Raw genomic sequence first — 57,671 nt, 5'->3', positions numbered from 1 at the left:
TGCACATCCCTCTTCCACGATAGGCTCATTTACCTTCTCACCATATCTTACATATGTAACAACACTTCCACCTCTCTGGCTCATTCCGTGAACCTCTGAGAGCTTTACATCATAACCTGCTGCCGTGGTGATTCCACCGAGTATACGGCTTGTGAGAAGTGTTCCCTGTCCGCCTACGCCGACGATCATAATATTCTTTGTCTCCATGATTAGAACTCCTCCCTTTCTATAGCATCGAACTTACAACGCTTCATGCACAGTCCACAGCCTGTACAGAGTGTGTCATCTATACGGATGGTTCCATCCTCCTGCCTGATAACTGCAGGGCATCCAGGCTTTAAGCACATACCGCACTTCTTGCACTTCTCAGGTATTGCCTTGCATCTTCCTGTTATCTTAGTCGTCTTCAAGAGTACACAAGGTGACTTTGTGATGATGACTGATACCTCATCCTTTGCTGTCTCCTCCTTGATGAGCTTCTTAAGACCTTCTATATCAAATGCATTTATCTCATGGACGCTCTGGATTCCCAGTGCCTTGCAGAGATTGTAAATATCAATGGCATATGTAGGATCTCCCATCAGTGTCTTACCTGTTGCGGCATGATCCTGATGTCCTGTCATACCTGTTGTCGAGTTGTCAAGTATGATGACTGTTCCTGTGCTCTGGTTGTATACCATGTTCATGAGTGAGTTCACACCTGTGTGAAGGAATGTTGAATCACCTATGACCGCTACCCAGTTCTTGATATAATCCTTGCCCTTTGCCTTCTCCATTCCATGAAGGGTAGAGATGGATGAACCCATGCAGACTGTTGTGTCAATAACACTGAGCGGTGCGACAGCTCCGAGTGTGTAACATCCGATATCTCCTGCAGCGTGGATCTTCAGCTCTGAGAGGACTGAGAATACGCTTCTGTGTGGACATCCTGGACAGAGGATAGGTGGTCTAGCTGGAACCTGAGCAGCCTCGACTGTCTCTACCTTCTCACCGAGAAGCTTCTCTCTGAGCATATTTGCGCTGTACTCACCCTGAACTGTAAGCAGCTCCTTGCCGACTGCATCTATTCCCCATGATCTGACCTGAGTCTCGATATGTGGCTCAAGCTCCTCGATGACATACACCTTGTCTACCTGTGCACAGAAGTCCTCGATCATCTTTCTTGGGAGTGGATTTACCATGCCAAGCTTTAAGACTGATGCGTTTGGCATAGCCTCTCTGACATACTGGTAAGGGATACCGCTGGTGATGACACCCACACTCTTGTCTCTCATCTCAACTCTGTTGATCGGCATGTCAGCTCCGTCTGCTGCCATGTCCTTGAGTCTCTGCTCTACAAATACATGACGTGGTATAGCGTTACCAGGCATCATGACATATTTCTTTATATTTCTCTCATATGGCTTGTCAGGAATCTCCTGTCTGTCACAGAGCTCTACAACGCCCTGTGAGTGTGAGAGTCTTGTGGTTGTACGGAGCATTACAGGAGTATCATACTTCTCACTCAGCTCAAATGCATACTTTGTGAAATCCTTTGCCTCCTGGCTGTCTGATGGCTCAACAACTGGGATCATGGCTGTTCTTGCTACAAGTCTTGAATCCTGCTCATTCTGTGATGAGTACATTCCAGGATCATCTGCTGCAACAAGTACCATACCTCCGTTCACACCTGTGTATGCTGCGGTGAACAGCGGATCTGATGCCACGTTCACACCTACATGCTTCATCGACACTATTGATCTCACTCCCGCAAATGATGCACCGATCGCTACCTCTGTGGCTACCTTCTCATTTGGTGACCACTCTGAGTAGATATCTCCTTTGTACTGCACCATGTTCTCACTGATCTCTGTACTTGGTGTTCCAGGATATGCCGCTGATACCTTGACACCCGCTTCATAACAGCCTCTGGCGATGGCTGCGTTACCAAGCATAATCTTTTTTTCGCCCATGAATCTTACCCTTCCTGTCTATATTGATATTCTTGTTTTTATTTTTTCGTCTTAATTGACACTCTAATTTGTTATTATACAAGAATTATCAATAAAATAAAAGAGTTTTATACAATGTGATTACAAAGTGTGATTACAAAGCTATATCGAACAGCTCCTCTTATCGACATTTTCCCTAGTCAGTTATATTCTGCGTCTGACGTACCATGTCTGCAAAGCCCTGCCACTGCATATCGATAATATCGCCACTGCCGGCTGAACTGTCCACCTTACCGCCAACAAGAGCCATAACCATATCAAAATCTGCAGAACCCACATATTCACTGTTTTTGAGGATCATACCATAGGCCGCCACGGCACTTGCCGCACTCATGTCAACGGACATTTCGCTGCTGTAGCTGTCAGTCTTCACCACACGGCTCACAAGACTGCTCTTATCCCCATCCGGCTCCTTGTATCTTACGTTCACTGTCGCAAGCTCACCGATATAGTCCTCTGCGCTATCAGACTTATCCTTAACGTCTTGTGATGCAGTCTCCGATGTATTTGCCTGATTGGAATCCTGTCCGTATTTGTGCTCGGCTGCAGGCACATCGAAGTCTGATCCCGCAGGCACTATCTCATAGAGCACCGTCACCATATGTCCTGCGCCTATCTCGCCGCCATCCACAGCGTCATTTGCAAAGTCCGCATCCGCAAGGGCGCGGTTCTCATAACCTATCTGCCTGTAACCCTTGACATTTGCCGGATTGAACTCTATCTGAAACTTCACATCCTTGGCAACGGTGTTCAGAGTTCCGCCCATCTCGTCCACCAGCACCTTCTTTGCCTCATACGCAGAATCTATAAACGCATAGCTTCCATCACCATTATCAGCAAGAGCCTCAAGCTTGTTGTCCTTCAAATTGTCCGTTCCAAACCCAAGCACGCTGAGAAAAATGTTGTTTTCCTTCTTCTCCTCGGTTATCAGATCCACAAGGTCGCTCTCACTGGTAAGCCCCACGTTCAGATCCCCGTCCGTTGCAAGTATGACACGGTTGTTGCCTCCCTCTATAAAGTTCTTCTCCGCCAGCTCGTAAGCTGTGATGATGGCATCTCCGCCGTTGGTACAGCCCTCGGCTGTCATACTCGAAAGCGCCTCATTTATCGTGTACTGCTCTGAGCCGGATGTGCCCGAGAGCACCACCGTATCCTCACCCGCATATGTGACTATGCTCACCTTGTCGTTCTCATCCAGATTCTCCGCCAGCATGGCAAATGACTGCTGCACGAGTGGGAGTTTGTTATCTTCATACATGGATCCCGAGGTGTCGATCAGGAACACCAGATTTGAAGGCTTCTTGTCTCCAAAATCTATTTCATCCGTGTTGATCCCAACCATCATGAGCTTTGTGGCCTTATTCCACGGGCAGTCCGAATATTCTGTGTATATGGAGAACTTCTCTCCATCCTCAGGCTTCCTTCTGTAGTCATAGGTAAAATAGTTCAGCATCTCTTCTATTCTCACCGCTCCGTCCGGTGGGAGACAGCCTGACTCTATATACGACCTGACGTTGCTGTATGATGCCGTATCCCTGTCCGCCGCAAATGTGGAGAGAGGTCTGTCCGCTGTGGATACAAATCCATTCTCCGCCACGCTGTCATACTCTCTCGTATCGTAGGCGATCTCTGTATACATAGAATTTGAAGCATCTGTCACCATCGCTGTATCTCCAGCGACTGTTGCCACATCACAAGCTTCCTCCGCATACATAACATCATTCGACGTACTGTTGAATATTCCACTCAAGCCATTGTCCTGCAGCGACTTCTTTTTTTGCTTACTTTCTTTTTCCCCGTACTTTTCTGCGATCCCTGTTATCTCTGTCTTATCCCCATTTTGTTTTTCAAGGCGCATTCCCCTGCCATCTACTGCATCATCGTTACCACAGCCCGTAAGACCTCCTACCATCATAACCCCTGCCATAACTGCGCATATGGATCTTGCAAATATTTTTGAATTATATTTCATCATAAAAAATCCCTCCGTAATATGAATTTCAAGCTACCGGTCAAGCTTTATATTCTATATACGAAGGGATTATTATTTTTTATGGTAATTTCTGTATTTTTTTAATTTTTGATTTGTTTGTGCTATTCTGCCCTCTCAAATCTGTACCAGTTGCCCTCAACCTTCACTACAAGGCTGCCATCATCACACACAATGTAGGCTGAGTTTCTGGATGGGTTCATGTCAAAGTTGACCTCGCCGTCATTTGCCGGCACGCCATCGGTGTAGCTCTCAGCGTAGGCCGCTTTGCTCTCATCCACGCTGTCAGCATCGACCATGTCGTATGTGTCCCTGTAGAGCACACCATCCAACATGATCATGGGGATATAGTCAGCACTATTCACAGAATTCTGAGCATCAGTATTTCTCTGTACATCATAACTCGCCGTGGCGTTTTCTGCCATTTCAGCAGCATCGCTTTGAATATCGTCTGCCGCAGCCGCGTCACTTTCTTGTGCATAATAACTTTCATCCGAAGTCACCTTCACACTGTTGTCCTGCGCTGTCTTATCGCTTGCCCTCTTACGGCTGTTCCTTAACGGTCCGGCTACGATCAGCACACACACCACTGCCGCTGCCACAAGACCGGAAACGATCTGGATGGTTCTTCTGTTCCTGTCTTTACGGTCTTTCTTGACTCCAAACTTCTTATCTCCAGATTTCTTATCCTGCACCCGATGCGCATCCACCGCATCAAGTCCTGCCTCTATTTTTCCCCAGAGATCAGGTGCATCCATATTCTCTATATATTTGTCAGCTATTTCCTTTTCCAGTTCATCTTCATGTCTGTTCATAGTCTGCACCTCCTAAGTCTCTTGATCGCACTGTTGTAAAGCCACGTGACTGTTCCCATCGGCTTGCCAACTATCTCTGATATCTCTCTGAAGGTAAATCCTCCAGCCACCTTCATATCAACTATCTCCCGCTCATCAGGCTTAAGCGACTCCATGGCCACCTTCAGTGACACGCTGTTCACAACCTGTTCCTCCATGCTGCCACTCTGCCCGGTCTCCGATATCTCATCCACCAGAGCCTCACGGTCTATCTTCCTGATCCTGTCCACCGCCATATTCCGGGCGATCGTGACCAACCATTTCTTATGTCCATTTCCCGGCTTATAGCTTCCCGCAATGCTATACAGCTTGATGAAGAATTCCGATGTCACATCCTCAGCCTCCTCGCGCTGTCCTATGGTGTCGTACACCACAGCATATATGAGCTTCAGATACGCATCATATATGTGCCGCAGGCTATCCCTGTCGCCCGCCGCCATCGCAGACATGCACTGTTCAAATTCTCTGTCTGTCATAGCTCCCTCCTCATGATAATATACGTTATATCAACTGATTTTTATGGAATGTCATTTAACTTTTTAATCTTTTCCGCCTATTTACAACATCATATCTTCCGCATGGCGGCAAATCCCATCACGTAATTTTTCCTGCCACCGGCCGTGTCAAATGGCCATACCATATGGCGGCTGTCAACCAGCTCCACGTCGTAGTTCATATGAAGCGACATATCCTTCATGAGCTGTGCCACACCTTCTATGTGCTCCACCGACTTCATCGTCTCCACATCCCGCCTGTCAAATGCATTTGCAAGCTTCTCTGCGCATGTCTGATCCTCACATGCAGCGACCTCATATCCATATATGAGGACATCCTTTGTCATATGGTACATGTAGTCATTGAGTCTCTCCACCGCCGCCTCGTTCAGCCCCGAGATGGCACTGCTTATGAGTCTAAGATCCTCGTCATGATAATTGTCCCTGTAGTGGTAAAGCAATGCCGCAAATCTGGAATTGAGCTGGCTGTGAAGCCCGACCGCCACACTGTAATCAAATATATCAAGATACCTGTCGGTGTCATTTACTATATCCCCAGATTCCGTTCTGCCAATATATTTACCGGAATTGGCAGTCGCTATGCCTGTCAGGAACTCAAGTATGTGCTCGGTGTCCTCACAGTCCTCAAGCATCGCCTCATACAAGCGGTACTGGTCATCGTCTACATGCCAGAATGGAATATCCGCTATTATATAATCCTGTTCCTTCAACCCATATTCCCTGACTGCCGAAAGCACAGCTTCCCTGTCTCTGTCTATGAGCACCAGCCTGTAATTATCTGCCAATCTTCCTATATCTATATCGCCGGCCGGCCCTATTCCCCACAGTGCAAGCACAGGCTTTGAATTCGCTGCATCTGCATCCTGCCCGGATTCTTTTTTTACCCGGCAGTTATTTTCTATATATTCCGTCACCTCACGTCTGTACTGTTCCCATCCCACATAGGAATCCGGTATACGCTCCATGGCGATCATCTCATCAAAATAGCTCATTGTCTTCTCCTGACTCTGTGAACTGACAAACAAAGCAAAAGGATTATGCCTGTCAGTATTTATTGATCATTCACAGGTATTTTATAAAATTTTATTTTTAAGCACAAGTGGAATGTAGTATAATACACATAGTTGTGCAACAGGACACACCATTCCAGTTTTTTTACATTTTGGAGGAGTTATGGAATCAATACAGACAAACGCTCTGAACAGCAAATACATCAATTCACTCCTGCGCCCGGAGGAAAATCCTTTCATGCAGGAGATGCAGAGTTTTGAGGAGATCATGATGATGTATTCATGTGCCATCAGAGAGGTGAAGACAAAATTTGAAGTGCTGAACGATGATTTCAGCGTAAGATATAAGAGAAATCCTATAGAATTCATACAGTCAAGGATCAAAAAGCCTGTCAGCATTGCCAAAAAGCTTGCAAGCAAGGGCTGTCCGGTTACATGTGCAAGTATACTGAACAATCTGGATGACGTCGCCGGAATAAGAGTCATCTGCCCATTCATCGATGACATATACATGGTGGCAGAAAAGCTCATAAGTCAGGACGACATCACCCTGATCGAGGCAAAAGACTACATATCGCATCCAAAGCCAAATGGCTACCGCAGTCTGCATGTCATAGTCGAGATTCCTGTGTTCTTCGCAGACCACACAAGGAATATGCGTGTGGAGGTACAGATCAGAACAATCGCGATGGACTTCTGGGCGAGCCTAGATCACCAGCTCAGATATAAGAAGGATATCCCGAACGTAGACATGATATCCGCAAGACTTAAGAAATGCGCAGATGTGATATCCGCAACAGACCTTGAGATGCAGTCCATCAAGAACAGCATATATGGTCAGAGGTATATTCCTGAACTTAAGAGAGAATCACCTGAAGAATAACTACAGTTATTTATTACTGATATTTTTCAACCTCAGGTTGAATGAAAAAATTGAAATATTTGCAACTTTTTATTTGACATTTGCTCAAACCTGTTGTAATATAACTGATGTTGTTAATCAACATGTGTGCATAGCTCAGCTGGATAGAGCACTTGGCTACGGACCAAGGTGTCGGGGGTTCGAATCCTCTTGCGCACGTGACAGAAGCTGTCTGAATTATTTCAGGCAGCTTTTTTGTTTCATCAAAACTACTTTATAACAGCCAAATATTATTCATAAAAAAGCCAGGGGAGCGGCTATAAGCTTTATTTACATAAAGTGCTACTCCCTGCTCCCCAGATATTCTTCCACCTTCTCCGGCGTATCCAGTCTCAGCCGTACAATAGTCATCATGATCATGTATCGCAGGACTTCCTTTAATATCTCTTCGTCAAACTGCGACTTCATATTTTCCGGATACGCATGTACGAGAAAATGCACATTGTAGGCATCGCCCTGTCTTGAGATAAATGCACTCACATAGAGGCCATTCATGACCGCTGTTATGATGTCGTCATCCGTGATCTGTATATTTATCTTATACATCTTTGATATAAACTTTACCGTCTTGTCTTCTTTTACGAGAAAACGCCTGTCTGTAATCTCTCCTATGGAAAAGTTCTGTTTATGGAGTGTTATCGCCTGCAGGAATTCTGATTCCCTGTCATTCTCAATTATATAATCATATATATCATTAGGTGTGTATGCCATATTGTTCAAGTTATCCTTTCATCTATTTGTCTATATGCTAAGCGCTTTTGTCTATCACTCGTCCGGAGTCGTCACGTCACACTGCCCATCGTAAGTCCGATCACAAATACCACAAATGCACCAATCGTAAGCACATACCACTCGATAACACGGACTGTAAGTTCCCAGTCAGACGGCTCAACATCATACAGGTTTCTCACCCTGGGCCACATGGCCAATCTGAAAAGTTCATCTGGAAACAGCATACTTACGACCGCAATGATGCATATAATGATTCCGAATATATATAATACTATATTTCCTCTGTTTGTAGTCTGCGGACCAGTAATAAACTTCACTATTTCATAAATATCCGGCGGATTTGCATAATAATCTCCTAAAACCACATCAAAATCGTTGGTCATCGTGCCGTCCGCATTGTATACCATGTATCCATCTTTTGAGACAGCGCCTCTAAAAAACACCTTATCACCCGCCATGATCTTTACTCCGATATAATCATCAGATGATAACATGCCGTTTTCTGTCCCTACCGGTATGGCAGAATGATCCTCCATCCAGCTATATGGTCCATATGTTACGTCTCTATACCCATCTCCTGTAAATCGATGATAACACTTAAATTCTATGCTCTGGTCATCATATACTATGATACTTGTATGTCCATCTGTATATGTCACATTTCCCTGTTCTTCTTTTCGGGTCAGAAAGTCACCCCTGAATTCTATTCCCTTTATGGACATTATAATCGGATAAATTATGGAAAATGCTATGATCATTGCCACTATAATGCTCATCAGAACCTTTTGCGTCCTGGATAAATTCTTTATTCTCTCCATATACATTTCCCCCTTCGATCAGGAATTTTCTGTTATCTCCACGAGCTGCGAAACATACTCTGCAGATTTCAAATACATATCGACTGCCTATATTATCCTCCCATGCTATCCGCAGCCCCTGACTATTGCCCGCGCACGCCTAGAACAGATCCAGCGTATTGTCAAGATATATCTCTTCTCTTACCCTCAGCTGGTACTCTGGCTTTGTCATATAGTATAACAGAAATTCCAGCACTATGGCACTTCCAAGACCTCTTCCCTCTATCTTGAAATTGGAAAATCCCATCGGCAGGTAAATGTTCCTTATATCATCTATACCTATAAATCCGGGATTCTCCATCGCTTTTGAGAAACGATAGCCACCTGCTGCGTTCGGCGATGTACAGTGGTGAATTGATTTCTCACCGAGAGCCATACGGCTCACATCCTCATAGCAGGCTTTCCTGTCCTGACAGGAGAACCAACAGCATTCGTTGCACAGGAATTCCACCTTGTCTTTCTGCTTTTGCGAAAGCGCCCCCAGCCTGTCAAATGCTTTGTTCAGCCGGAAATCCGGCACAACATATCGGAATTCATCCCGGTCAAGCTCTGCCGAAAACTGGTCAAAGTCCGTAATGACCTTTGTTGTAGATGAAACCATATATAGTCCCGGATAGTTCTCCTGCAGATAGTCAAGCAACAACTCCGAATGGACTATGACACCGTTTTGAATATCACCCTTCTCAAACGCTCTGCACAAATCATTACACCGTTTATCCGCAAGATGTTCCGGTCTTAACAATGAGTTGCTGAAGGTCAGCCTCGCCGATATTCCATACCCGCTCATAAGTTCCAGCACATCTCTGGCACCGCTGTCGCCATATCCTGCTCTGCCGCCACCCCAGAGGCAGTCACCCGGTGCGCCATACACCGAGCCGATATCACACCAGTCGTAAAAATATTCCCTGTGCTCACGGTATAGTGGCAGGAATACCTTGTACAGCTCGTAGAATTCAAAAAGTCCGGGCAGATGGTAATGTGCCTTGTATTCTGTTTTGTTATTACCTGTCTCTGGCTTTGATCTGCCAGACAATGGCTCATTCCCCATAGTGTTCATTTTCCTGTTTTTCTTTCAGTTCCCATATGTTATCTTAGCTTCCGCATACTGTCTACAATTATATAAAAGTTCTTCATCTGTTGCAAACCATGTTTAGGATATTGTATATTTGAAAGAGTCACCGACCACCCAAAGATCAAAAAGAGGAAGAACGTCGATGCGGAGCTGGACAAGTTTCTGTAGGCAATACAAACAAACTGCAACGGAGGTTATTATTTATTATGGGGAATACATTCAGGGAAGTTAAGTGTTTCAAATGCGGACACATTTTTATGTGGCAGAAAGATGGTATAGACTATCAGTCTGAATATCGTCTGGAAAGCACCAGCGAACTGCTGGGAATTGCGGCATGTCCTAAATGCGGAACGGATATGTTGGTAATTCCGCATGTTCTTGAGGGAATCTCTAAAGATTCAAATGGAATTGTGGAATCAGGGATACGGGGAATATAAAGGCAAAAACAACCGGGTATGTTTCTTCCTGAACATGCCCGATTATTTTTTATATGGGAATATCCTACTCATCTGGATTTACGATGGCGCCTATCTTAAACTCTCTGCCGTCCTTTTGCCACTGTCTGTACTCCGCTGTAGCGGCAAAGAGTACATCTCCCGATGAGTTGATTGCCGTCTCAAGTGAATCCTGGACCACTCCGATGATCATTCCGACAGCAACAGCCTGCATGGATATATCCTGTGGGATTCCAAACAGCGAGCACGCCATAGGAATGAGCAACAGCGAACCTCCCGCAACACCTGAGGCACCGCACGCGCCAAGGGTTGCCATAAGACTGAGCATGAGTGCTGTCGGAACGTCAACCGACACTCCCATGGTATTTGCAACGGAAAGCGCCATTATAGTTATAGTGATGGCGGCACCATCCATATTGATGGTCGCGCCAAGCGGTATGGATACCGAATACACATCCGGGTCAAGTCCAAGTCTATTGCAAAGTGACATGTTCACTGGGATATTTGCCGCAGAACTTCTGGTGAAGAACGCCGTCACACCTGACTCTCTGAGACATCTCCACGCAAGTGGATATGCATTTCTCCTTAAGACGATAGTCGCAAGGAGCGGATCTACGATCAATGCAACCGTAAGCATGGCGCCCACAAGCACAAGCAGCAATCTGCCATATTCCTTGAATATCGACAATCCACTCTCCGATACTGTCGTGAACACAAGTCCCATGATTCCAAATGGTGCGCACCCGATGATCCACCTCACGACGGTTGATACCGCATCCGATATGGATACAAGTGCAGATTTTATAGACTTGCTTGTCCGTCGCATGGCAAGTCCAAACAAAAGTGCCCATGCAAGTATGCAGAGATAATTTGCGTTGAGTATCGCATTTACGGGATTATCGGTGATGTTGAGCAAAAGATTCTGGAGGACCTCCATGATTCCCGATGGGACGACATCCGCCTGATATGATTCAAGGTTCAGTGTCATGGTTACAGGGAAAATAAAACTTGCGCTCACCGCCACTACCGCTGCGCATAGCGTGCTGAGCATATACATGATCGTCACCATACGGAACTGCTGGCCATTTCCCTTTCCTGCATTTGCAATTGAGCTGATGACAAGGGCAAACACCAGTATCGGCGCAATTGCCTTGAGCGCCCTGACGAACATGGTTCCGATCAGGCCTATTCCCGTTGCCCCCGGCACCAGAAGTCCCAGCACCGCACCGATCACTATTCCAACCAATATCTTCGCGATCAGCGACACCCTATTCCACATCTCTACAATCTTTTTCATGAATCTAACTCCTAACTATATCTATATTTCTGCTTTTTAACATACATTTTCTTTAGCATTCTTCTTTCTCAGAAGAAGTATCCTCACGAGCAAAAACACTGGGAATATAACTCCCGCAAGGATTCCGCGTTTCTTAATAGTATCATATATCGATCAGGCTTGTATATAACAGATTTCATAACACAAAAAGCGGCGAACAGATTCTTGCTTCTGTTCGCCGCCACTTCACTTCTATAATACTCTATTTTATGACCAGACTTCCTCTGCTATCTCCTTAACGAGCTTGAGCTTTGCCCACTGCTCATCCTCTGTCAGCTTGTTTCCGATCTCACACGATGCAAATCCACACTGAGGGCTCAGGCATAATCTGTCAAGTGGTACATACTTTGCAGCCTCATAGATCCTTGCAATGACCTTCTCCTTATCCTCAAGAACCGGAGATTTTGTTGTGATAAGTCCGAGCACAACCTTCTTGTTCTCTGAAACCTTTGCAAGAGGTGCAAATCCGCCTGATCTCTCATCATCATACTCAAGGAACAGCGCATCCACATTCTCATTTGCAAATACATAATCTGCAACTGTGTCATAAGGACCGCTGGTGAAGAATGTTGAGTGGTAATTTCCTCTGCAGATATGTGAAGTGATGACCATATCCTCCGGCTTTCCTTCAAGGGCAAGATTGTTCACTGCAAGCAGCTCTTTCTTGACATCCTCAAGTGATATTCCAAGTGCCTTATATCTCTGCTTTGCGGCATCCCCCACTATGGCGCCCCATGTACAATCGTCAAGCTGAAGATTTCGACAACCTGCATCATAGAACTGCTTAATAACATCCTGATAAGCCTTTCCAATGTCCTGGATAAGCTCCTCATTTGTAGGATAGAACTTCCTTGTGTTTGCAATATTGTCAGGGACTATCATCTGCTGAAATGTCTGTGCAGGAGCCGGTATCGTATACTTTGCAACTGTATTCTCATCCTCGAACTGCTTTAAGAACTTGAAATATTCAACAAATGGATGAGCCTTTGCCTTTATCTTACCTACAAGATACGTATCATCAAGAACCGCAAGCTCTGCATCGAATTTCACACCATTTCCAGTGTTCTCATGGGCAACTCCATCAAGTCCCCACATAAAGTCAAGATGCCAGAATGTTCTTCTGAACTCGCCATCTGTGATCGCATGGAATCCAAGTTCCTTCTGCTTTGCAACGACCTTGGTAATCTCCTCATTAACAACTTTGTCGAACTCCTCCTTGGTGATCTTTCCGTCCCTGTATGCTGCCTTCGCATCCTTGAGTGCCTGTGGTCTCAGAAAGCTTCCTACAAAATCGTATCTGAAAGGTGTCTGTAATTTGCTCATATGTCTTTATCCTCCGTAGTGTTTTCTCGTTTTCTTAACTTGAGGATATTCTAGCAGGATAGGCTGTCCATGGAAAATACTATTATTTTGAGGCTTGCCATAGTTTTAAGCTATGGGTATCTATAAATCCTTTAACTCCACTGCGAGTTATACAAATCCGCATAGAATCCATTCTGCGCCATGAGCTCATCATGGTTACCCTGCTCTATGATATCACCGTCCTTCATAACAAGGATGATGTCTGCATTCTTGATGGTTGACAGTCTGTGGGCTATGACAAAGCTTGTCCTGCCCTTCATCAGATTGTCCATGGCTCTCTGAATCCTGTGTTCTGTTCTCGTATCGACTGACGATGTAGCCTCATCGAGGATCAGGACCGGATTGTCAGCAAGAATTGCTCTTGCGATAGTTAAGAGCTGTTTCTGTCCCTGGGAGATATTTGTTATCTCCTCATTGAGCTCCATGTTGTATCCACCCGGAAGTGTCGAGATAAATCTATGTGCATGGGCTGCCTTTGCCGCTGCGATGACTTCCTCATCCGTGGCATCCAGTCTTCCGTATCTGATATTCTCCATGATAGTGCCCTTGAACAGCCATGTATCCTGAAGCACCATGCCAAATACATCCCTGAGCTCACGTCTGTTGAAGTCCTTAATATTGTGTCCATCCAGAAGTATAGCACCGCCATTCACGTCGTAGAATCTCATGAGCAGCTTGACCATGGTGGTCTTGCCCGCTCCGGTAGGTCCGACTATAGCTACCTGCTGTCCTGGTTTTACATGGGCTGAGAAATCCTTGATGATGATCTGATCCGGATTGTAGCCAAACTTTACATGTTCAAATGTAACTTCACCCTTGATTCCCTCTGTGGATACAGGATTCTCTACTATCTGCTCCTCTTCTTTCTCTTCAAGAAGTTCAAATACTCGCTCAGCGGCTGCTGCCATCTGCTGCATCATATTTGTGACCTGGGCAACCTGCTGAACAGGCTGTGTGAGGTTCTTCACGTACTGTATAAATGCCTGGATATCACCTATCTGGATAGTTCCTCTGATCGCCAGAGCCGCACCTGATATGGCAACTGCCACATAGCCCAGATTACCGACAAACATCATAATAGGCTGCATCAGTCCTGAGAAGAACTGTGACTTCCATGCTGACTTGTACAGAGTCTCATTTGTCTCATGGAACTCTCTTCTAACGTCGTTCTCCTTATTGAACGCTTTTATGACATTGTGTCCGCCATACACCTCTTCAACCTGACCGTTTATGTGTCCCACGTATTCCTGCTGCTGCTTGAAGAATCTCTGGGATTTCTTGATGACAAACATCATGAGCATGATACTTATCGGAAGTATCAGCACTGATATAAGTGTCATAAGCGGGCTGATCGTGAGCATCATCACGATTACACCGATGACCGTACTAACCGATGTGATGAGCTGTGTGATACTCTGGTTCAGACCATTTCCCATGGTGTCTATATCATTTGTGATCCTTGAAAGTACCTCGCCATAGGTTCTGCTCTCAAAGTAGCTCATCGGCATCCTGTTGATCTTCTCGGACACCTCACGTCTCATCCTGTAGCACACCTTCTGTGTGATACCGGTCATGATGAAGCCCTGTACAAAACTAAATGCCACACTCAGCACATACAGACCAAGACAGAACAGCAATATCTTACCGATATACGTGAAATCAATTCCGCCGTTGCCTGTTATCTTGTTCATGATTCCCTCAGACAGGGCTGTTGTTGCCTTGCCGAGTACCTTCGGACATACTACGTTGAATACCGTACTTCCAATTGCAAATATAGCAACGACAACAACCGCTGCCTTGTACTTGCCTATGTATCTGAATAACTTTCCTATCGTTCCCTTGAAGTCCTTGGCTTTCTCGCCGCCCATCATAGGACCGTGGCCTCTTCTAGGGCCTCTGAAACTTCTCTGATTATTTGTCTGATTCTGTTCTGCCATGTCCTACACCTGCCTTTCTGAGTCAGTTCCAAGACTGGCCGCTATCTCCGATGGAGAAAGCTGTGACTCGGCTATCTGCCTGTACTCCTCACAGGTCTGCATGAGTTCTTTGTGAGTTCCCTTGCCGACTATCGTACCCTCGTCAAGCACAAGTATCTGATCTGCTGAGAGTATAGTGCTTACACGCTGTGCAACGATAAATACCGTGCTGTCATTTACGTGCTCGCCAAGTGCCTTTCTGACTGCCACATCCGTCTTGAAATCAAGCGCCGAAAAGCTGTCGTCAAATATCAGGATCTTCGGCTTTCTCGCTATGGCTCTGGCTATAGCAAGACGCTGTTTCTGACCACCGGACACATTTCCACCGCCCTGAGCAACCGCACTGTCGTAACCGTGCTCCTTCTCCTCTATGAAGTCGGATGCCTGGGCAATCTCAGCTGCAAGCTTGACATCTTCATCAGATGCATCTGGTGCACCGAATCTTATATTGGACGCAATCGTTCCCGAGAACAGAATTCCCTTCTGCGGAACAAAACCGATATTCTGTCTCACGCTCTCCATGGTGAGGTCTCTTATATCCTGTCCGTCTATCGTTATCGAGCCCTCCGTAACATCATAGAATCTCGGGAGGAGCTGAACCAGTGTACTCTTACCACAACCGGTACTTCCTATGATCGCCGTAGTCTGTCCAGGCTTGGCCTCAAATGAGATATTCTCAAGTACATTCTCATCTGCGCCCGGATATGCAAATGCGACATTGTCATACTTTACGACACCCCTTGGTGCTTCAAGCTTCTTTGCTCCGGCTGCATCCTGAACTGTCACATCCGTATCTATGATCTCCTGTATTCTGTCTGCTGCCACGCTGGCACGAGGGAGCATGACTGACATCATGCTGAGCATAAGGAATGACATAATGATAAGCATTGTATATGTAATAAATGCAGTCATTGATCCTACCTGAAGGACACCCGCATCGATCTTGTGGGCTGCCACCCACTCTATAAGTATGCTTATGGCATACATGATGAACATGAGTATAGGCATTGCAAATGTCATGACTCTGTTGACGAACAAGGTGTTCTTCGTCAGGTCTTTATTTGCCTCATCGAACCTCTCTTCCTCGCGTTCCTCTCTGCCAAATGCCCTGATAACCGGGATACCTGTAAGTATCTCTCTTGACACAAGGTTTACTCTGTCCACCAGTGTCTGCATAACTTTAAACTTTGGCATGGCAATGACCATAAGCGTTCCCATGAGGATCACAACTGCTGCTATACCGATGAATATTACCCAGCCCATTCCGGCTCCGTTCTCAACAACCTTGACGATTCCTCCAATAGAAAGTATCGGTGCATATAGAACCATTCTGAGCATCATAACTGTAACCATCTGTATCTGCTGGACATCATTTGTAGATCTCGTTATAAGAGATGCAGTTGAGAACTTGTTGATCTCAGCATCCGAAAATGCGATAACCTTGTTGAACACCTTCTCTCTGAGTCCGCAGGCAACGCTTGCCGCAACCCTTGACGCCACAAGTCCTATGAGAACCGCAGCTGCTGCCATGAGAAGTGACATTCCAAGCATCTTCACCGCTGCCCACTTCAGATATGACATCTGTCCTGCCTTATAATCGTAGCCAAAGCTGTCGTAGCATATTCTTGTACATGCTATGGCTGTGGATTCCATATAATCCTCACCCATGCTGTCGAGCATGCCATCAACAGTAGGCTTCATCTGTTCACCGATCTGCGCCCACATCTCCTCCGGCATCTCGTCAAGGGTGATTCCCATCTTGTCAAGTCCTGCCTTGATCTCATTGTCCTCGTCAGAGTTCACCGTCTGATATGGATAGTAATACATCATAAGCCCCTTCATACAGGCACTATCCACTTCGTCTATGTGTTCCTCGCCGTCTTCTGTCAGGTAATAATAACCATCCGAACCATCTTTATAATATTTCTCCCATACGGCTTTCTCATCGTCATCCATAAATCCGTCTATCACTTTGTAGGCTTTCTCCGGGATCTGTTTCGGACTGCAGTTCTCTATACCGTAGTTCTGTATACCGGTATCTATGAGCTTTGAGGTGTAGTCCGGAAGTGACAGATCACAGTATGCCTGCAGAACGAGAAGCAGGGCTATGATAATGACCGACTTCCAATACGGCTTCAGATTTCTGAATATCTGCATGTCATTTCCTCCTTGAACAATTATTGATCAGATGAATGTATCCCCCTCTAGTCTTTCTATGTGCACAACATAACATCACCTGTACCGGATCGCTCCCGCTCATTTCGGCCTACAGCGGTACTAAGAACCGGTGGCCTCAAATGTCCTGTACAGGTGATGTTATGTTGTACACGTTAATATACATTATGCAGGGATACATTCATCTGATATCTACGCTTTCTTCTGACGGAGAAAATGCCATGCTTTAGCTGACGTTGTTTTCCCCTTTACATTTCCAAGCGTATTCTTACTTTATTTGAATATCTTTGAAAGTTTATCATTGCATATATTCTCAGTCAATTAAATATCTATAAAGATTTAATAATTTTTATGACAAAAAACCGGCAGCCGCTGTTCTCCAGCAACTGCCGTTTTTTCCCCGTTTCTTCTGACTTTCAATCTAAGCCAGCTTTATCCGCTCCGCCGCATCTCTTGTTATAGCAAGTCTTTTTCCCTTTGCCTTGATTATCACATTGCCAAAGTAAGACGATACGACTTGCACCTGATCTCCGGTCTCAAGCTGACATGCGCCGAACAGTGATCTGTCCGCACAATTCCAGGCTATCTCACCTGAGAAACCGTTTACTGCATCTGATAATGACATCACAGTAACCACCCCTTCAAAATAATAGATTTCATGAATCATCTTATGTATCAACGCACTATCCCACTATCCGATATACAATTTATCTTTCGTTTCTTCTATTGTCTACACAATTATAACTCTTCAGGGTCGGTGCAAGTCAATTCTAATTGTTAGTATATGGGGCTAATCTTTCTTACACCGAACTAACTTGGATACACAAAAACCCCACCGACATCCGACTTACCATCAGACATCAGTGGGGTTATAATGTTCTCAATATTTATTATCTTACACCGAATTACTCGATCATTACTCGATTACCTTGAGCCATCCCTCTGGGCCTTCGATTCTGCCCATCTGGATTCCTGTAAGAGTATCATACAGCTTCTGGATAACTGGTCCCATCTTCTCCATACCGCTTGGGAAGCAGATCTCCTTGCCGTGATCGTTGATCTTGCCTACAGGTGAGATAACTGCTGCTGTACCGCACAGACCGCACTCTGCAAAATCCTTAACCTCATCGAAGTATACTTCTCTCTCCTCAGCCTCAAGTCCAAGGATATCCTTTGCAACTACCATCAGTGAACGTCTTGTGATCGATGGGAGGATACTGTTTGACTTAGGTGTAACTACCTTGCCGTCCTTTGTAACGAAGATGAAGTTTGCTCCACCTGTCTCCTCAACCTTTGTTCTTGTAGCTGCATCGAGATACATATTCTCATCGAATCCCTCTTTGTGTGCTGTAACTATTGCATGAAGGCTCATTGCATAGTTAAGACCAGCCTTGATGTGTCCTGTTCCGTGAGGTGCTGCTCTATCGAAATCTGAAACCTTGATTGTGATAGGCTTTGCACCGCCCTTGAAGTAAGGACCAACTGGTGTTGTGAGGATTCTGAACTGATACTCGTCTGCCGGCTTAACACCTATAACTGGATTTGAACCGAACATATATGGTCTGATATATAATGTAGCACCTGATCCGTAAGGTGGTACATAATCAATATTTGCCTTTACTGTATCTACTATTGCCTGTACAAATCTATCCTCTGGGAAAGGTGGCATCTCAAGTCTTCTTGCTGAGTCTGCCATTCTGCTTGCGTTGAGGTCAGGACGGAAACATACAACACGTCCATCCTCTGTTCTGTAAGCCTTCATTCCCTCGAAAACTGTCTGAGCGTACTGAAGAACACCTGCGCACTCGTTTAATACTACGTTAGGATCCTCTGTGAGTGTACCCTCATCCCATGCTCCATCCTTATAATTTGCTACAAATCTCTTATCTGTCTGAACATAGCCAAATCCAAGGTTTGCCCAATCGATATTCTTCTTATCCATATCTAAATCTTCCTTTCACTTTAGCTTGTGCTTTTTTATATGTGTCTGTTATATCACATTATTTCGCCTTTTTCCATATATATATTGAACATTTGCTTGAAAAATTAAGGTTTTTCTTCCAAAAACGGCTAATTTTTTCATGTTACAATGTACAATTTGATGATTTTCCCAAGTTACAAGCTTGTCTACTTCAACTTATTACCCTCTGAGAAAGCATCGCCAACCCTGTCGCCGAGTGCAAAATATCCATGTCCGATGGTGTCAAACACGATCGGATGGAACTCTTCATATGTGATCTCGCCGTCATCGCCCAGGATACGGTCGTCTGCAACAACATTTACAATCTCGCCGAGGAACTTGTCCCCGTCTATGATCTCCTTGAGCTTGCACTCCATTGTCAGTGAAAGCTCGTTGATGACTGGAGCATTTACAAACTCGCTCTTTCTGGTTGTAAAACCAGCCTTCTTCATCTTGTCTGGCTCGTCATTTGCCGACACGATTCCCACATAGTCACAGGCTGCCACATGCTCTGCATCAGCAATGGCAACTGTGAACGCTTTGTTCAGCTTTATATTCTCGGTAGTCTTATGACTTCCAAGGTCAAATATGATCTCATTTGCTCCGACTATTCCGCCCCATGCCGCATTCATGACATTTGCATTGCCATCGGCATCGTATGTTCCGATCATCATGACCGGTTGTGGCACCAGCATAGGTTTTGCACCAAGATTCTTACTCATATTATCTGCCTCCTTAATTTGAAGAAACCTACCTTTCTATTTTATGACTACTGCCATCTAAGGGCAATATTTTTCTGGCTAAAATATTATTTTCCACATGCATATAAGCACCACCAGGAACAGCACATTTGCAAATGTGAAATATGCCAGATATCTTCCTCTGGCGCCCTTGTCCTGTCTCGCCACGTATTTGAATGAGATCAGACTTGCCATGGACGCAATCAAAGTTCCGAGTCCTCCGAGATTGGTACCGACTATCAGATCTGTGTATTTATCTGTAAATCCCGACAATAACACCGCCGCTGGCACATTACTTATGACCTGACTTGCAAGTACTGATGTGATCATCTCATGCCCGCCAAGAACACTCTCCACAAATGTCCTAAATCCTTCTATTCTTCCCATGTTTCCGATAAACACGAAGAATCCCACAAATGTGAATATCAGCGAATAGTCTACCTGCAGCAGCAATCTTCTCTGGCATATAAGGACTACCACAAGCACTACCGCAAATGTCACCCAGTATGGGACGATCCGCGCCACGGTGAGCAGCGACAGCACAAATAGTATGCTATATATACCCACCAGCTTCCTGTTCACCTGTATATCACCGCCTGAAAGTCTGATCTCAAGCTGCCTGTTTTTTCCTTTCATGCATACTATGACACATATCACAAGAAGCACTGCCGATGCCACTGTATATGGCAGCATGAGCAATACAAACCTGCCTGCGCTGATCCCTGCAAGTCCGTACAGATACAGGTTCTGCGGATTGCCTATGGGTGTCAGCATACTGCCAAGGTTCGCAGCTATGGTCTGGAGGGTTATCACCGGCACCATCCATCTGGTGAGTACTTCCTCTCCTGCCATACCAAGGACCGTGAGTGTCATCGGTACAAATGTTATGAGCGACACATCATTTGTGATAAACATGCTGAAAAAGAAACACATGAATATCAGGACAATTGTCACCGCCCGGAGCGAACCCATACGATTTATCATACTTTTCGCTATGATGCCAAACATCCCCTGCTGTGAAAATCCCGCGACCACTGTCATAAGACAGAAAAGTATCGCAAGTGTCCTGAAATCTATGTAGTCCACATACGCGCTGTCCGGAGGCACGATAAATGCCGATATCACCGCCAGCAGAAGTGCCACGGTGAGCACTGTCTCTTTGCGGACAAATTCTCCGATTTTCTTTATACCCCCGATCATGGTCTGAATGTCCTGAGTGCCTCTATAGTCTTGGTGATCAATTCATCAAGTGACCAACCAAGCATATCTGCACCTCTTTCGATGACCTCCCTGGAGCATCCCGCAGCAAATCCCTTGCTCTTGTATTTCTTCTTAACTGACTTGAGTTCCAGATCCTGAACACTCTTTGATGGTCTCATGAGTGTAACCGCTCCGATAAGTCCTGTAAGCTCGTCCACAGCATAGAGAACCTTCTCCATCTCATGTTCTGGTTTTATGTCAACCGTGATACCATAGCCATGGCTTGCCGTCGCATGTATGATTCTCTCATCGACACCGTGCTCTCTCATGATCTCCTGGGACTTGATGCAGTGCTGCTCAGGATACTGTTCAAAGTCCAGATCGTGAAGCAGTCCGACTATTCCCCAGAACTCTTCCTCATCGCCATAACCAAGCTCCCTTGCAAAATACCTCATGGTTCCCTCTACGATCTGTGCATGCTCCAGATGGAACTCATCCTTGTTGTACTCTGTGAGTAATTCCCACGCTTCTTCTCTTGTCATCTTTGTCTCCTCCTCGTATTATATAGTAGTAAATTTATTTTCTTGCATATCTCTTCATTTTTTGCAGAAAAAATTCACACGCCTCTGATTCTGTTTCAAACAATTTAATACCATATCTATCTAAGCCGTGCAGGTCTGCACACACGTGCCGACATCTGTTCCTTAAGTTCTGTGATCTTTGCGGCACACGTCGTCAGATTCGCCGCAGCATTTTCAGGCTTCATCGCCGTTCTCACCTGCTCCGGATCACTGTCATCTATCCCAAGCACATTGTTTACTGCATAGCACTCATTGAACACTCCTTCTTTGACGCAGTTCTCCGCGCCATCCCCAAGACATCCTCCTATGGCGATCACATATTTGCCGTGTTTCTTTGCAAGCTTTGCGACTCCCAATGGGGTCTTGCCCATCATGGTCTGGGCATCTATCCTGCCCTCACCGGTTATGACAATATCTGCCCACTCTACATCCGCCTCAAGCCCTATCTCTGACAGAACTATATCTATTCCCGGCATAAGTTTTCCACCTAGGAACATGAGAAACGCATATCCAAGTCCGCCCGCAGCGCCAGCACCCGGAGTGTTTCTGTCAGACTTTCCCTCAGCTGATCTTTCCACAACGTCAGCATAGTTTTTCATGTAGCCATCCATGATTTCCACCATCTCCGCATCTGCACCCTTCTGCGGTGCAAATACACGGCTGCACCCTAGCTCCCCCACAAGGGGATTAGTCACGTCACAGGCGATACTAAATGTACAGCGTGATAGTCTGGATGCAAAGTCATCATCATCTACACATGACTCATCGACAGCACCTGCACCAGATATCGCAGCAGTGCCTACAATTGGCGTATCGACAGGATCTGCTACAGCCAGCTCTGATGAATTCTTACGGACAAGCATCTTCCCCGGAATAACAATCCTTTCAAGGACTCCAAGCCCCTCTGCCCCATATGGCACCTCATGACCATCCGCATCAAGACAGTAAAATCCAAGAGCCTGAAGCATTCCTATCCCGCCGTCATTCGTTGCACTACCACCTATCCCGATGATAAAACGCTCACATCCCTTTGAAACGGCATCATTTATCATCTCACCGACACCATATGTAGTCGTATGCATCGGATCTCTCCGGTTCTCCGGAACAAGTGGAAGCCCCGCCGCCGCTGCCATCTCCATGACAGCAGTTCGCCCGTCTGCGGCATTATATATTGTATATTCCGCAGTGATCCTATCACCAAGCGGTCCGGTCACATAACATCGCTCTCTGCTGACACCATCTCTTCCATATATAAGAGCATCAGTAGTGCCCTCTCCGCCATCAGCCACAGGGCGTACCCTGACCTCTGTATCCGGTAATATTGACTTTATTCCTTTTTTTATGGCATTCCCCGCTTCAAGACTCGTCATGCTTCCCTTGAAAGAGTCAACCGCCACAAGTATCTTCTTCATAATAACTCCTGTCTGTATACTGAAGCACCAGTCATCCATCTTTGTACATGGCTGAAGCTTCACATCGCCTTTGTATATTATAATACCATCTGCAATTTTTGCACACAAAAAGTGGGGCGTATACAAAACTGTTGTTATGTTCTGTATACGCCCCGTTGTTCAAAAGGATGTTATTAAGCTATTTTACTTTAACTGATTTCGCCTTGCTCCACGCAGAGTAAAATGTCACTGACTTTCCATTTATCTTTACTGTCTTGTAGGTTCTCACACGTACATAATATGTCTTTCCACTCGCAAGCTTCCTGACACTTGTTCTGATCGTCTTGTTCTTGCTTACAGTCTTTACCTTTGTGCCTCTTCTGAAATTCTTATTTGCACAATACTGTAACTGGTAACCCGTTGTCTGTGTCATCTGCTTGTTCCATCTGACTGTCATGCTGCCCTTGCCGGACGCAGTCGCAGCAATGGTGGTTCCCTTCGGATTTATGGTGAAATACATTGTCTTCGAATCCTTATATTTATTTCCGCACAATGTGACCTTGACCGAATATTTTCCTACATTTTTTCTCCCCGCACTGTAGGTGGCCTTGTAATCCTTATTCTTTGTCAGAATATTCCCAGCGGCATCTTTTACTGTAACCGCCGGTGTTCTGACCTTTCCATTATATACATACGAAGCCGCATTAAGCTTAATTGTAGACACCTTGGATATTCTGGATGTCGAAAGCTTTTTGCCGCATGACCTACACGTTGTGGTGATGACGCCAGCCTTCGACATTGTTGCTTTTGTTGTCACAGTGTTCACCTTTGTGGCGTGCTTACATACGGTCGTCTTTGCTGTGAGGACGCCAGACGCGGCATTACTATACACCACGTAAGTGTTCTGTATATATTCAAGCTCACCGGATACCTTGTAACCCTGTGACAACATATACTCATTGCTGTAATACTGGTCTCTTGTAAATGAAACATTGTCTTCTGACTTCTCCACCATATAATATGATGACACATTTCCATACTTGTCTGTCACATCGCCAAGTACACCTGCTATGTCATATTTGAAATATGCATAATCTTTGTAGTTATTATCTATTGAATTATATAAAAATACACACTTATCGCCCGTCTTCTCCTCAATGTACACATATGCAGGTGAAGAGGATCTTAAAGAATATCCGGCAACAGATTCTTGTGTATCGGTGTATCCACACTCCTCAGCGTTGAATGTACCCTCTGTAGTCTTCAGCTCATGCATATAATACTTTCCATCGTTTCCTGGTATAGGCATGAGCTCATACTCTGTATATATACGCACATTCTCTGCCTTTATCGTTCCATCTGGATTATACTCGGTACGCACCCCCTCCGTCACAGTATACAATTTCTTATCATCAGCTTTTTTGTACACCTGACAAATGTCACCTTCACCGCTCAGATCAATCTCTATGCTCTGTATCTGCTCATAGTTCATTCTGGTTGCCTGTGTCTTCTGAAGACCTGTCAAACCATTTACAGCAAAACAATCTGCAACCGTTGTGTTCATGGCCAGAACAAGGTTGCCATCCGTCTTTCCCGCAAATGCGTGTACCTCAGCATTTCCGCTTATCTTGAAGTATGATCTTGTTCCCTCCGGCTGTAAAACTATTGCGTCAGTTGACTTCTGCTTCTCGTTGACATACAATTTACCGTCACCAACGATTTCCACAGAACCGCCATATCCATCTCCCCATGCATACAATGCACTTACATGACTCGTTCCCACGAGCTTGATCTTAAAATCATCGCCCATCATATTGGTAACGACCCTGTAATCCGGCAAATTACAATTGGTGAGTGTCAAAGTGTTCGTACTCTTGTCATACACCGCACCTTTGGCACTGGTAGTTGTTCCTGCCTGCGGAGTCCTGAAGCTGTACACATATATCGCTTCGTTATTATCCGGATTGTAGAACTCAACATATGCAAAGCTCCACTCCTCATCCTCACACGGGCCATTGTTTGCGGCCATCGCCGCGACACCGCCTACCGTCAGAATAAAAATAAACGACAGCAGAAATGTCAATCTCCTGAAATGCTTCATAGTCATTCCCCCTTCTATGATATTCTTCGTCTACAGGTAAGTAACTCACCTGTTGTTTTATGTCATAGATTATAGTCATCTGCTGTCGTTTTCATAACGTTACATATGTCTCAATATGTGCTATATATTCAATTTTACATTCATTCATCACTTTTATCTAATCCATATGTGTATTTTCAATCTGGCACACTTATACTTCCATAGTGATCAACTCTCACGCAATCATCATTCCTCATGCCATCCATAATAATACTGAATAAGGCCTACTCTGGTCTTCGTTCCAGTCTTCTCATTCATGGAAGATATATGCCTATATAGGGATGCCCTTGATATGTACAGCTCATCCGCTATATCCTGTACACTGCCATCAGATACAAGCAGCTTCTGCAACACCTCCCGCTCACGCCCCGTGAGATGATGAGCATCTGCAAAGCATTCAAAATCAACCTCAACTCTTGCGTTAGAATTCTCCGCTGATTTCGTCACTTTTTCTTCATCATATCGTCTATATTGTTCCTTCTGTAGATTTTCAAGCACAAATACCGCAATGCTTATAAGTACGAGCAACAATATGACCACTACACTCATAACCATGATTCCGGGGGAATCTATCAGCATATATGATATTATTCCCACAATACCCGCACCAATGTTGTTGACTGCCCTTCCGGCACCAGACCAAAGCGCTGACCAACGCATTCCATAGGATACATTTATGAATATTGTCGTGAAATACACTACGAAGAATCCGGCTGCAAGATAGAATACAATCAGACCTATGATAAATGCCCCTCCAAACTCTATGATAAGCATGGCTATAACGGACAACACTGTAACGCAGTACATCATCTGATTCATAAAGCGCTGATCTTTTATATCAAACAAGAAGCCTGCTGCAACTCCGCTTAATGCGAGAAACAACCTTGGCCATTGCCCCACATCTGCCCCGCCCTCAGCGTGGACAACGGTCACAACATTATCCAGTGCGGAAAATATAAACGTCATAAGAAGAACAACCATCACAAGCGCCACAGCCACCGATCCGCTATCAGGAGTTGTTTCGTCACATTTTTCTTTGCAATCCGTTTTGTTCCGCTCATCTACCATGTATGTGTCCACTTCCGCTTCTGCGTATTCATCTCTGGCCAGAAAAAGTATCACTGCAAGTGCCACTATGGCCAGCGAGAACATAACCATACGCAGGATCACATTGTCTATAAGATTATAATTGATATACTGCAGAAGCAGTCCAAGTGCATATGAAATTCCCACAATTACCGTAAGATGCTTTCTATCCGTATAATCGCGGCTCACATCGTGATACACGCGTCCTCCCATAACACCACACACAATAAAGAATATAATTCCATATAACAGTATCAATTTGCCGGAACACAGTATTATCGCTGCGAGCGCGGCAACCTCCACTATATTCAAAGTAATAATTATTATCTGCTTGATTTTGCTGCCGACATATCTCTCAATCAGTGCATATATGAATAGTCCCACCGCACTGGCCAGCAGTATCACGCTCTGATACAACAGAACACTTCTGGCATCCACAAACTCCGCAGCCCTGCTGTCGAAGAAGAATTCCATACCCAGAAATACAAAGCTGAACAGAGCCAGCGAGATCACACTTCTGATATGCGCCGGTTCAAAGCCTTTTTCATTATTATTTATTTTTTCAACATCCACTGATCTTTCCCCTGACATATATGGTCATCTCCTGTTTATTCTGTATTAAAGATAATATAGCGCTGAATTTTTGTCAAAATATAAAGTATGCTAATTCATAACACCTATATCCCTTGGAATATCAATGTGATTGAATCGAAGAAGGACGCCCCCCAAAAGGCGTCCTTGCTATATTAATTATTATCTATGCATTTTCCGTACCGTCATCTTCTCTCTGACACTTTCTTATATACACAGAAAATCTCACAGATGCGGTGAGTGCTATCACAATCCATGTAAATATATTCGTATACCACACTCCCCAGAATCCCATCTTTAACACATACATCAGTATCAGCGCAAATACTATCCTTCCTCCCACCTCAAGAGCACCATTCAGCATGGAGAACACCACATCCCCCATTCCATTTAATGCGCCTCTCATGGTATATATCGTTCCAAGTGCAATATACATACTTCCGGATATCACAAGTCCCTTTGCGCCAAGCCTTATGACATTCTCCTCCGTCACGAAAAATCCCACAACATTTTCCCTGAAAACTGCTACCAGACAGAACAATGCTGCACCAAGAGCCAGCGTGATGAGCTCTGTCTGCCATACCGCTCTGCGCACCCTTTCGTACTTGCGTGCGCCACAGTTCTGTCCTGCAAATGTAGACAATGCAAGTCCCAGAGAACTAAACGGCTGGAATATGATTCCCTCAACCTTTCCTGTTGCAGTATATGCAGCCATGACCTCCGGACCATATCCATTTATAAGGGTCTGCAGTATTGAGCAGGATATTGATATCATGGAAGTCTGAACCGCCATTGGTATACCGATACTGAAATCTTCCTTCATTATATCTCTGTCAAACTTGAAATGGCCTCTCTTCAGTCTGAAATAGGGATTGGTTTTCACCGCATAACATATAGAGCCAACGCTAGACAGGATCTGACTGAGAACCGTTGCATATGCGGCACCGGCAACGCCCATATCCATGTATATGACAAACACAATATCAAGCACAACATTTATGGCAGAAGCAATCATGAGAAATATAAGAGGGGTCTTTGAATCCCCAAGTGCCCTTAGCACAGCAGAAATTCCGTTATAAATAGCCACCGCTATCGTAAATCCACAGGTGATCCTCATGTATGTATATGCGTAGTCAAATGTCTCTGCAGGGGTCTTCATTAGCCTTATAATAGGCCCCGCAAAACAATATCCCAGTATACTCATGAGTGCACCAACCGCCAATATGACAAACAATGCATTTGCTATGGCTTTTTTTACCTGCTCTTCTTTCTTCGCTCCAAAATATCTTGATATGACAACACCTATTCCAGATGCCATTCCATTGCACAAAGAAAAAAACAGGAAACTGATCATTCCAACTGATCCCACACCGCCAAGCGCATTTGCCCCTAGATGACGACCAACCACTATCGAATCAACCAGGCTGTATACCTGCTGAAATAGATTGCCTATAAGTAGCGGAACTGAGAACTTCATGATCAGTTTCATACTGCTTCCCTCTGTCATATCCATAACATATTCTTTTTTGTTCAATACCTTTTCCACTATGTTTGCTCCTTGTATATATTTAGATTATCCATGATATACAAACTCATGAATCACCTTGCAGATTTTCATAGCAGCACCATCCGTATTGTAATCCCTGTGTATTAACCCATATGCCTCATCATAACATAAGTTATGCTAAGGTCAAGAAGCTAAATGGCTAATCTTCTATATACTCAACATAATCTCTTTCATCAGCGAAAAGCTGGTACTCTCCGTCCACATATCCCATATACCCTTCCGAAACAAAATATCCTTTTATCATGATCACGCCTCCTGTACACTTTATCTTCCAAGCTTCAAGCCTCTATCAAGCTCCTTAATATGGCTCTATCTTATCTTGTCAAGTGTCCAAAAAAGCGTACACCAATTCTCTTTTATATTCCACAAGTACCGACGCAAATCCGGGCTTGAAGATAAGTGACACGGCATATATAATGTATATAATTTTGAAAAATTTCTGCCATATAAACATGGCACCAAGGAGGAAATATGTACTACGGCGCACTTGAAGCCGGTGGCACCAAGATGGTTTGTGCCATAGGCGATGCAGACAAGAATATAATAGACAGAATATCCATACCGACGGGCACACCTGACCAGTCCCTGCCTGCCATGATAGATTACTTTAAGAAATATGACATATCCGCTCTCGGAATCGGTACATTTGGCCCGGCCGACATCAATCCTAATTCCCCTACCTACGGCTCCATCATGAGGAGTCCCAAGAAAGATTGGGAGGGATTCAGCCTTTACAAAGCATTTACGGATGCGCTTGGCTGCCTGGTTGTGGTGGACACAGACGTAAACGCAGCAGCCTGGGGTGAATACCTGTATGGAGCACTGAAAGGACTCAACTCGGGAATGTACCTCACTGTTGGGACCGGCATCGGCGGCGGTATAATATCCGATGGCAGACTCATTCACGGCATGGAACACCCGGAGACAGGCCACATCCTCATCCCTAGACGAACCGGCGATGATATACCATGTACCTGCCGATTCCACCAGAGCTGTGTAGAGGGTCTTGCATCCGGCCCTATGCTTGAGCGCAGAACCGGAATGAAAGGCAAAGACATCCCAGCCGACTCACCGGTATGGGATCTTGAAGCATTTTATATAGCTGAGGCACTGGTCAACTACACCATGTGCTACTCAGTTGAGAGGATCGTCCTTGGCGGCGGAGTCATGGACAACAAATTCCTGTTCCCTATGATCCGCAATTACTACACTGAACTGCTGTCGGGTTACATTGACATGCCACAGGTCAAGGACACCGACACATACATTGTTCCCGCAGGGCTCGAGGGAAATCAGGGCATCATAGGTGCTATGAACCTGTTCTGATACACACATTTGTCCACAAAAAAACAGTTTCACCGATCGACTGGTGAAACTGTTTTTTCTTTTCTATGCTGTTGCCTTCTCATACTCCTCAAAGGTCTTATCCATGATAACCTTGTACTTGCCATACTCGGTCTTGTTGTAGAAGCACTCCTCTGAAAGACTCTTAATACCAAACTCCTCGAACCACTCTTCCTTAAGCTTGTTGAACAGAACCTTCTTCTTTGGTCCTGTGATGGTCTCCAGATGCCACAGACTGAAATGCAGTGCATAGTTGATGTAATCCTGCTCATACTCCCAGAAATTGCCGTGGGCTTCAAGCGCCGCCTTGAGTGCCACAAGAGCCTCGTGGAAGCACTGCCATGACTTCTCTCTGGTGTTGGACAATGACTTTGGATTGTTTCTTCTCTGGTGTGCAAGCACCTCGTCCACTATCTCTATATTTGTTGCAAATGCTATCGCTGAAAATACGAACAGCATATCATTCGAAGTTCTGAGCTGCTGGAATCGGAAATGGTTCTCCTCAACATATTCCCTGCTGAAGAGCTTATCCCAAGCCCATCCCACAAACACCTTGAATATATTGCCCGTGAAATTACGAAAATACATTGGTCTGTACGGTGGAAGCTCCTTCTCGTGAAGTGTCCATCTGACCTGAACAAATTCCTGAAGATCCTCTCTGTACTGATCTGATCTGAACACAACTACCTGAGCTCTGGTCTCGTGAGCCTTGCTCCATGCCTTTTCCAGCATGTCCGGCTCAAAGAAATCATCGGAATCCAGAAATGAAAGATACTCTCCGGTCGCGATCTCAAGACCTTTGTTTCTCGCTGCCCCGGCTCCGGCATTTGCCTGCTGTATAACCTTTACACGCTGATCCTTCGCCTCATATTCCTTCAATATCGCCAGAGAATCATCTGTGGAGCCATCATCCACGCAAATGATCTCTATATCCTTAAGTGTCTGACCCACTATACTGTCCATGCACTGGCGCAGATAATCAGACACATTGTAAACAGGAAGAATAACTGATACCTTTGTACCCATAGCTTTACCTCTATTTGTTTCGACTAAATAAACTCTTGATCTTTCTAGGTATGAACATAATGACCGCACCGATCCTGAATGTAGGTGTCTTCTTCACTCTGTCCAGATCTGCACGGGTCTGATGAACCAGACCACGGAGTCTCTTGACTTCTCTCTTAAGCTTGCGCTCACGATCTGTACATGCGATCCTTGTATAATAGTAATCGTCAGGGGACTTGATGATAAACTGGATGTTCGCCCACTCAAGCTTTGTAAATATAGTCTGATCAATCTCCTGCATCTCCATTGCTCTCTTGAACTCGGAGCTGTATCTTCTTATATAATCCTTCTTGAATTCAGGTCCGATTCTCCTGATCGTCTCGTTGTAATTGTGGTATTTCTTGAGCCAGTATACGCCTCTGAAACGCTCCCAGATCTCAGGATCCTTTACAAGTATATCTCTGATGTGATCATACTCAACATTGACACAGTATACCTTCTCTCTGCTGTGAACAGATGAATTCGGGTTATCTCTGCGGTTCATATAATATGGCTTGTTCACTATCATAGCTCTCTTGGCATATATAAATGTCTGGAACCAGAAACCATTGTCCTGGAATGATGCTCCCGGAGTCTCGTTGTGTCTGATATGATACTCCTCTATGAAGCTTCTCTTGTAAATTCCACTCCATGTGTTCATAATGAAACGGATCGCACTTGGTGTCTCGCTTGGATTGAACACAACATTATAATCCTCTGCATTCGGTGACAAGTGGTTGTACACCAAAGTCATGTTGCCATTGTCATCGTTGCGCTTAAATCTATAGAAATCTGCCTTTACAAGGTCAAGGTCGTTCTCAACCGCCTTGTTGTACAGTTCCTCATACATATTAAGTGGCACAAAATCGTCAGGCTCAACTATACCAATATACTCACCTGTAGCCTTATCAAGACCGATATTCATGCCTATTCCATAACCGCCATTTTCCTTGTCAACAATAATGATACGGTCGTCTTTCTCCGCATAACCCTTTAATATTTCAAGTGAACTGTCTGTAGATCCGTCATTGATACATATGATCTCGATATCCTTCAATGTCTGATTTACAACACTATCCATACACTCCACCAGATACATCTCTACGTTATATGTTGGAATGATGATTGAAACCTTTGCCATCTTTCTTCTCCCATAAAATTTTATCACAATGTTAATATGTGCTATAATGCACAATTCATGGGCATTATAGCACATACTATATATATTATGCAATTTTTGATTTTATTTATTTATAAGCTATGCAAATAAGGCAAAATATGCAAGAACTATAACTCCGAGCACGATCCTGTACCAGCCAAATATCTTGAAGTCATGCTTCTTGATGTAGCTCATCAGGAACTTGATGACAACAATGGATACAAGGTATGCAACGACACAACCTATAATAAGTATAGCGAACTCAGCACTTGTAAATGACAGTCCGAATTTGATCATCTTCAGAGCACTGAGTCCGAACATAACCGGAACCGCAAGGAAGAATGTGAACTCCGCTGCTGCCACTCTTGATACACCAATGAGCAGAGCGCCTATGATGGTGGCACCTGAACGGGATGTACCCGGTATGATGGAGAGCACCTGAAACATACCTATAAGAAATGCTGTCTTGTATGTTATGTCGTTCAGCGTCTCAACCTTCGGTGTTCTGGTCTTGTTCCAGTTCTCAATCACAATAAATGCTATTCCATAGAAAATAAGGGCAATCGCTATGACAACCGCTGTGTGCAAATGCGCCTCTATGTAATTATCAAACAGTATCGTAACTATCGCTCCAGGTATACATGCAACAACTGTCTTGAACCACATACTCCAGGTATCTTTCTTCATGACAGGCTGTGTCTTGTCTTTGAGCTGGAAAGGCCACATCTTATTCCAGAATATGGTCACGACAGCAAGTATCGCTCCAAGCTGTATCACCACGAAAAACATTTCCTTGAAATCAGTGCTCGCATTCAGTGAGATAAATTCATCCACAAGAAGCATATGTCCTGTGCTACTGATCGGGAGCCACTCTGTGACTCCCTCCACGATACCAAGGAATACTACCTTAAGTATCTCGATAAAACTTAATGCCATCTCTTCTCTCTCCTTTTAACTTCATTATGAATATTCTATATTCACAGCGGATATCTGACTCAATCCGGCTGCGGTCTCTATGATAACATATTCTCACTCGTTGTACATCATTCTACAGAAAGCTTTAGAAAATGTTATGTATGAGTTTATCTTCTGTCTATAATTTGCATATATCCGGTATCTCAGCACCCCAGATGTCAACCAGCTTATCCACTGAAAACGCAGCATTTGCCGGGCTTGTGGACGGAAGTACAACAGGTTCTATGCCAAGTATCTTCTGCTGATATTTTGCATAATACTTTCCTGAGGTCTTGCCGTTGCATATCACTTTTGTGACCTTGGAAGCTTCCACTATCTTCGACAGATCCGTGGGCGTAACATTCTTTATACTGCTGTCGCTTGAACCTATGATGTCACAACTGTAGATCGCATCCCACAGGGCTATGTGGTGTGCATGCAGCATGGCTTTCTTCTCATCTATGGTCACCGGAAGTTTCTCGCCAAGCACTCTGCTGATGACCTTCCAGAATCTGTTCTGCGGATGTCCGTAGAAGAACATCTGCTCCCTGGACTTCACCGATGGCAGGCTTCCCAGTATGAGTATCCTTGATTTCTCGTCGTATAGTGGGGGAAATGGATGTACTATATGTTCATATCTGTCCTCTGTCAATCTTCTCACCTCTCAGATAATATTCAAATAACTTTTTCCATTTTTCTGGTACATTGTACGCCACCTGCCGGTTATTTTTCAATTAAATTCTTGCTTTTGCAGCTATGTTTTAAGTCATATCCACATTATTTAATTTACTTCCAAATGATATTCATGTATATTAATTAAGTTAACGTAATTTACGGACTATGAGGGAGGTCCGCCAATGCGGTAACGAACACATATGGGAGGAATTATACATGAAAAAGAGAGAATCTTTTAACAACAAATGGGGCTTCATCCTGGCCTGCATCGGCTCTGCCGTGGGCATGGGCAACATCTGGATGTTCCCTACAAGAGTCTCCATGTACGGAGGCGGATCCTATCTCATACCATATTTTATATTTGTGGTACTCATCGGATTCACCGGAGTTATCGGAGAGATGAGCTTCGGACGAGCTACAAGATCCGGTCCAATCGATGCATTTGGAATCGCCATGGAGAAAAAGGGCAAGCGAAAGCTCGGTGAACTGCTGGGCGGCATACCTGTGCTCGGCGCACTGGCAATGGCCATCGGATACACGGTCGTCATGGGCTGGATACTGAAATACATGATCGGAGCTTTCACCGGAAGCACACTGTCACCGGAGGATATAGACGGCTTTGCTTCAAACTTCGGCGGAATGGCATCTTCATTTGGCAACAATGCATGGCAGATCATTGCACTTGCCATCGGAATCACCATCCTTATGTTCGGCGTGGGCAACGGTATTGAGAAGGCCAACAAGATCCTGATGCCGGCGTTCTTCGTATTGTTCATCATCCTGACCATATATGCGGCATGCCAGCCGGGAGCCATAGAGGGATACAAATACATCTTCCGCATAGAGCCAAATGTACTTGCAGATCCAAAGACATGGATATTTGCGCTGGGACAGGCATTCTTCTCACTCTCAGTTGCGGGAAACGGAACTCTGATATACGGCTCATATCTGCCAGACGATGAGGATATACCGGGGGCTGCCGGACGTGTTGCACTTTTCGATACGATTGCTGCCATGCTTGCCGCACTGGTAATCATACCTGCCATGGCAACTGCCGGAGCACAGCTCAACCAGGGCGGCCCGGGATTGCTGTTCATCTATCTGCCATGCCTGTTCAAGTCCATGCCTGGCGGTTATATTGTTGCCATACTCTTCTTTGTGGCTGTGTTCATGGCGGGACTGTCATCACTAATCAACCTGTACGAAGCACCAATCGCAACGGTGCAGGAGAAGCTTGGAGTTGGCAGAAAACCTGCATGTGCCATCATCGGTGTCATAGCAGTTGTGGTATCCATCTGTATACAGGGTATCGTATCTGACTGGATGGATGTACTGTCCATCTACATCTGCCCACTTGGCGCAGGACTTGCCGGAATCATGTTCTTCTGGGTATGTGGCAAGAAATATGTTGAGACACAGGTCAACACCGGAAGGGAAAAGAAGTTCACAGAGAAGTTCGTGCCTATATGCAAATACATCTACTGTCCTGTATGTCTCCTTGTATTGATACTTGGTATCCTTCTCGGAGGCATCGGCTAGACAGACATTTCAATATAATTAATAAAAAGCAGTCTGACGGATCATCACCATGTATAACACTGGCGATGTCCGCAGACTGCTTTTTACTTACTGTATCATTATCTCTTTAATCGTGTATCTTATTGTGTTTAATGTCTGTATCCCGCAATTATATGTAATGCCTTATCCTCATCAAGTGGCTTTGCTATGTGCTCATTCATGCCCGCCGCCTTGCACTTCTTCACATCCTCTGCGAATACATTTGCAGTCATGGCAATGATCGGAATGGTTCCGGCATCCTCAAGGTCTGAGCTTCTTATCTGCCTGGTGGCCTCAAGGCCATCCATCTCCGGCATCATCACATCCATGAGTATCACATCGAAGCTTCCAGCCGGATGTGATCTGTATATCTCAACAGCCTCACGGCCATTTGCCGCAGTTGTGGCAACAGCACCAGCCATCTCCACCATAAATGTTGCTATCTCCATGTTGAGCGAATTGTCCTCAACCAGCAGTATCTTCATTCCATCAAGTCTGACTGCCTCGTGATCCTCTGGCTTCTCCGGCTCAACGACATCTGTACAGATCTCAAATGGTATCTTCATGGTAAATGTAGAACCCACACCCGGCTTACTATCAACCTCTATGCTTCCACCCATGAGGTCGAGAAGCTCCTTGGTAATAGCCATGCCAAGACCTGTTCCCTGATACTTTGTTCCCGCATCAGTGTGCTCCCTTGAAAATGGCTCAAACAGGTGGCTGATGAACTCCTGGCTCATTCCAACTCCTGTGTCAGCTATCCTGAACACATAATTGGAATGCCTGCCGTCTACAGGTATCTCGTCCATCCACGCCTCTACCGTTCCGCCCGGCTTGTTGTACTTGATGGCATTTGTCAGTATATTGAGAGAGATCCGCTGAAGATGAAGCGGACTGCCTATAACCATGTTGTGCTTTATATTGAAATGAGCACCCGTAAGCTTCACATCGTTCTCCTGTGCCATGACCAGGATCGGATCATATCCACTTCTCAAAACCTTTATTATGTCAAACGGTTCACTGGTGAGCTCCGTTCTTCCGCTCTCAAGTCTGCTCATATCAAGCACATCGTTGATGAGCAGTTCAAGCTGTTTTCCAGCATCATCTATCTTGGACAGCGCATCCATCACTCTGTCCCTGTCATCTATGCACTGTTCGGCAATTCGTGACATTCCAAGGATTCCGTTGATAGGTGTTCTTATGTCGTGTGACATGCGTGAAAGAAATTCCGTCTTCGCTGTATTTGCACGCTTGGCCTCTTCGTAAGCTTCGGCAAGCAGCTTCTGGGCACGGATCTCCTCCTTCTTCTCCTCGTCGATCTCCTGAACACCTATGAGTATACGGGTGAGTTCACTCTCCTCATTCGTCCTGACTGGAATCGCCGTTATACGGCACCAGCCATATAAAGTGTCCCGGAAATCCTTACTGACGCTCTTCTCCGTCCTGAGTTTCTCCGCCAGCCTGTCCAGATTGTAGAATCTGCGCATCTGCTCACGATCCTCTTCAACCACACAGTCATTTATCACATTTTCTATTGTCTTTCCTGCTTCGTAATCCGCATTCTGTGCCGGCTTTCTGAAGGTATCACCTTCCTTGATAACCCGCACCTTACCGGTCTGAAGATCGAATATACACACAATAAAATATATGCTGCTAACAGCCTTGATAACCGAATCCTGCTCCCGGAGTTTCTCCTTGTGAGCCTGTTCCGCATTGCGCACAGCGGTTATATCCTGATGGTAGCCTCTGACTTTTATGCCATCGGTAAAACTCCTGTCCCGAACACCGCCACATCTTATGTGCAACAGTCCTCTGGTTGGATGCATCCAGGTATATATAACCTCAGCCTTGCCGTCGCGTCTTATGGTCTCCATGTATTCAGCGGTGGCCTGCTGTGACTCCTCAGTAATGCCTGCTATCCACTTTACATATCTATCTTCAGGCGACAGATCATCAGTCGTTCCAAGAAGAGCGTTCATCTTCTTGTTCGCATACAGCATGGATCTGCCGTCGTTCATGAGCACCATGGTCCACATACCAATACCGGCCCCGGCCAGGGTCTCTTCTATCTCACTCTGTACCTTTTTCTCCTGTTCCTCAGCGCTCTGATTAGCTTCATTTTCCGTCATTATATCAATCCTTTTTCCATATACTTTTCTATAAATATTTGTACCATATAACGACAGATTTTACCAGTTAAGAAACTCAACTATTATAAAGATTATTCATCATCTTCATCCAGTCCGAAGCCTTCCTCCAGAAAACGGTTCCACTCGGCATTGTTGCTCTCAAGCTGCTTCTTCTGCATGATACGGTTCCGGTCTGCGAGAATGGACAACATCTCATCCACAATCTCCTCAAGAGGCAGCTCCTGATAATGCGACAGATAGCCCATCATCCTGCCCGCCGTAAAATCCGTATTCAGATTCTTTGATATGAGATCACAGAACTCCTCGGGATATCCCCGGTCAAGCATCATCTCATAGAGCTCCATGCTCATCTCTGATCTTGGTTTCATTCAGATCTCCTTCCTATCACAAAGCTTGCCACCACTGTAAATATTGCACTGATTATCAGCTCAGTATAGTATCCCAGTCCTCTGCTGAGTATCATGCCCGGCAGGAGCAATGTGCTGCCAAATATCGGCAAGAACATCTCCATAAAGAGTTTTTCACTGATTCCCATACCACCCGGAAGGGGAAGCATATCCACCGCAACTGCTATGGCTCCCTGCATGAGAATGATAAGCCATGATGATGATCCTGAAAGTCCAAACGCCTTGTACACAAACCATGTAGCTGCAAATAGTGAGAATCTTTGCACAACTGTTATAATGAACACTACCACCAGCATCCCGAAATGTCCTACCATGTAATCCGCAGTCTGGTTGTACTTTTCCATTGATGCCGCGAGCTTTTCCTCACGGGACTTCTTGTGTCTTAAAAACTTCATCCGCTCAAGAAGTCTACTGCCATTCACCACAAATGCCTTTGCAAGCGACGGGTGAAATGCGAACAGCACCATTCCTGCCACACACACAACGTTCAGCACAAGTCCAAGATAAAATACCCACTGCACATCATCTATATATGTATGTATAAAACTCTGTCCAAATATAGCTATTCCAAGTCCCAGAAGTACCAGCACCAGCTTGTACATGATCGTCACTATGAGCAGTACCTGAGTTGACACCGGAATAGGGATCTTCTTTTTCTTCATATAATATATCTGAGCCGGCTGTCCACCTGATGCAGATGGCGTGATACAGCTGAAAAAGAATCCAACCGACGAGAACAGGAAACAGGTTCCCCTGCCTACATTCACTCCAAGATTTCGCATCATATAATGAATGATAATTGATTCTCCCCATATAAATACCACAACACATACCACTCCCGGTATGAGCCACCAAGGATTCACCGTCTGAAGTATATCAGATATCTGTCCTATATCCTCGCCGTGAAACACTCCGTATATCGTTCCGGCAAATATGAGAACCAGGAACAATACGTTGAACACCATCTTTTTCTTATTTCCCATTTAGCTTACTATCCTTTTCATAACTGGGGCAATACCCCTTTAAATACAGCGTGAACGTCATGCACAATGCTAGTATATCATGGATCATTCAATTAAATGGCAAAAAAGGTTGGTTTTTACTTTAATTATTTGTAATGTGAGTTTTATGTGGCATACACATTCTATTTTTCACTGTTCAGGATCGGCAGATTCTGGTTCTCCTCCCAGAGAGTCGCAACCTCGGTTCCATCCTTGTGGCAATACACAATCTTATTTATAACTCTTGGCTCCTCATCGCCATAGTATATATCTGAACTGCCTGTATCCTTATGTTCTGTCTGAGGGACAGCCGCGCCCTCTCTATATCCTCCAAAGCTCTGATACGCCTCACTTGACATCCACGACCTTGCATTTCCAAATATATCAAGTGATGTCAGCCCCTGCTCCCCGAGATAGAATTTGAATACGCCGCTATCCATTTCATCTGAAGTGCTTATATCTACTATCTGTCCCATTCCCTCAAGTCCATTCTGGTGAAGGTACAACATTCCGTCTATCTCGACAACCTGGGCAGCCTGTTGTATCCCCTCCGATGTCATCTTTGGCCAAACCTCAGTCCACCTGCAGGTTATCGCCCAGTTGAGCACTATCCAGAGCAGCACAAATATCAATATAACCGCCAGCGCTCTTCCTCTTATCTTTTTATTTACAAATTTCTTAAATCCCTTTACACCTGAACTATCCTCCATCGGAAGCACAAGATGTGATTTCATGCGCTCAACCGTCATCAGGCAATCAGGACAATGCTCTATATGCTCCTCAACCTTTGCCTTGCTCTCCTCGCTGCACACGCCATCCACGTAAAGTGGTATGAGATCTTTTATAATTTCACAATCTTTATTCACTATTATACCTCCTGTTTCTGTTACATTTTATCCATTATCATCATTCTGGCACGGTGATATGTCACTCTCGCCCAGCTCTCCGTCTTACCAAATATATCAGCGATCTGTCCGAATCTCAGTTCACCGAATACCCTGAGCGTGAACACTTCTTTATACGGTTCCGGCAGATCATGCAGTATTCTGTGAATCTTTATAGCCTGCTCCTTATCAACCGTCTCTGATATGAGATCATACTCCGCAGCCCCCATAAGTGCAGCCTGTGACTCTGACCGGTTATTTACCGCGTCACCATCCACCTGCTCCCGGTTCTGTTTGCCCGCATATGTAAAGTATGTATTCTTGGCTATCTGACAGAGCCAGACCTTTATATCACAGTCTCCTTTGAACCGATCCACAGCTTTTATCGCTTTAACAAATGTCTCCTGTGTTATGTCTTCGGCTATGTGGGGATTCTTAGACAGTGCCAGCACAAAACGATATACGTCTTTGTAGTACTTTTCGTATATTTCATCTATTCCATTTTTTTCTTTTCCTGACGCCAAGTTTTTACCTCCCTTCACATATAAGACCAGTATAATTGAAAAACGTTACAAAAAGATAAAAGTAATACATATTTTTGTCGAATTTCATTCCAGCTATTATTTTTACTCTGCCACTTTTCCTATAAATTACACAGAAAAAGAGAGATGAAAATATAACTTCACCTCTCTTCCAGTTTAAAAATCCAATTATCTACAGTATTCAATTGCCTTGTAATACTGCAATATATTCGGCACCAGCTATTCTATCTCTTCTTGTACATAACCAGCTCCGGATTTGTCCCTTCCGCCTCATATGTCGATATCAAAATAAAATCCATATCCGCCAGAACTCCAAAGTATCTGTCTCCGCCGAATTCGCATTCCAGCTGATTTCCCAGATATGTTTTCTCGTCATCAAGGAATTTGACATTCATGCCATTTGGCAGACGATACTCGAGATTCACATATTTGCCAACAAGCGCATTGAGTCTTTCAAGGCGTGGCATCCCCTCTATCTGAAGGGCATTTATCTCATCTATAAGCTGCCTCTTAAATGTCTCAAACTGTCCGTCATCGCTGAGTGACTCATATCGTTTCCAGTAATCAAGTTTTGGCAGAAGCTCTTTCATGTATGCTCTCGCCTGCTCCTCAGTGAAATTCTCCCCCACCATATTCTTCACACATACATCGATCAGATCATCCATTTTGCTATAGGTATAGGTGCCGTCGGCGTAACACCATTTGCAGTAGTCCTCGTTCAGCGCACCATCACTGTCCCGCCCCATAATGGCATCGTCCTCAAGCGGCATTCCACAGCACTGACATATCAGTTTCCTCGGCTCGCCAAGCAGAGTGTTTATCGATACATCAAATTCCTTTGAGAGCAGTTTCAACGTATCTGTATTCGGCACTGTATCACCGTTTTCCCAACGTGACACCGCCTGCCTTGTGACCATGACTTTCTCTGCCAGATCATCCTGGGATAATCCCCGTTTGGTTCGAAGTTCTAATATAACGTCCTTTGTCTCCATTGTACTCACCTCCGTTATGGATATCATAACAGATTGCGGGGATTGGGGAAAGCAACGGGGTGTTGCTCTGTTCCTATACCGACTGCGTAAACCGGCATTTCGGGAAGCCCGAGCAACCTATGAATTTGCCAAATTTCCCCGATCTTTCAACCAACTTTTTCCCGCATTCCGGGCATATCATAGACATCTTTGCAGGTGCAGACTTAATATCTCCACTTGAGTCCTGCGGCATTTTATTGCCGTTCTTCTTTAAATGATCGGAGGTCTTAGTGCCTTTTTTTTGCGTACCGTCAGATATAGCTTCGATCTCTTGGGGCTTATCGCTGGCTTCCTTGGGCTTACCGATGATCTCTGTGGGCTTACCGATGAGCAGCTCAGCAACCTCTTTATCTGTTAGTATCTTTGCTGTGCATTCTCTCGCAACCCTCACCGGTTTGCACATCCATACCGACTTATCGCCTATCATGTAAAATCTAAACTTCGCCCTTGTCGCTGCAACATTGACGATATTATTGTTCACCCAGTTGACTGCTCCCATAGATTTGCTGTCGCATCCGAGCAGGAATATAACCTCATCCGTTCCCTGGCCCTGGAAAGTGTGCACAGTTCCAATGTTATTGGCATTAAGCCATTTTCTGACTCTTGGCTCTTTTCCATATAACTCCGATTTCTTTATCATCTCCGTCATGTTATCTTTCACCGATGTAAATGGAGTGATGATAAACAGCCTCGGAATATCGATAGGATCCCTTTCAAATTTTCTCTCCAGTAGTTTCAGAACAAGCTCGCCCTGCGCCTTGACAAAGTGATCCTTCTTGCCCGAATTCTCAGCACCTGCTACATCTATCCAACAGCTCTTGTCCAGGATAAATGTTCTTGCCCTGTCCTCCTTAGGAGCTGCCGTCTGCTGCTTCATAGTTCCATCATATGAAAGCACATTTGAGATTGTGTACATCGGGTCAATGCAGCGCCTATGGACTACCAGTGGGCAACCTACCCACTCTTTCTCCTCATCCTTTCCAAGATAAGTTCCATACGGATTTATATAGTCAGCAAAAGCCTGCACAGAGATTTTCTTATCCTTGTAACCTGCCAATATCTCCGCGGTAAGTAGCTGTTTTATCATATCAGTCTCTGCGGTAACCACAGGCTCGATCTGCTTTGGATCTCCGACTATGATCGCCTTTCTGCATCTGAACATCGCACCAACTGCCATCTGTGGCTGTGCCTGTCCCGCCTCATCGACGATAAGAGTTCCAAGCACTCCGCTTTTCTTCACATCGCCCAGGAATGTCTGCGCAGAAGCAAATGTTGTGGATATTACAGGGGTGAGCAGGAAAATGCTCTGAAGCATGTACGGCATGGCTTCTTCTCTGTCTGCAAGCTTCATCCTCTCACCACAATCATCAAACACATTCCACGCTATCATCAGGTTGATGATGTTGTGCCGCATACATTTTGAAGAAATGACAAATTCCTTATGAAGCTTGCATGCATACAAGAATAACTTTTCACGCTCTCTGTTGTACTGTGCGGTGAACCATGGATTGGTTATCTGCGCTTTTGTTGACAGCCTGTCGTCCCCGGATACATAACGTTCCATAAATACAGCGTCCACCGGGGTCATCTTCATCTGCCCATGCGAGTATTTTGAAATACACCGCTGGTATTCCTGAAGATTCTGCAGGCCTGATATCCTGTTGTTCAAAGAAGTTATCTCTTCATTAAGTTTTGATATTATCGCTTTCTTCTCCTGAATGAATATATCTCTTGCGGATGTATCCTTACGCCTTACGAATAATCCCTTCGGTCTGCTTTCCTCAAGCTCGATCAGCTCTTTTTGTTCAGCAAATAACTGACGCTCAAGCATCTGCCGCTTTCTTTCCACATCACTTATTTCACATGACAAATCCTCTGGTGCATCTTCCTGCAGCTCCACAGGAACCGAACCTGCCAGAACACAGATCTGTCCTAATTCTTTTCGTAAGTTTTCAACCAATTTGTACTGAGATAAAAACTTTTTTCTTACCTCCAGATATTTTGCCTTATGCTGCTCTCTGACATCATTTGATCTGTAGTCCTCCACAAATGGCTTCAGGACCGAATTGCAATACTTACGGATATTTGCCTTTCTGCCAAACGGAGCGGATATCAATCCCCAGCAGTCAGCTCCGCCTAAAAGCTTATCCGCATAACGCGTAAAATAAATGTCCTTCTCTTCATGGCTCTTACCATATCTGGTTATAGTCTCCACATCACCTGACTTGTTGATATCAAACAAATCATGAACCTCATCCAGACCGCAGCGGATCTCCTCTTCGTCATCCCCAGACGACTCCAGACTGCCAAGTATATCCCTCGACTTCGGAAGGTCTATCGTGATATTTTCCACCGCCGCATTGTTACATGACGCGACCAGCATACTATAATTGTTGATCTCATCAACATTTATCGAATAATAATGAGGCGCATACTGGTAATAGGCATTCGCATTTACCTCTAGCGGTCCATGCGAAAATGAATGCATCTCAAATAAAGAGTCTGGATCTTCTGCGTTCTCAGCGAGGAGTCTGGCACGCTCAACAATATTGCTTGCCACGATCTCCTTGAGCAATGTAGTCTTTCCCGTTCCGGGAGGTCCGTTTACAGAAAAAACTGGAGCATCCCCGTCCTGTCTGATTGCAATATTGACTGCAACCTGCTGCATCAACGCCGGCATATATTTGGCCGGCCATTTTCCCCTTGGCGAATTTGTAACGTTAAGAATTCTGTCAAAGAACAACTTCATCTCACTTTTTCCCGCATCCGGCGAGATGATCGTTCTCGGTAAATCGTCTAGGCCTTTCGACTTTTCGTACCCTGCCAGAATGTACTCGATCACTTTCTTCTCATATTCATTCCCATCGCCAAAGTTCCCGTTCTGAACCAGCTCTGACAATTGGATAATGTCATTCAAAAAGAAGCTTTTACCCAGATCCGCATAGTCAAATGCATCCTCGTCCGCATCTCTGGCCTGTTCGCTCGCATACCTGTTGTATTCGGCAATTCCCATCGATTCCTGAGGGTCATCTAAGAACCTGTGTTTCACATACTCGTTAAAAATCTTTTCATATATGGTTGAAATGAACTCATCGACATTCTGGTCCTGCAGTTCCTCATCGATCTCTCCAACAAGTTCTTCATACTCGCTAGTATCGAGAGAAAAGTCATGACTATTATGCGCTCTTGTCTCATCCCACTTGGCAACTGCCCACAGTATTGGTGACAGTTTGAAACTGTTCTGAAGATACACACCTTTCGTATCTGTCTTGAATGAGCACCATGCGATCGCGCTCTTTTGGGGATAAGCTATCTCAGGATTATCGGATTTATCCTCTATAAACTTCTCAAGATAATCAACTACTGTATTCCGCTCTACCTTCCCCAGACAAAAATGGATCCCATCACCAACCGAAGGAAACTTCGCATAGTCTTCCCTGTCATTTTCCAGGATCATTTCCAGATCTATATCAGAAGCCGACAAAACTGGCAAATCAAGGAAGACCTCGATCTTCTCTGCCTTAACTTCTTTGCCATTCTTAATATTTTTAATTAGCTTTTTGTTCTCTGAACTTTCCTGTGGAATGTCGGTCTGACCTAGAAATTCTGTGATTTTCCAGTAGTTTAAGATTTCCAGGACTGCTGCCTTTTGCTTGTTTTCCATTTGGTGTGCTCCTTGTGGTGTAACTAGTGCAATGACTAAGTTAGTAACCACCACTTCAAGTGGTTATTTATTATCAGCCCTCCAATGGACTATTGCTATTGATCTCTCAAAAGGGCGGTATCGCAAACTCCTCCACCAATCCGTTACAAAACGGTACTTCTTGTATCTTCTTCTCTCGAATCCTCTGCTTGCTCGTTTATATATTTCTGAACTGCTTCATCAGTGATATCACCAATTGTTTCCACGTAATATCCTCTTGCCCCAAACACTTTATCCAATTTACTTTGTAATTAGGAATTTCTGTCATAGCTAATCAACGCACTCTTTCCCTTTAAGTACCCTTCATAAAATTTGAAATAATTATTTGGGGCGGATTTACTACTCTGAGATGTACATGATCTACACAAACTGCTTCAGCTATTATTTCAACGTTTTTTATATTGACATCAAATATCGAATATTTCTCTCATATCTGTCCTAATTCAGCCATACAATATTTTTTCCTATATTTTAGTAAATAAAAACTAAATTAATAATTGTTCTATAGAATCCAGCAACCTATCACAATTTACGTTTTGTGCAAATATTTTGATTTGTCTATAATTCATTAAAGATAGCTGCCCACCTCTATGCTCTACTACCCAAATTATATCCTTTATGATATTATCTTTGCAAACAACTACATAGTTATTTATTATCACTAATAAATTATTAAAAACCACTTGATCCTTATCATAAAGTTTCTTTAAGTCTATCGAGCATACTACTTCACTGAAAATATTAACCAAATCTTCTCTGCATTCAATTTCCTTTTCAAACATTATATATACGCTTTTTATAGTCAACATTTTTTGTTCGAACGAAAGTTTCCTTTGCCTATAATATTCATAAAGCATTTCCTCTAACATGGTAAAATAAATATTTCCTATTCGCTTACTTCCTACATAATCGCCTAAAAGCACATAATTATCTACAAGTTCCAACAAATCTGTTAATAATTTAGACGAAACTTTATGACGTTTTTGTATTGTATACATCATCCGCTCCACATATTCTTCAATGTATTGAATATCTGGAAAATCTCTTAATACTCCTCTTTTTTTATGAACACCTTCCTTTCTAATAATCTTATTAATCAAATTCAAATCATAATATAAATCATAATCATAAAATCTATGATGTCCCCAACCAATGCATCTCAATAGTCTTCCAATATCCTCATCCTCTAATTGAACATAATCTAATAAATTGGAAACAATATCGAAAATAAAGAAATAGTTTTGATTCCTATAATAAAAATTAAACTGCTCTAAATTTTCAAACAAACGTATAATGATTTTAACAACTTTTATATTACTATATTTATCTAGTCTAATAATGTTATTTTTTAACAATTCATCGATAAGTATATAACTGCATAAAATATATTGAGCATCTCGTTCTTCCCAACTAAAATCATTAATATTACAAATAATATCTATCAACTCATATTGATTATATTTAGAATAAACCAATGAATTTAAGCAATAGTTCCACAAATACCTTGCACGGATATTTAATTGATTATTCTCTATTGCACGTATTACCTTACCTGTAGCATTTTCACCGATTAATGAGCCCATAATTCCATATAAAGTACTATCACCAATAGCAGAATTAATACGCAAATATTTAGCCACTTGGCTTTGAGAAACACTTCCACTTTCTCCCTCATAGGAAACTTCATATGCATCACTAATTTTATTAGTTGTAAATTGATTCGCAAAATTCAATAATTCATCTTCAGAAAAAGCATATCTCCAAATACATAATAATTTATTCCATATTTCATCATTAAACTTAAATTGATATTTATTATCAAATAAAACTGTTCTAATGATAAGAATATTTAAACTATATATTGCCAAATGTTTTAAAAGTTTATCATGAAAAAATGGATTATTTTTTTCATCCATTACTTCTTTTAAATCAAAAATAATGTTACCACTAACAACATTTTCAATTTCAATATCCAGGAGACTCTCTAAGTCATCATTAACCTTTTCAATATTTTTGTTCTCAAAATATTCTGGTGCCCATTCATGAATCATTCGCACAACAACTGGTCGTGAAAACAAAGGTGCATAAGCCATACAAATAACCCAAGCTCTTTGACTACACAATTTCCATTGACTTTGTCTATTCTTTTCTACCAACGTATGTATCCACGAAAGAACAGAATCCAATTCATTCACTATGAAATTTGCTGTTAGAAATTCGCCAAATGTATTATGTAAAAATTCATAAGCTGCATTTGATACCCTTTCTCTATTAACAACATCCGTTGAATTAGATTTATGTATAAAAAAGAAACTCCCTAACAATTTATCGCTTTCAGACAATTCACTATTTTTCAAATCATTATCTGTATTATTTTCCTGCAATATAAATTGCAAATCTTTCTCTAATTCATTTGAACGTATGTATAATATTTTTCGGTTATACATACCCAACGCCGCGATACTTATTTTTATCATTTCATCATTGATTATTCTCTGCTGCTCATTTGGTTGCAAACTTCTAAATTCATCATCTTTTCTTTTCTCTCTAGAAATAAACTCACGTATCAAATTGTCATACAACTGTGTCTCATTTAAGTCTTTATTTCTTTTTAAAGCATTATCATTTGAATCGTATAGTGCTAACATCAATAACAATAATGGTTGCTTCGACAATTCAGAGACCTTACTCGAACTATCAATTTCAAATTCTTCAAGATTAACTTGAATAAAATAATCTTTATTCTTTTCATTCCAAATTTGACACCATTGTTTTACTCTTTTATCATCAAAATCAGATAACATTATTATAGGAGAATTATTAGAAATTAATGCTTTGTCAATCAATGTTATCCTACTTGTCACAATACATTTTACAAATATTCCATAAATATCCTTTTGCTGCTTTTGAAACTCTACTATTTTTTGTAAATAATCCGAATAAGTTCTTCCACTTGCTTGTAATAATTCATCATAGCCATCAAATATAATTAGTATAGGTTTTTCTAATCCACTTTCTGCAATATCGCTCCATTTACAACCATTAGAAAAATCTCTTTCTATCTGTTGATTAATTTGTTGAGGTACTGTTTGTTCTGCAACAGTATCTCTTAATTTAACAATAATCACATGATATTCATGATGTAATATCCGAGCAGCAAGCATGTTACATAATAATGATTTTCCTGCCCCAGGATGTCCTAAAATTAATAATGGCAAGGAACCTATAACCGAATGACGTAATATATCACTTACAAATTTACCAATATCATCCCTCTCATCACACATTTCCCATGTTTTTTTATCTTCTAAATGTATGTTATTTTTATAAGTTAAAGCTCTGAAACTTTGGGGAACAAATATTTGACTTTTATTTGGAAAAACCATTTCATGAGTTGAATAAAAATCCATTTCTGAAACATCCACAAGCGGAGTTTCAACATAAGAATTATATTTTTTTCGATACTGTTCCAATGTATTCTTTGCCTTTGAATCAGAATTTTTCTCACAATAATCTGATATAAGCCTAGCAATCTCTCCAAATCCAACATCTAATTTTTTTTGTAATTTTTTATGTTCTTCTATATTAGTCCATACAAAAAAATCATTAAAATTAACTGCCAATTGATAATATTGTTTTTCATAATTTTCTACTGCTTTAGCCGGCAATTCACGTATTATCGTCAAGAAATGTTCTCTTTTTTCTTCTTTCATCTCATCAAAAAAAGATAGTTTTTCATAAAATTTCAAAAATTCTTTATTCAATATTTCATAGAACTTTTTCAATTGCTCCAAATAATCTTTTAAATTTTCAACTGGATCAGGTATAGATAAGTTATATTCAAAAATATCTTTTGCTGTTTGTTCTGCACTCTTTGATAAATTATCCTCAATTAAATTTATGTATTGGGATATACTATTATCTGTCAATATCTGTTTTTCTTTTGAAGATATTTTAATTTTACGTTCTTCATCTGGCAAATATAACTTCATAGAATCAAAATATGCTGCAAAAACTATTAGCACCTGTGCAATTTGGGCATGCTCATATTTTGTAGAAAAATCTGTAAATTTTTGTTTCGTAAATACTTTTGCAATGTTCTTTATAGATTTTTCAATAATTGGTTTTGCACCAAGTATTGTTGCCCCATTCACAACATTTGTTATAAATGCCACATCCTTACATATCATTCCTGGGAAAAAAAGAAGTGCAACCTCAAATACTCCATTAATACAATCACAAATATCATATTTATTATCCTTCAAAATTTTACATATCCCCGAAAATGACGTCTTATCCATCATTTGTTTATCCATCACTTTCCTCCTATAAAAATTGTTTTATTTATTTGCCTATAATCTTTAGATAAAAATGTACTAACTCCCTATTATTTGTATTACAATATTTTAATAACTTAAATGGCACTCTTTTATTTTATATTACAACATCTATTACCTGATTTCTACATTTTTTGAAGATTGCTCAAACATATTTTCTTTAGCACACTATGTACCTACTATTATTTCTTATCATCTCATTGTCTCTCCTTTAGTTCCAACCGCTTATATTTTCACACATATATTTATTATTCCAGCTCCCATAACTAAAAAACTCCCTAGCCATCATCTCCGCCGTAGCCCGATTATCCCCCTTTTTCAAATACCCCTGCACAATCGTTCCGAACATTCCCTTAACCATCTCATCCTCAATATCACAATATGCCTGCATTTCCCCGGACAAAGCCATTGCCACATACTCTATTGGCTTGTTATCCAACAACCTATACAGCTTCGCCAGTGACTGCTCCGTTGTCCTCAGAGCAGCCTCCACTTCTTCGCACTTTATCCGCAATATATTTCCATCTATAAACCACACCTCAACATAGCCGTTATCCATGTTATAAGCACATTCCACGATATTATCCATTTGATTATCTTTCATATCATCAATCATTCCTTCCCATTATCTTGTCCCATAAGACCTGTCATACCGTCTTATCTGCTGTTCTGTACGCTCCTGTTCCTTTACCTTACGAATAATCGTATCAATCTGCTCTGCACCAGCATATCTCTTCACACGCTCCAGATCATCCGCCTTTTCCTGCAACAGCTCTGTCCTTTCATTCATATCCCTAATCTTTCCCTTATAAAACTCCACACTTTCCAAAAGTTCTCTCTTCTCTTTTCTCAGTTTCAGGACTTCCTCTTTCAGCCTTACACACTGAATTGTCAGATTTTTCACCAAAGACTTCAACTTATTCACAAGTGGCAATACCACCTTATCCCGAAACGCCTTCGCACTTGTAAATGCTCCTGGCTCCGGCAACTGCCATTCCGATGCTTCATCATACTTACGCACATCTCGTTGTAATAATTCCTCTGATCGAACCATCTTCTCTATATTGCTTTTAAGCTCTTTCTGTTGCCTTTCAAGCTGAACATTACTCTGTTGCAAATCATTGTATTGTTGTCTTAATGCCTGATTATCCGATTGCAATGCATCGTTTCTTTGCTCCAGAGTATGATTGTCATCAGATAATCGGTCATTCGCATTCTGTAATTCACTATTCGTGTATTGTAAATCTTCATGTCGTTGTTCCAATTCCTCATTATCTGCCTGTAATCTTTGTTGCTTCTGCTTCAAATCATGATTTTCCATGCGAAGTCTGTCTTTGCGACTTTCAAGCCTTGTATTCTCCATCCTCAAATTCTTATTACCTGCAAGCAGTACTTCCTTCTCCTGTTGTGCTATAGTTCTCTCTTCATTTGCCTTCTATGTAGCTTCCTCAGCCAGTTCCTTTTCTATAGTAACATTTTGCAATTCCTGTTTCTTTGCAGAAACCGCTTCCCCAAGTTGTAAAACCACCGAAGATATTTCCTGTTTTTGGCTATCCAATTCTGCCACTTCCTTTGCCCGCTCTTTCTTTTCAAATTCAAGCACCGACAAATGTTTCTCATGTGTACCCTTTTGCAGCCATTCCACACCATATCGCTCCATGACTGTCGCAAGTTCCTGTTTCTCTGATGTAATCCACTGATTTAATTCGGTAGCACCTCTAGCGCCACCAGTGAAGCCTTCTGCCGCCAGTGCAGATTTCAATGATACCCTTGTATCAAGTCCTCGCTTACTACCTGTAATATATGGTACAAAATCAATGTGCAGATGCGGTGTTTCTTCATCCATATGCAGATGTGCCGAGAATACATACAAGTTCGGATTTCTAGCTTGGAACTCATCCATAAATTCCGTTAAAATCTTTTTTGCCAACACTCCGTCCTCACTTCTGGCATTCATATCATCCTTGTTTCCAATCTGAAATATTACTTCATGAAATAACTTTTCCTGCTTGCCCCTCCTGATTTTTTCATAGTAATTATCAATCATGCGATCTTTCCGTTTCTGTTTTGCATTATATCGTTCCAGTGCTTCATCAAATAATTTATGATAAACCTGCTTAATATCTTCCTGGCAAAATTCTATATTATTAGCACTTCTGTTTTTATCTACATTCTTAGCTGTAAATGCTCTGGTATTATGGTTCACAGAACCTTTTCCGATCATTGCACTTATCGTTCTCTCCATAGGCAATCTTCCCCTTTCTTTTATCTGTCATATTAGTGCCGGATATCGGCATAGAGCGAGGTTTCCTCGCTCTGGCTTTGTTACTTTCGTCGAAAGTAACGCAAAAGCACTTTTGACAGCTCCGCCATCAAAAATGCAGACCTGAAAAGAATAGCAAGCTATTCTTAATCAGGTTTTGCGCCCTGCCGGGAGCTTTTCTGCCTGCGGCAGTCAATGTACACAAGCCTCCACTGTATCAAACACATCACATTTTCCTTATCAATTTTAACGAAAGCGTGACACGCAGCCGTTATATATGTTTAAGAAAAACTACCACCGAAAACTCTCCGGCACACCTCGTCTATCCAAATATTCCTTTCGAGCTTTTTCCTTTTCTTCTTCCGTTGGTGCAGTCTTATATTTTGTATACAATTCTCTCATTTACCAATCTTTTATTTGCTCCTAAGAAGAACCTCTGCTATACTCTAGTTGTATTTACAGATGTAACAGAGGTTTTCTTTTGTTACCGCAAGTCCTAACAGTTACCGCTGTCAGGACTTTTTTCTTTATCAATCTGTACTCCCTGCCAGAGATACTTTGCACCATCCAGCATTGCAATAATTGCCTGTAACATATCCATACCGTCATTTCGCATATCTTCCAATCCATCAGCAGTAAGTGTTACCACCTGCTGTTCCAGTTGTTTTACCAGTTCTGAGAGATTTGTCTGCATATTCTGCAATTCCTCTACAAGCTGGTAAATGACCTCTTTCTTTCCTACAACACATATTCTGTTATAAATGCAGGAGCGTACAAAATAATCTTTCTTCTGCATACCGCTTGCAAGTATCTTGGCTTCAATCATTTCCCGCTCCCTGTCCGATACACAAAAGCTGATTGTTGGATGTTTGTGTACTCCGCTCATAGATTGTCCTCCTCATTCTCCAGCTCTAGCCTGTCTGCCAGTTCTGCCTGCTTATTCGGGTATAAATGTGAATAAGTATTTAATGTTGTTTCTATCTTTTCATGTCCCAACCTCTCTGCTATTGCCAATGGCTGAAATCCAAGCTCCACCAGAAGTGATGCGTGGCTGTGACGCAAATCATGAATATGGAATCCGTAATCCAAAACCTGACCAGCTTTTAAAGATTGCCAATGCATTAGGCATCAGCATTAACATTTTCATGGATTTTGATATAGAAACAGTTTCTGATGTATTATCATTACTGTTTAAACTGGATGATCAAATTGATATGAAATTTGAGGCAGATAAGGACGATGAGGGCAATTTCAAACCTGCTACTGTTAAGCTGTCCTTTAAGAACAACCTCATCAATAAAAAACTCTGTACCTATATGAAAGCTTTGGAAATTCGTGAAAATATGCTAAATGCTAAAGATGAATATTCAGAAGAAGAGTATGCTGACAGTTTGCAACATATCAATGAAAATATCGAAGAAATCAAGCAACACCTGCTTGATGACAATATGGTTGTCAAAAAAGGCACTGACCGCCTTACTGTAAAAAATTATCCAAATTAGTGAAACCTCGTGAATTATCAAACATAAGATGATAATATCTAATTAAACAGAAAGCACCCCCAGACGCTTAACGCCCTGTCATGGGTACTTTCCTTAAAGAGTACCCTAACATAAGAGCTAATGCTTCTGCAAGGATAAATAAAAATTATTGATTATCCCTCTACGTCGCAAAATACTATTTAGCATCGGTTACAATCGGAAAGTTCATTTCAACAATAAACTCTTTTTTTTCTATTTTTGCTTCAATCTCTCCATCCATCCGACTAACCAACTCCTTTGCAATAGATAGTCCCAATCCAGTAGATGTTTTACTTCTGGCAACATCTGCTTTATAAAATCGCTCAAATACCTGATCTATATTAATCTGTTCTGGATGTGTAACCTGATTGCTGATTCTAAGCACCGCCTGATTTTGAGAACGTTCCAACACAATGCTAATCTTCTTTTCTCCATGATCCAGCCCATTTTTTATCACATTCTGGATAACACGGCAGAGTCCCTGCCTGTTTCCATGTATATACAACTGTTCTTCCGTAATCTGAATATCCGGCTGAATTTCCATTCTTACCCATTCATCATAGTATGAAAAAACTGTTTCTTTCAAAATCCGGTTCATACAGCACAATGTCAATTCCAAACTGTAAGATTCGTTTTTTAACTTTGTAAACATAAAAAGTTCTTCCAACATTTCATTCAGACTATGAATTCTTTCGTGGATAATGCTTAAATAACGTTTCTGATCCTCTATATTTTCACATTCTTCCATTAGCTGGAAATATCCGTCCAAAGATGTCAGTGGTGTGCGGATATCATGAGAAAGATTTGTATAAGTGTCCGCAATCAGAGCTTCTTTCTCCTGATAATGCTGCTTCTCTTTTCTTCGCAGTTCCAGAAGCTCATTCAACTTGTCAGAAAGCTTTCCTATTCCACCCACATCAAATTCATGGTTAATCAACATGTTACTGTCATGTTTCATCATAAACGCCAATTGGCGGCAGATGTCTTTCACCTGCCGCTGGTATTTCCACATAATAATAAATTGTAAGATAATAATTCCTGCTAATATCCCAATTACGATATACATCCGTTAAATATCCCTCTTTTGAAAAACAACGCTGCTTACTGATATCATCATAACGATGAACACTATTGCCACACCAAATGCCGCCAAACACTCATTTCCACTCGGATTCATAGGAAGCAGTGATAATTTTCCTGTTATCGTATACTTATAAATCTGGAAATTCTGAATTCCTATTTTTTGAATGGCACTATTGATCACCCCATACACAATGGTCATTACATTCATGCTAAGACAGACAGCAATGACCATGCTGATTACATTATTTTTCAAAATAATTGCAATCGCCATACAAATCAGCACAAGTGCATAATGAAGAGCCAGTTCAGTCACAAAATAAGATAAAATTGCCTTTGTATTTCCCCATTCCAATTCCCCGAAAACAATACCATTCGCCGCTGCCTGAAATAAGAATGCACCTGCCATTGTCAGTACCGTAAAGACAGCCAAGGCAATTGCTCTGGAAAAAATCAGAGTTCCTCTATTTCTAACCTGACCTCCTATATTCTTAATATATCCGCTACTGATATCCGCTGTTGAAAACAGAACAGTAAAAATCACCAAAAGCAGTGCATACAATTTTCCTTGGGAATTGGCAAAAAAGATATCATATACCGTCACCTTTTCTCCCGGCTCCGTAGGCAGCGTTACCATCATTCCCACATTAATATTATCCACAGTAGGTTCAGTAACCTGCTCCTGTTTCATGGCATCCTTTTCAGTCAAAAGCTCATAATCTGTCTTGCATAAAGATGTTGTAATCAATAATATTGCTGCCAGTACGATCCAGATTACATACATACTTTTGGTTTTAAGCATCCAGTATAAATTCATTTTTATTATATTAAGCATGATCCGCACCTCCCGTCAGATTCAGAAAATAAGTTTCCAGTTCTTCACTGGTTATGGAAATCCCTTTTACCGGAATTCCTGACTTTGCAAGTTCCATATTCAACGCTGCACTTTCATTCAATCGTTCAAAAATATGAATATGCTCTTTATCTGTTACCTGATAGTTGGTAAATCCCATAGAATCCAGCACCGGAATCGCCTGTTTCGGATGATCCAATGTCAACTCTATCCGTTCACTGCATCTTCTTATTAATTCTTCTCTTGTAATTTCCTGTAATAAACTTCCATTATGAATAATTCCATAATCAGTAGCAATCTTCGATAATTCCTCAAGAATATGACTGGAAATGCATATTGTCATATTCTTCTCTTTCTGAAGTCTCTGAATCGTATCCCGGATCTCTGCAATACCCTGTGGATCCAATCCATTGATTGGCTCATCAAGAACTAATAAATCTGGTTCTCCAACCAAAGCAAGACCAATTCCCAAACGCTGTTTCATTCCAAGTGAAAAATGTTTTGTTTTTTTCTTTCCCACATCCTCCAGACCGACAATTCTCAATATTTCTTCAATATAACTTTTTTTCTTTATTCCAAACAGCTTGCATTTGATATTCAGATTTTCATATGCAGTCATATTTCCATAAAGTCCCGGTGCCTCAATCAGACATCCTATCCGTGATCGAACTTTTTGCAAATCCTTTCCCTTGTATCCGAACATCTCGATTTCTCCACAAGTTGGCTTGGAAAGTCCACTGATCATCTTCAGACAAGTTGTCTTCCCAGCTCCATTCCGACCGATAAAACCATAAATAGCACCTTTTTTAATATGCATATTGACACTGTCCACAGCTTTATGGTGTCCATATTGCTTAGTCAAATTTCTTGTTTCCAATAACATTTCGCTCAAGTTTTTCATCTCCTTTTTCTTATCTGCATTTATCATAAAGGAATAATCCTAATCAAACGCAAATAAATAGTAAAAAAAGAGTAAAGATTATAGATGAAGACGATAACCGATTCCCCAGACTGTTTCAATATATTCCTCAGATGTAACTGTTTTTATCTTTTTACGAATATTGCTTATATGTACATCCAGAGTTTTTGTTTCACCCATATATGGTTCGTCCCACGCATATTCAAAAATGTCCTCTTTACTGAAAACCTGCTTCGGATTTCTGAGCAGTAATTCTAAAATCGCAAACTCCTGTCTTGTTATCTTAGGAAGTATTTTTCCACCAATGCTGACCTGAAAAGTAGCTTTGTTCAATACCATCTCTCTGAACGAAAGATTAGATTCTTTTATTTCCTTTTCTTCTGTATGACGAAGCTGTACCTGAATTCTTGCCAGTACCTCTCTGATTTCGAAAGGTTTCGTTATATAATCATCAGCCCCACTAGTTAAAACCTTTACCTTTTCATCCAAGCCATCTTTCGCAGTCAAAACAATAACCGGAAGATTTCCCTTTTTCCGTATTTCCTCCAGAACTGCTTCTCCTGTAATTCCCGGCAACATCAAATCCAGCAACACCAGTGCATAGCTATGCTCCTGCATATTCAAAAGCAGCTTTGCCTCAGTTCCGGAAAACGCCTGCTCACAGGAATAGCCTGCTTTGGATAATGCTTCCTGAAGCAGATTATTGATATTTGTATCATCTTCTACAATCAGTATTTTCTGCATGATAGTTCTCTCCTCTATTTTACACTGTGAAAACATTATTTTCTTGCATTATACGCTTTTCCCTTTTTTCCCGCAATTACTCCCCACAGATCTCCGGAATTCTCCAGTACATAACATACTTTTTGTTCCAGCTGAACTTATAATTTTCAGTATTGCTGTGCTTCCAAGATGCATATATCACTTTTTCCTTACCATTATGCCTTTATTTCTCCATCAGTGCTTTCGCAACCCTTATCCCGCCCACAAATAGAGCCAAACTAGAGCCATTTGATAAAACAAATGCCGAAAGCCCGCATAAATACAGGCTTTCGGCATTCTAATCTGTTATTCGAACTCGACAATTACTAATCAATTTTGTTTAGAGATTATTGGTTGCCGTGTTCGCTTTTCTTTCAATTATTTGATTTATCCATATTATCCTGCCTATATGGGCTAATGTTATCAGTTTGTTATCGGTGTTGATAACACTCGCTCCGTAACTGTGGATAATAACAATATGTTCCGATTCAGATTATAAACGGTTTTGCTTAGAAAAGCAACAGTATATAATTAAAAACAGTAACCACTTCAGACAAATTAAATACAACTACTATTCCTTATTTATATTCGCCATCTTACTAATGCCGATATACATTTTTATGAATTTCCAATAACTGCTTTAACACATCCTCTATCATCTCATTATTTTCGGTATAAAAAATGTTCTCTTTCTCGTTCAAAGTATTTTCCATGATCTCGATATTGCTATCTTTATCAAAGCAACCTTTTATACTTCTAAAATGATTAAATTCAATAGCAAAATCCTCTCCATCATAAATAGAAATACTAATCTCTATATCTTCAATCATAAAATCGGCATAACTGTTTTTTACATGAAAGTCCTTCTTTAAGAACGGGAGTTTTTGGTTTGGCAGTCGATACCGAGCTTGAATGACAAAGTTAATGCAACTAAATCATATTCATATTACGAATTAACCCCTACATTCGCATTTTAAGGCATT

The 57,671-nt window shown here is 42.6% G+C and carries 46 protein-coding genes, 1 tRNA gene and 3 pseudogenes (1 of these 50 running past the window's edge); 6 read left to right on the top strand and 44 right to left on the bottom strand.

The genetic code is table 11. The annotated features are described in order from the left end of the window. From GT575_RS12550 to GT575_RS12525, 6 genes are all read right to left on the bottom strand, one after another. A protein-coding gene (locus GT575_RS12550; protein ID WP_015533435.1) for an indolepyruvate oxidoreductase subunit beta crosses the window boundary here: on the bottom strand, positions 1–207 show its 5' portion. The gene continues 366 nt to the left of window position 1, outside the view; the window shows 207 of its 573 coding nt (coding positions 1–207); the start codon lies at positions 205–207; its stop codon lies beyond the left edge, outside the window. A gap of 2 nt (positions 208–209) precedes the next feature. Then, the gene (gene iorA / locus GT575_RS12545; protein ID WP_055147951.1) at positions 210–1,952 is read right to left on the bottom strand and encodes an indolepyruvate ferredoxin oxidoreductase subunit alpha; all 1,743 of its coding nucleotides are present in this window, start codon (positions 1,950–1,952) and stop codon (positions 210–212) included. Between the two features lie 175 nt (positions 1,953–2,127). Further along, on the bottom strand, positions 2,128–3,966 hold the full coding sequence (locus GT575_RS12540) for a vWA domain-containing protein (protein WP_161172146.1): 1,839 nt from the start codon (positions 3,964–3,966) through the stop codon (positions 2,128–2,130). 119 nt (positions 3,967–4,085) lie between these two features. Continuing rightward, positions 4,086–4,796, bottom strand: coding sequence for a hypothetical protein (locus GT575_RS12535; protein WP_055274038.1), 711 nt, complete (start codon positions 4,794–4,796; stop codon positions 4,086–4,088). Further along, positions 4,793–5,311 carry an RNA polymerase sigma factor gene (locus GT575_RS12530; RefSeq protein WP_161172145.1) on the bottom strand — a complete coding sequence of 173 codons (519 nt, stop codon included), beginning with the start codon at positions 5,309–5,311 and terminating at the stop codon, positions 4,793–4,795. Before GT575_RS12530 ends, GT575_RS12535 begins: the two co-directional genes overlap by 4 nt. 89 nt (positions 5,312–5,400) lie before the next feature. Beyond that, a complete protein-coding gene (locus GT575_RS12525; RefSeq protein WP_055274036.1) occupies positions 5,401–6,342 on the bottom strand; it encodes a hypothetical protein in 942 nt (313 codons plus the stop codon). A gap of 181 nt (positions 6,343–6,523) precedes the next feature. On the opposite strand from GT575_RS12525, the gene GT575_RS12520 reads away from it, so the two are divergent. Then, complete coding sequence (locus GT575_RS12520; RefSeq protein ID WP_015533441.1) at positions 6,524–7,243, top strand: GTP pyrophosphokinase; 720 nt, start codon at positions 6,524–6,526, stop codon at positions 7,241–7,243. A gap of 124 nt (positions 7,244–7,367) precedes the next feature. Then, positions 7,368–7,441 (top strand) — tRNA-Arg (locus GT575_RS12515). 123 nt (positions 7,442–7,564) lie between these two features. Here the strand turns inward: GT575_RS12515 and GT575_RS12510 are convergent. The 3 genes from GT575_RS12510 to GT575_RS12500 all read right to left on the bottom strand — a co-directional run bounded on the left by GT575_RS12510 (position 7,565) and on the right by GT575_RS12500 (position 9,919). After that, on the bottom strand, positions 7,565–7,993 hold the full coding sequence (locus tag GT575_RS12510; RefSeq protein WP_004853714.1) for a hypothetical protein: 429 nt from the start codon (positions 7,991–7,993) through the stop codon (positions 7,565–7,567). A 71-nt stretch (positions 7,994–8,064) separates the two neighbouring features. After that, a complete protein-coding gene (locus GT575_RS12505; RefSeq protein ID WP_118649847.1) occupies positions 8,065–8,832 on the bottom strand; it encodes a hypothetical protein in 768 nt (255 codons plus the stop codon). A 139-nt stretch (positions 8,833–8,971) separates the two neighbouring features. After that, a complete protein-coding gene (locus GT575_RS12500; RefSeq protein WP_243017714.1) occupies positions 8,972–9,919 on the bottom strand; it encodes a hypothetical protein in 948 nt (315 codons plus the stop codon). Between the two features lie 230 nt (positions 9,920–10,149). Here GT575_RS12500 and GT575_RS12495 point away from each other — a divergent pair, with 230 nt between their 5' ends. Further along, the gene (locus tag GT575_RS12495) at positions 10,150–10,380 is read left to right on the top strand and encodes a hypothetical protein (protein WP_118649848.1); all 231 of its coding nucleotides are present in this window, start codon (positions 10,150–10,152) and stop codon (positions 10,378–10,380) included. A 64-nt stretch (positions 10,381–10,444) separates the two neighbouring features. Here GT575_RS12495 and sstT read toward each other — a convergent pair whose 3' ends face one another. From sstT to GT575_RS12430, 13 genes are all read right to left on the bottom strand, one after another. Continuing rightward, the gene (sstT, locus tag GT575_RS12490) at positions 10,445–11,695 is read right to left on the bottom strand and encodes a serine/threonine transporter SstT (RefSeq protein WP_161172144.1); all 1,251 of its coding nucleotides are present in this window, start codon (positions 11,693–11,695) and stop codon (positions 10,445–10,447) included. Positions 11,696–11,941: 246 nt separating this feature from the next. Continuing rightward, positions 11,942–13,057 (bottom strand): 5-methyltetrahydropteroyltriglutamate--homocysteine S-methyltransferase, encoded by a 1,116-nt coding sequence (locus tag GT575_RS12485; RefSeq protein ID WP_055147933.1) that lies wholly within the window; start codon positions 13,055–13,057, stop codon positions 11,942–11,944. 131 nt (positions 13,058–13,188) lie between these two features. After that, a complete protein-coding gene (locus GT575_RS12480; protein WP_022216313.1) occupies positions 13,189–15,033 on the bottom strand; it encodes an ABC transporter ATP-binding protein in 1,845 nt (614 codons plus the stop codon). Between the two features lie 3 nt (positions 15,034–15,036). Beyond that, positions 15,037–17,229 (bottom strand): ABC transporter ATP-binding protein, encoded by a 2,193-nt coding sequence (locus tag GT575_RS12475; protein WP_161172143.1) that lies wholly within the window; start codon positions 17,227–17,229, stop codon positions 15,037–15,039. Positions 17,230–17,668: 439 nt separating this feature from the next. Further along, a complete protein-coding gene (locus GT575_RS12470; RefSeq protein ID WP_022216311.1) occupies positions 17,669–17,872 on the bottom strand; it encodes a FeoA domain-containing protein in 204 nt (67 codons plus the stop codon). Positions 17,873–18,163: 291 nt separating this feature from the next. After that, the gene (locus GT575_RS12465; RefSeq protein ID WP_004853734.1) at positions 18,164–19,189 is read right to left on the bottom strand and encodes a branched-chain amino acid aminotransferase; all 1,026 of its coding nucleotides are present in this window, start codon (positions 19,187–19,189) and stop codon (positions 18,164–18,166) included. A gap of 185 nt (positions 19,190–19,374) precedes the next feature. Next, the gene (locus GT575_RS12460) at positions 19,375–19,929 is read right to left on the bottom strand and encodes a flavin reductase family protein (RefSeq protein ID WP_015533453.1); all 555 of its coding nucleotides are present in this window, start codon (positions 19,927–19,929) and stop codon (positions 19,375–19,377) included. A gap of 78 nt (positions 19,930–20,007) precedes the next feature. After that, positions 20,008–21,147 carry an SLC13 family permease gene (locus GT575_RS12455; RefSeq protein WP_055147305.1) on the bottom strand — a complete coding sequence of 380 codons (1,140 nt, stop codon included), beginning with the start codon at positions 21,145–21,147 and terminating at the stop codon, positions 20,008–20,010. Next, positions 21,144–21,689 (bottom strand): domain HDIG, encoded by a 546-nt coding sequence (locus GT575_RS12450; RefSeq protein WP_022216309.1) that lies wholly within the window; start codon positions 21,687–21,689, stop codon positions 21,144–21,146. Before GT575_RS12450 ends, GT575_RS12455 begins: the two co-directional genes overlap by 4 nt. 116 nt (positions 21,690–21,805) lie before the next feature. After that, a complete protein-coding gene (locus GT575_RS12445) occupies positions 21,806–23,140 on the bottom strand; it encodes a glycerate kinase family protein (RefSeq protein ID WP_161172142.1) in 1,335 nt (444 codons plus the stop codon). A gap of 178 nt (positions 23,141–23,318) precedes the next feature. Next, positions 23,319–25,220 carry a fibronectin type III domain-containing protein gene (locus GT575_RS12440; protein WP_161172141.1) on the bottom strand — a complete coding sequence of 634 codons (1,902 nt, stop codon included), beginning with the start codon at positions 25,218–25,220 and terminating at the stop codon, positions 23,319–23,321. A 225-nt stretch (positions 25,221–25,445) separates the two neighbouring features. Continuing rightward, the gene (locus GT575_RS12435) at positions 25,446–26,936 is read right to left on the bottom strand and encodes a helix-turn-helix domain-containing protein (RefSeq protein WP_161172140.1); all 1,491 of its coding nucleotides are present in this window, start codon (positions 26,934–26,936) and stop codon (positions 25,446–25,448) included. Positions 26,937–27,102: 166 nt separating this feature from the next. Beyond that, the gene (locus tag GT575_RS12430) at positions 27,103–28,482 is read right to left on the bottom strand and encodes an MATE family efflux transporter (RefSeq protein ID WP_022216305.1); all 1,380 of its coding nucleotides are present in this window, start codon (positions 28,480–28,482) and stop codon (positions 27,103–27,105) included. Positions 28,483–28,974: 492 nt separating this feature from the next. On the opposite strand from GT575_RS12430, the gene GT575_RS12425 reads away from it, so the two are divergent. Beyond that, entirely contained in the window at positions 28,975–29,829 is an 855-nt protein-coding gene (locus GT575_RS12425) for an ROK family protein (RefSeq protein WP_055224287.1), read from the top strand. A gap of 63 nt (positions 29,830–29,892) precedes the next feature. On the opposite strand, the gene GT575_RS12420 is transcribed toward GT575_RS12425, so the two are convergent. The 4 genes from GT575_RS12420 to GT575_RS12405 form a co-directional block, all read right to left on the bottom strand. Further along, entirely contained in the window at positions 29,893–30,873 is a 981-nt protein-coding gene (locus GT575_RS12420) for a glycosyltransferase family 2 protein (protein WP_055224290.1), read from the bottom strand. A gap of 10 nt (positions 30,874–30,883) precedes the next feature. After that, positions 30,884–32,032, bottom strand: a complete 1,149-nt coding sequence (locus GT575_RS12415; protein WP_161172139.1) for a glycosyltransferase family 2 protein — start codon at positions 32,030–32,032, stop codon at positions 30,884–30,886. Between the two features lie 117 nt (positions 32,033–32,149). Next, entirely contained in the window at positions 32,150–32,986 is an 837-nt protein-coding gene (locus GT575_RS12410; RefSeq protein WP_015533460.1) for an undecaprenyl-diphosphate phosphatase, read from the bottom strand. Between the two features lie 157 nt (positions 32,987–33,143). Then, on the bottom strand, positions 33,144–33,656 hold the full coding sequence (locus tag GT575_RS12405; protein WP_192934988.1) for a DNA-deoxyinosine glycosylase: 513 nt from the start codon (positions 33,654–33,656) through the stop codon (positions 33,144–33,146). Positions 33,657–33,895: 239 nt separating this feature from the next. Here GT575_RS12405 and GT575_RS12400 point away from each other — a divergent pair, with 239 nt between their 5' ends. After that, positions 33,896–35,218, top strand: coding sequence for a sodium-dependent transporter (locus GT575_RS12400; protein ID WP_161172138.1), 1,323 nt, complete (start codon positions 33,896–33,898; stop codon positions 35,216–35,218). A gap of 128 nt (positions 35,219–35,346) precedes the next feature. Here the strand turns inward: GT575_RS12400 and GT575_RS12395 are convergent, their stop codons facing one another. The 14 genes and pseudogenes from GT575_RS12395 to GT575_RS12335 form a co-directional block, all read right to left on the bottom strand. Next, on the bottom strand, positions 35,347–37,365 hold the full coding sequence (locus GT575_RS12395) for a PAS domain-containing hybrid sensor histidine kinase/response regulator (protein WP_161172137.1): 2,019 nt from the start codon (positions 37,363–37,365) through the stop codon (positions 35,347–35,349). A gap of 92 nt (positions 37,366–37,457) precedes the next feature. Next, positions 37,458–37,754, bottom strand: coding sequence for a hypothetical protein (locus tag GT575_RS12390; protein ID WP_015533463.1), 297 nt, complete (start codon positions 37,752–37,754; stop codon positions 37,458–37,460). Continuing rightward, complete coding sequence (locus GT575_RS12385; RefSeq protein WP_055224298.1) at positions 37,751–38,776, bottom strand: lysylphosphatidylglycerol synthase transmembrane domain-containing protein; 1,026 nt, start codon at positions 38,774–38,776, stop codon at positions 37,751–37,753. The genes GT575_RS12390 and GT575_RS12385 overlap by 4 nt, the downstream gene beginning before the upstream one ends. Positions 38,777–38,937: 161 nt before the next feature. Next, entirely contained in the window at positions 38,938–39,660 is a 723-nt protein-coding gene (locus GT575_RS12380; protein WP_117875371.1) for a zf-HC2 domain-containing protein, read from the bottom strand. Positions 39,661–39,680: 20 nt separating this feature from the next. Next, the gene (locus tag GT575_RS12375) at positions 39,681–40,202 is read right to left on the bottom strand and encodes an RNA polymerase sigma factor (protein ID WP_192934987.1); all 522 of its coding nucleotides are present in this window, start codon (positions 40,200–40,202) and stop codon (positions 39,681–39,683) included. Positions 40,203–40,444: 242 nt separating this feature from the next. Further along, a complete protein-coding gene (locus GT575_RS12370) occupies positions 40,445–41,212 on the bottom strand; it encodes a zinc ribbon domain-containing protein (RefSeq protein WP_161172136.1) in 768 nt (255 codons plus the stop codon). Between the two features lie 73 nt (positions 41,213–41,285). Further along, positions 41,286–44,915, bottom strand: coding sequence for an AAA domain-containing protein (locus tag GT575_RS12365; RefSeq protein WP_161172135.1), 3,630 nt, complete (start codon positions 44,913–44,915; stop codon positions 41,286–41,288). A 524-nt stretch (positions 44,916–45,439) separates the two neighbouring features. Beyond that, the gene (locus GT575_RS12360) at positions 45,440–49,270 is read right to left on the bottom strand and encodes an NACHT domain-containing protein (protein WP_161172134.1); all 3,831 of its coding nucleotides are present in this window, start codon (positions 49,268–49,270) and stop codon (positions 45,440–45,442) included. A gap of 232 nt (positions 49,271–49,502) precedes the next feature. After that, on the bottom strand, positions 49,503–49,895 hold the full coding sequence (locus GT575_RS12355; protein ID WP_161172133.1) for a DUF6061 family protein: 393 nt from the start codon (positions 49,893–49,895) through the stop codon (positions 49,503–49,505). A gap of 21 nt (positions 49,896–49,916) precedes the next feature. Then, the gene (locus tag GT575_RS15220) at positions 49,917–50,612 is read right to left on the bottom strand and encodes a hypothetical protein (RefSeq protein WP_243147896.1); all 696 of its coding nucleotides are present in this window, start codon (positions 50,610–50,612) and stop codon (positions 49,917–49,919) included. A gap of 231 nt (positions 50,613–50,843) precedes the next feature. Continuing rightward, positions 50,844–51,536 (bottom strand): annotated as a pseudogene (locus GT575_RS15215) (plasmid recombination protein); the annotation flags it as partial. Between the two features lie 309 nt (positions 51,537–51,845). Beyond that, positions 51,846–51,953, bottom strand: a pseudogene (locus tag GT575_RS15580) (complexin-2); the annotation flags it as partial. Positions 51,954–52,050: 97 nt separating this feature from the next. Further along, entirely contained in the window at positions 52,051–52,440 is a 390-nt protein-coding gene (locus tag GT575_RS12340) for a plasmid mobilization protein (protein WP_161172132.1), read from the bottom strand. Next, a pseudogene (locus GT575_RS12335) lies at positions 52,437–52,625 on the bottom strand (tyrosine-type recombinase/integrase); the annotation flags it as partial. The pseudogene GT575_RS12335 and the gene GT575_RS12340, both read right to left, overlap by 4 nt. On the opposite strand from GT575_RS12335, the gene GT575_RS12330 reads away from it, so the two are divergent. Next, a complete protein-coding gene (locus GT575_RS12330; protein ID WP_243147895.1) occupies positions 52,568–53,056 on the top strand; it encodes an XRE family transcriptional regulator in 489 nt (162 codons plus the stop codon). The pseudogene GT575_RS12335 and the gene GT575_RS12330 sit on opposite strands and share 58 nt — an antisense overlap. Before the next feature lie 175 nt (positions 53,057–53,231). On the opposite strand, the gene GT575_RS12325 is transcribed toward GT575_RS12330, so the two are convergent. Genes GT575_RS12325 through GT575_RS12310 form a run of 4 tightly spaced genes read right to left on the bottom strand, consistent with a single transcriptional unit; the run spans position 53,232 to position 56,670 of the window. Beyond that, entirely contained in the window at positions 53,232–54,140 is a 909-nt protein-coding gene (locus GT575_RS12325; RefSeq protein WP_161172131.1) for a sensor histidine kinase, read from the bottom strand. A 3-nt stretch (positions 54,141–54,143) separates the two neighbouring features. Beyond that, a complete protein-coding gene (locus GT575_RS12320) occupies positions 54,144–54,989 on the bottom strand; it encodes an ABC transporter permease (protein ID WP_161172130.1) in 846 nt (281 codons plus the stop codon). Beyond that, positions 54,982–55,935, bottom strand: a complete 954-nt coding sequence (locus GT575_RS12315; RefSeq protein ID WP_161172129.1) for an ABC transporter ATP-binding protein — start codon at positions 55,933–55,935, stop codon at positions 54,982–54,984. The genes GT575_RS12320 and GT575_RS12315 overlap by 8 nt, the downstream gene beginning before the upstream one ends. A gap of 51 nt (positions 55,936–55,986) precedes the next feature. Next, a complete protein-coding gene (locus GT575_RS12310) occupies positions 55,987–56,670 on the bottom strand; it encodes a response regulator transcription factor (protein WP_192934986.1) in 684 nt (227 codons plus the stop codon). Between the last annotated feature and the right edge of the window lie 1,001 nt (positions 56,671–57,671).

The sequence above is a fragment of the Coprococcus sp. BIOML-A2 genome (genome assembly GCF_009875795.1).
GTDB classification, from domain to species: domain Bacteria; phylum Bacillota; class Clostridia; order Lachnospirales; family Lachnospiraceae; genus Coprococcus; species Coprococcus aceti.
This window is presented reverse-complemented; position numbering and strand designations above follow the sequence as displayed.

Bases quoted from the DNA above. Each gene is read 5' to 3' on its own strand.
- GT575_RS12525 (WP_055274036.1), bottom strand. From the start codon at position 6,342: ATGAGCTATTTTGATGAGATGATCGCCATGGAGCGTATACCGGATTCC.
- sstT (WP_161172144.1), bottom strand. From the start codon at position 11,695: ATGAAAAAGATTGTAGAGATGTGGAATAGGGTGTCGCTGATCGCGAAG.
- GT575_RS12330 (WP_243147895.1), top strand. From the start codon at position 52,568: ATGGCTGAAATCCAAGCTCCACCAGAAGTGATGCGTGGCTGTGACGCA.
- GT575_RS12370 (WP_161172136.1), bottom strand. From the start codon at position 41,212: ATGGAGACAAAGGACGTTATATTAGAACTTCGAACCAAACGGGGATTA.
- GT575_RS12435 (WP_161172140.1), bottom strand. From the start codon at position 26,936: ATGTCAGGGGAAAGATCAGTGGATGTTGAAAAAATAAATAATAATGAA.
- GT575_RS12485 (WP_055147933.1), bottom strand. From the start codon at position 13,057: ATGAGCAAATTACAGACACCTTTCAGATACGATTTTGTAGGAAGCTTT.
- GT575_RS12315 (WP_161172129.1), bottom strand. From the start codon at position 55,935: ATGATAAATGCAGATAAGAAAAAGGAGATGAAAAACTTGAGCGAAATG.
- GT575_RS12440 (WP_161172141.1), bottom strand. From the start codon at position 25,220: ATGAAGCATTTCAGGAGATTGACATTTCTGCTGTCGTTTATTTTTATT.
- GT575_RS12425 (WP_055224287.1), top strand. From the start codon at position 28,975: ATGTACTACGGCGCACTTGAAGCCGGTGGCACCAAGATGGTTTGTGCC.
- GT575_RS12455 (WP_055147305.1), bottom strand. From the start codon at position 21,147: ATGATCGGGGGTATAAAGAAAATCGGAGAATTTGTCCGCAAAGAGACA.
- GT575_RS12535 (WP_055274038.1), bottom strand. From the start codon at position 4,796: ATGAACAGACATGAAGATGAACTGGAAAAGGAAATAGCTGACAAATAT.
- GT575_RS12450 (WP_022216309.1), bottom strand. From the start codon at position 21,689: ATGACAAGAGAAGAAGCGTGGGAATTACTCACAGAGTACAACAAGGAT.
- GT575_RS12415 (WP_161172139.1), bottom strand. From the start codon at position 32,032: ATGGCAAAGGTTTCAATCATCATTCCAACATATAACGTAGAGATGTAT.
- GT575_RS12520 (WP_015533441.1), top strand. From the start codon at position 6,524: ATGGAATCAATACAGACAAACGCTCTGAACAGCAAATACATCAATTCA.
- GT575_RS12540 (WP_161172146.1), bottom strand. From the start codon at position 3,966: ATGATGAAATATAATTCAAAAATATTTGCAAGATCCATATGCGCAGTT.
- GT575_RS12465 (WP_004853734.1), bottom strand. From the start codon at position 19,189: ATGGATAAGAAGAATATCGATTGGGCAAACCTTGGATTTGGCTATGTT.
- GT575_RS12475 (WP_161172143.1), bottom strand. From the start codon at position 17,229: ATGCAGATATTCAGAAATCTGAAGCCGTATTGGAAGTCGGTCATTATC.
- GT575_RS12410 (WP_015533460.1), bottom strand. From the start codon at position 32,986: ATGGCATTAAGTTTTATCGAGATACTTAAGGTAGTATTCCTTGGTATC.
- GT575_RS12470 (WP_022216311.1), bottom strand. From the start codon at position 17,872: ATGTCATTATCAGATGCAGTAAACGGTTTCTCAGGTGAGATAGCCTGG.
- GT575_RS12320 (WP_161172130.1), bottom strand. From the start codon at position 54,989: ATGCTTAATATAATAAAAATGAATTTATACTGGATGCTTAAAACCAAA.
- GT575_RS12505 (WP_118649847.1), bottom strand. From the start codon at position 8,832: ATGGAGAGAATAAAGAATTTATCCAGGACGCAAAAGGTTCTGATGAGC.
- GT575_RS12355 (WP_161172133.1), bottom strand. From the start codon at position 49,895: ATGAAAGATAATCAAATGGATAATATCGTGGAATGTGCTTATAACATG.
- GT575_RS12495 (WP_118649848.1), top strand. From the start codon at position 10,150: ATGGGGAATACATTCAGGGAAGTTAAGTGTTTCAAATGCGGACACATT.
- GT575_RS12530 (WP_161172145.1), bottom strand. From the start codon at position 5,311: ATGACAGACAGAGAATTTGAACAGTGCATGTCTGCGATGGCGGCGGGC.
- GT575_RS15220 (WP_243147896.1), bottom strand. From the start codon at position 50,612: ATGGAAAATCATGATTTGAAGCAGAAGCAACAAAGATTACAGGCAGAT.
- GT575_RS12445 (WP_161172142.1), bottom strand. From the start codon at position 23,140: ATGAAGAAGATACTTGTGGCGGTTGACTCTTTCAAGGGAAGCATGACG.
- GT575_RS12390 (WP_015533463.1), bottom strand. From the start codon at position 37,754: ATGAAACCAAGATCAGAGATGAGCATGGAGCTCTATGAGATGATGCTT.
- GT575_RS12340 (WP_161172132.1), bottom strand. From the start codon at position 52,440: ATGAGCGGAGTACACAAACATCCAACAATCAGCTTTTGTGTATCGGAC.
- GT575_RS12510 (WP_004853714.1), bottom strand. From the start codon at position 7,993: ATGGCATACACACCTAATGATATATATGATTATATAATTGAGAATGAC.
- GT575_RS12385 (WP_055224298.1), bottom strand. From the start codon at position 38,776: ATGGGAAATAAGAAAAAGATGGTGTTCAACGTATTGTTCCTGGTTCTC.
- GT575_RS12480 (WP_022216313.1), bottom strand. From the start codon at position 15,033: ATGGCAGAACAGAATCAGACAAATAATCAGAGAAGTTTCAGAGGCCCT.
- GT575_RS12500 (WP_243017714.1), bottom strand. From the start codon at position 9,919: ATGGGGAATGAGCCATTGTCTGGCAGATCAAAGCCAGAGACAGGTAAT.
- GT575_RS12360 (WP_161172134.1), bottom strand. From the start codon at position 49,270: ATGGATAAACAAATGATGGATAAGACGTCATTTTCGGGGATATGTAAA.
- iorA (WP_055147951.1), bottom strand. From the start codon at position 1,952: ATGGGCGAAAAAAAGATTATGCTTGGTAACGCAGCCATCGCCAGAGGC.
- GT575_RS12420 (WP_055224290.1), bottom strand. From the start codon at position 30,873: ATGGGTACAAAGGTATCAGTTATTCTTCCTGTTTACAATGTGTCTGAT.
- GT575_RS12395 (WP_161172137.1), bottom strand. From the start codon at position 37,365: ATGACGGAAAATGAAGCTAATCAGAGCGCTGAGGAACAGGAGAAAAAG.
- GT575_RS12365 (WP_161172135.1), bottom strand. From the start codon at position 44,915: ATGGAAAACAAGCAAAAGGCAGCAGTCCTGGAAATCTTAAACTACTGG.
- GT575_RS12460 (WP_015533453.1), bottom strand. From the start codon at position 19,929: ATGAGTAAGAATCTTGGTGCAAAACCTATGCTGGTGCCACAACCGGTC.
- GT575_RS12325 (WP_161172131.1), bottom strand. From the start codon at position 54,140: ATGTATATCGTAATTGGGATATTAGCAGGAATTATTATCTTACAATTT.
- GT575_RS12310 (WP_192934986.1), bottom strand. From the start codon at position 56,670: ATGCAGAAAATACTGATTGTAGAAGATGATACAAATATCAATAATCTG.
- GT575_RS12400 (WP_161172138.1), top strand. From the start codon at position 33,896: ATGAAAAAGAGAGAATCTTTTAACAACAAATGGGGCTTCATCCTGGCC.